This window comes from Mucilaginibacter sp. UYCu711 (assembly GCF_050433825.1).
Classification (GTDB): domain Bacteria; phylum Bacteroidota; class Bacteroidia; order Sphingobacteriales; family Sphingobacteriaceae; genus Mucilaginibacter.
This window is the reverse complement of record NZ_JBNPWM010000006.1, coordinates 1-57,671: the sequence shown is the minus strand read 5'-3', so window position 1 is coordinate 57,671 and position 57,671 is coordinate 1. Positions and strand designations below refer to the sequence as shown.

At 42.8% G+C, this 57,671-nt stretch carries 50 protein-coding genes and 1 pseudogene (1 of these 51 running past the window's edge); 17 read left to right on the top strand and 34 right to left on the bottom strand.

What is annotated here, in order from left to right; translation table 11 throughout:
• From ABIB50_RS13700 to ABIB50_RS13645, 12 genes are all read right to left on the bottom strand, one after another.
• Nucleotides 1-408: the 5' portion of a hypothetical protein gene (locus tag ABIB50_RS13700; RefSeq protein WP_429380327.1), read on the bottom strand. Its footprint begins 246 nt before the window's first position; the window shows 408 of its 654 coding nt (coding positions 1-408); it begins with the start codon at nt 406-408; its stop codon lies beyond the left edge, outside the window.
• Nucleotides 409-433: 25 nt separating this feature from the next.
• A complete protein-coding gene (locus ABIB50_RS13695; protein ID WP_429380325.1) occupies nt 434-1,114 on the bottom strand; it encodes a conjugal transfer protein TraI in 681 nt (226 codons plus the stop codon).
• A gap of 2 nt (nt 1,115-1,116) precedes the next feature.
• A complete protein-coding gene (locus tag ABIB50_RS13690; RefSeq protein ID WP_429380323.1) occupies nt 1,117-3,567 on the bottom strand; it encodes a TraG family conjugative transposon ATPase in 2,451 nt (816 codons plus the stop codon).
• A gap of 30 nt (nt 3,568-3,597) precedes the next feature.
• Complete coding sequence (locus tag ABIB50_RS13685; RefSeq protein WP_429380321.1) at nt 3,598-4,401, bottom strand: hypothetical protein; 804 nt, start codon at nt 4,399-4,401, stop codon at nt 3,598-3,600.
• Nucleotides 4,398-4,733, bottom strand: coding sequence for a DUF4133 domain-containing protein (locus ABIB50_RS13680; protein ID WP_429380319.1), 336 nt, complete (start codon nt 4,731-4,733; stop codon nt 4,398-4,400). The genes ABIB50_RS13685 and ABIB50_RS13680 overlap by 4 nt, the downstream gene beginning before the upstream one ends.
• Before the next feature lie 20 nt (nt 4,734-4,753).
• Entirely contained in the window at nt 4,754-5,182 is a 429-nt protein-coding gene (locus ABIB50_RS13675; protein WP_429380317.1) for a hypothetical protein, read from the bottom strand.
• 6 nt (nt 5,183-5,188) lie between these two features.
• On the bottom strand, nt 5,189-5,620 hold the full coding sequence (locus tag ABIB50_RS13670; protein ID WP_429380315.1) for a DUF1896 family protein: 432 nt from the start codon (nt 5,618-5,620) through the stop codon (nt 5,189-5,191).
• Nucleotides 5,621-5,629: 9 nt separating this feature from the next.
• The gene (locus tag ABIB50_RS13665) at nt 5,630-5,914 is read right to left on the bottom strand and encodes a DUF4134 domain-containing protein (RefSeq protein WP_429381002.1); all 285 of its coding nucleotides are present in this window, start codon (nt 5,912-5,914) and stop codon (nt 5,630-5,632) included.
• A gap of 260 nt (nt 5,915-6,174) precedes the next feature.
• The gene (locus ABIB50_RS13660) at nt 6,175-6,654 is read right to left on the bottom strand and encodes a hypothetical protein (protein WP_429380313.1); all 480 of its coding nucleotides are present in this window, start codon (nt 6,652-6,654) and stop codon (nt 6,175-6,177) included.
• A 211-nt stretch (nt 6,655-6,865) separates the two neighbouring features.
• On the bottom strand, nt 6,866-7,555 hold the full coding sequence (locus ABIB50_RS13655) for a hypothetical protein (RefSeq protein ID WP_429380311.1): 690 nt from the start codon (nt 7,553-7,555) through the stop codon (nt 6,866-6,868).
• Between the two features lie 195 nt (nt 7,556-7,750).
• The gene (locus ABIB50_RS13650; protein WP_429380309.1) at nt 7,751-9,133 is read right to left on the bottom strand and encodes a cysteine peptidase family C39 domain-containing protein; all 1,383 of its coding nucleotides are present in this window, start codon (nt 9,131-9,133) and stop codon (nt 7,751-7,753) included.
• 41 nt (nt 9,134-9,174) lie between these two features.
• Nucleotides 9,175-9,753, bottom strand: a complete 579-nt coding sequence (locus ABIB50_RS13645; protein ID WP_429380307.1) for a hypothetical protein — start codon at nt 9,751-9,753, stop codon at nt 9,175-9,177.
• Between the two features lie 219 nt (nt 9,754-9,972).
• Here ABIB50_RS13645 and ABIB50_RS13640 point away from each other — a divergent pair, with 219 nt between their 5' ends.
• From ABIB50_RS13640 to ABIB50_RS13620, 5 genes are all read left to right on the top strand, one after another.
• The gene (locus ABIB50_RS13640) at nt 9,973-10,755 is read left to right on the top strand and encodes a rhomboid family intramembrane serine protease (protein ID WP_429380305.1); all 783 of its coding nucleotides are present in this window, start codon (nt 9,973-9,975) and stop codon (nt 10,753-10,755) included.
• A gap of 116 nt (nt 10,756-10,871) precedes the next feature.
• The gene (locus ABIB50_RS13635) at nt 10,872-11,183 is read left to right on the top strand and encodes a helix-turn-helix domain-containing protein (protein ID WP_429380303.1); all 312 of its coding nucleotides are present in this window, start codon (nt 10,872-10,874) and stop codon (nt 11,181-11,183) included.
• Between the two features lie 116 nt (nt 11,184-11,299).
• The gene (locus ABIB50_RS13630) at nt 11,300-11,506 is read left to right on the top strand and encodes a helix-turn-helix domain-containing protein (RefSeq protein WP_429380301.1); all 207 of its coding nucleotides are present in this window, start codon (nt 11,300-11,302) and stop codon (nt 11,504-11,506) included.
• Nucleotides 11,507-11,554: 48 nt separating this feature from the next.
• Nucleotides 11,555-11,989, top strand: coding sequence for a MauE/DoxX family redox-associated membrane protein (locus tag ABIB50_RS13625; protein ID WP_429380299.1), 435 nt, complete (start codon nt 11,555-11,557; stop codon nt 11,987-11,989).
• A gap of 133 nt (nt 11,990-12,122) precedes the next feature.
• Nucleotides 12,123-12,446 (top strand): hypothetical protein, encoded by a 324-nt coding sequence (locus ABIB50_RS13620; protein ID WP_429380297.1) that lies wholly within the window; start codon nt 12,123-12,125, stop codon nt 12,444-12,446.
• A 36-nt stretch (nt 12,447-12,482) separates the two neighbouring features.
• Here ABIB50_RS13620 and ABIB50_RS13615 read toward each other — a convergent pair whose 3' ends face one another.
• From ABIB50_RS13615 to ABIB50_RS13600, 4 genes are all read right to left on the bottom strand, one after another.
• Nucleotides 12,483-13,853 (bottom strand): RagB/SusD family nutrient uptake outer membrane protein, encoded by a 1,371-nt coding sequence (locus ABIB50_RS13615; protein ID WP_429380295.1) that lies wholly within the window; start codon nt 13,851-13,853, stop codon nt 12,483-12,485.
• A 10-nt stretch (nt 13,854-13,863) separates the two neighbouring features.
• Complete coding sequence (locus ABIB50_RS13610; RefSeq protein ID WP_429380293.1) at nt 13,864-16,932, bottom strand: SusC/RagA family TonB-linked outer membrane protein; 3,069 nt, start codon at nt 16,930-16,932, stop codon at nt 13,864-13,866.
• A gap of 29 nt (nt 16,933-16,961) precedes the next feature.
• Nucleotides 16,962-18,257, bottom strand: coding sequence for a TlpA family protein disulfide reductase (locus tag ABIB50_RS13605; RefSeq protein ID WP_429380291.1), 1,296 nt, complete (start codon nt 18,255-18,257; stop codon nt 16,962-16,964).
• Between the two features lie 95 nt (nt 18,258-18,352).
• The gene (locus ABIB50_RS13600) at nt 18,353-18,634 is read right to left on the bottom strand and encodes a hypothetical protein (RefSeq protein ID WP_429380289.1); all 282 of its coding nucleotides are present in this window, start codon (nt 18,632-18,634) and stop codon (nt 18,353-18,355) included.
• A 313-nt stretch (nt 18,635-18,947) separates the two neighbouring features.
• Here ABIB50_RS13600 and ABIB50_RS13595 point away from each other — a divergent pair, with 313 nt between their 5' ends.
• Both ABIB50_RS13595 and ABIB50_RS13590 read left to right on the top strand, forming a co-directional pair.
• Nucleotides 18,948-19,175 carry a helix-turn-helix domain-containing protein gene (locus ABIB50_RS13595; protein ID WP_429380287.1) on the top strand — a complete coding sequence of 76 codons (228 nt, stop codon included), beginning with the start codon at nt 18,948-18,950 and terminating at the stop codon, nt 19,173-19,175.
• A gap of 223 nt (nt 19,176-19,398) precedes the next feature.
• Nucleotides 19,399-19,623, top strand: a complete 225-nt coding sequence (locus ABIB50_RS13590) for a helix-turn-helix domain-containing protein (protein ID WP_429380285.1) — start codon at nt 19,399-19,401, stop codon at nt 19,621-19,623.
• Nucleotides 19,624-20,026: 403 nt separating this feature from the next.
• Here ABIB50_RS13590 and ABIB50_RS13585 read toward each other — a convergent pair whose 3' ends face one another.
• Both ABIB50_RS13585 and serC read right to left on the bottom strand, forming a co-directional pair.
• On the bottom strand, nt 20,027-21,244 hold the full coding sequence (locus ABIB50_RS13585; protein ID WP_429380283.1) for a DUF1015 family protein: 1,218 nt from the start codon (nt 21,242-21,244) through the stop codon (nt 20,027-20,029).
• Nucleotides 21,245-21,262: 18 nt separating this feature from the next.
• Entirely contained in the window at nt 21,263-22,345 is a 1,083-nt protein-coding gene (serC, locus tag ABIB50_RS13580) for a 3-phosphoserine/phosphohydroxythreonine transaminase (protein WP_429380281.1), read from the bottom strand.
• 276 nt (nt 22,346-22,621) lie between these two features.
• Between serC and fbp the strand changes: the two genes are divergently transcribed.
• Together fbp and ABIB50_RS13570 are read left to right on the top strand one after the other, a co-directional pair.
• Nucleotides 22,622-23,665: a class 1 fructose-bisphosphatase gene (gene fbp, locus ABIB50_RS13575; RefSeq protein WP_429380279.1), complete on the top strand. Its 1,044-nt coding sequence runs from the start codon at nt 22,622-22,624 to the stop codon at nt 23,663-23,665.
• Nucleotides 23,666-23,675: 10 nt separating this feature from the next.
• Nucleotides 23,676-24,143, top strand: coding sequence for an Lrp/AsnC family transcriptional regulator (locus ABIB50_RS13570; protein ID WP_429380277.1), 468 nt, complete (start codon nt 23,676-23,678; stop codon nt 24,141-24,143).
• 785 nt (nt 24,144-24,928) lie between these two features.
• Here the strand turns inward: ABIB50_RS13570 and ABIB50_RS13565 are convergent.
• A complete protein-coding gene (locus tag ABIB50_RS13565) occupies nt 24,929-25,180 on the bottom strand; it encodes a hypothetical protein (RefSeq protein WP_429380275.1) in 252 nt (83 codons plus the stop codon).
• An 89-nt stretch (nt 25,181-25,269) separates the two neighbouring features.
• Here ABIB50_RS13565 and ABIB50_RS13560 point away from each other — a divergent pair, with 89 nt between their 5' ends.
• The 5 genes and pseudogenes from ABIB50_RS13560 to ABIB50_RS13540 all read left to right on the top strand — a co-directional run bounded on the left by ABIB50_RS13560 (nt 25,270) and on the right by ABIB50_RS13540 (nt 32,661).
• Nucleotides 25,270-25,992, top strand: coding sequence for an ImuA family protein (locus tag ABIB50_RS13560; protein ID WP_429380273.1), 723 nt, complete (start codon nt 25,270-25,272; stop codon nt 25,990-25,992).
• Nucleotides 25,993-26,007: 15 nt separating this feature from the next.
• Complete coding sequence (locus ABIB50_RS13555) at nt 26,008-27,489, top strand: Y-family DNA polymerase (RefSeq protein ID WP_429380271.1); 1,482 nt, start codon at nt 26,008-26,010, stop codon at nt 27,487-27,489.
• Nucleotides 27,490-27,723: pseudogene (locus ABIB50_RS13550) on the top strand (PHP domain-containing protein); the annotation flags it as partial.
• On the top strand, nt 27,681-30,689 hold the full coding sequence (locus tag ABIB50_RS13545; RefSeq protein ID WP_429381000.1) for an error-prone DNA polymerase: 3,009 nt from the start codon (nt 27,681-27,683) through the stop codon (nt 30,687-30,689). The pseudogene ABIB50_RS13550 and the gene ABIB50_RS13545, both read left to right, overlap by 43 nt.
• A gap of 1,141 nt (nt 30,690-31,830) precedes the next feature.
• Nucleotides 31,831-32,661, top strand: coding sequence for a PAS domain S-box protein (locus ABIB50_RS13540; protein WP_429380269.1), 831 nt, complete (start codon nt 31,831-31,833; stop codon nt 32,659-32,661).
• A 660-nt stretch (nt 32,662-33,321) separates the two neighbouring features.
• On the opposite strand, the gene ABIB50_RS13535 is transcribed toward ABIB50_RS13540, so the two are convergent.
• Nucleotides 33,322-33,744 carry a hypothetical protein gene (locus tag ABIB50_RS13535; RefSeq protein ID WP_429380267.1) on the bottom strand — a complete coding sequence of 141 codons (423 nt, stop codon included), beginning with the start codon at nt 33,742-33,744 and terminating at the stop codon, nt 33,322-33,324.
• 791 nt (nt 33,745-34,535) lie between these two features.
• On the opposite strand from ABIB50_RS13535, the gene ABIB50_RS13530 reads away from it, so the two are divergent.
• The gene (locus tag ABIB50_RS13530; RefSeq protein WP_429380265.1) at nt 34,536-34,805 is read left to right on the top strand and encodes a helix-turn-helix domain-containing protein; all 270 of its coding nucleotides are present in this window, start codon (nt 34,536-34,538) and stop codon (nt 34,803-34,805) included.
• Between the two features lie 97 nt (nt 34,806-34,902).
• Here ABIB50_RS13530 and ABIB50_RS13525 read toward each other — a convergent pair whose 3' ends face one another.
• The 4 genes from ABIB50_RS13525 to ABIB50_RS13510 all read right to left on the bottom strand — a co-directional run bounded on the left by ABIB50_RS13525 (nt 34,903) and on the right by ABIB50_RS13510 (nt 38,896).
• Nucleotides 34,903-35,064, bottom strand: a complete 162-nt coding sequence (locus ABIB50_RS13525) for a hypothetical protein (protein ID WP_429380263.1) — start codon at nt 35,062-35,064, stop codon at nt 34,903-34,905.
• Nucleotides 35,065-35,148: 84 nt separating this feature from the next.
• Nucleotides 35,149-35,346: a hypothetical protein gene (locus ABIB50_RS13520; RefSeq protein ID WP_429380261.1), complete on the bottom strand. Its 198-nt coding sequence runs from the start codon at nt 35,344-35,346 to the stop codon at nt 35,149-35,151.
• Nucleotides 35,347-35,756: 410 nt separating this feature from the next.
• Nucleotides 35,757-37,106 carry an ATP-binding response regulator gene (locus tag ABIB50_RS13515; RefSeq protein WP_429380260.1) on the bottom strand — a complete coding sequence of 450 codons (1,350 nt, stop codon included), beginning with the start codon at nt 37,104-37,106 and terminating at the stop codon, nt 35,757-35,759.
• Between the two features lie 1,484 nt (nt 37,107-38,590).
• A complete protein-coding gene (locus ABIB50_RS13510) occupies nt 38,591-38,896 on the bottom strand; it encodes a DUF6799 domain-containing protein (protein WP_429380259.1) in 306 nt (101 codons plus the stop codon).
• Nucleotides 38,897-39,337: 441 nt separating this feature from the next.
• Here ABIB50_RS13510 and ABIB50_RS13505 point away from each other — a divergent pair, with 441 nt between their 5' ends.
• The gene (locus tag ABIB50_RS13505) at nt 39,338-39,598 is read left to right on the top strand and encodes an RNA recognition motif domain-containing protein (RefSeq protein WP_429380998.1); all 261 of its coding nucleotides are present in this window, start codon (nt 39,338-39,340) and stop codon (nt 39,596-39,598) included.
• Nucleotides 39,599-40,235: 637 nt separating this feature from the next.
• On the opposite strand, the gene ABIB50_RS13500 is transcribed toward ABIB50_RS13505, so the two are convergent.
• From ABIB50_RS13500 to ABIB50_RS13490, 3 genes are all read right to left on the bottom strand, one after another.
• Nucleotides 40,236-41,627: a PAS domain-containing sensor histidine kinase gene (locus ABIB50_RS13500; RefSeq protein WP_429380258.1), complete on the bottom strand. Its 1,392-nt coding sequence runs from the start codon at nt 41,625-41,627 to the stop codon at nt 40,236-40,238.
• A gap of 47 nt (nt 41,628-41,674) precedes the next feature.
• On the bottom strand, nt 41,675-43,234 hold the full coding sequence (locus tag ABIB50_RS13495; RefSeq protein ID WP_429380257.1) for an ATP-binding protein: 1,560 nt from the start codon (nt 43,232-43,234) through the stop codon (nt 41,675-41,677).
• 722 nt (nt 43,235-43,956) lie between these two features.
• Entirely contained in the window at nt 43,957-44,745 is a 789-nt protein-coding gene (locus tag ABIB50_RS13490; protein ID WP_429380256.1) for a polysaccharide deacetylase family protein, read from the bottom strand.
• A gap of 189 nt (nt 44,746-44,934) precedes the next feature.
• Between ABIB50_RS13490 and ABIB50_RS13485 the strand changes: the two genes are divergently transcribed.
• On the top strand, nt 44,935-45,120 hold the full coding sequence (locus ABIB50_RS13485; RefSeq protein WP_429380255.1) for a DUF3606 domain-containing protein: 186 nt from the start codon (nt 44,935-44,937) through the stop codon (nt 45,118-45,120).
• 556 nt (nt 45,121-45,676) lie between these two features.
• On the opposite strand, the gene ABIB50_RS13480 is transcribed toward ABIB50_RS13485, so the two are convergent.
• From ABIB50_RS13480 to ABIB50_RS13450, 7 genes are all read right to left on the bottom strand, one after another.
• On the bottom strand, nt 45,677-45,886 hold the full coding sequence (locus ABIB50_RS13480) for a hypothetical protein (RefSeq protein ID WP_429380254.1): 210 nt from the start codon (nt 45,884-45,886) through the stop codon (nt 45,677-45,679).
• 33 nt (nt 45,887-45,919) lie between these two features.
• A complete protein-coding gene (locus tag ABIB50_RS13475; RefSeq protein ID WP_429380253.1) occupies nt 45,920-46,336 on the bottom strand; it encodes an SH3 domain-containing protein in 417 nt (138 codons plus the stop codon).
• A gap of 627 nt (nt 46,337-46,963) precedes the next feature.
• The gene (locus tag ABIB50_RS13470) at nt 46,964-48,640 is read right to left on the bottom strand and encodes a RagB/SusD family nutrient uptake outer membrane protein (protein ID WP_429380252.1); all 1,677 of its coding nucleotides are present in this window, start codon (nt 48,638-48,640) and stop codon (nt 46,964-46,966) included.
• A 10-nt stretch (nt 48,641-48,650) separates the two neighbouring features.
• On the bottom strand, nt 48,651-51,854 hold the full coding sequence (locus ABIB50_RS13465) for a SusC/RagA family TonB-linked outer membrane protein (protein WP_429380251.1): 3,204 nt from the start codon (nt 51,852-51,854) through the stop codon (nt 48,651-48,653).
• An 879-nt stretch (nt 51,855-52,733) separates the two neighbouring features.
• Entirely contained in the window at nt 52,734-55,937 is a 3,204-nt protein-coding gene (locus tag ABIB50_RS13460) for a glycoside hydrolase family 2 TIM barrel-domain containing protein (protein WP_429380250.1), read from the bottom strand.
• Between the two features lie 64 nt (nt 55,938-56,001).
• The gene (locus ABIB50_RS13455; RefSeq protein WP_429380249.1) at nt 56,002-57,093 is read right to left on the bottom strand and encodes a hypothetical protein; all 1,092 of its coding nucleotides are present in this window, start codon (nt 57,091-57,093) and stop codon (nt 56,002-56,004) included.
• A gap of 260 nt (nt 57,094-57,353) precedes the next feature.
• Nucleotides 57,354-57,671 (bottom strand): phosphatase PAP2 family protein (locus ABIB50_RS13450; protein ID WP_429380248.1); only part of this gene is annotated, 318 nt, incomplete at its 5' end.

Genomic DNA, 57,671 nt, shown 5'->3' with positions numbered 1-57,671 from the left:
CTTTTGCAGGTAAGCGATTTCCGGGGCGGATAGTAATTTTTGTTTCCGCTGCCAGTTGAGTTCCGTTTGAAACAGGCTGATAATTTGCTGATAGTAGTCACTGATCGCTTTACCCTTCGGATCATCGCTGATCGCCGGTGCGACCAGTTGCAACGACGTGAGGTAATTACTATGCAGCGAAAAGGTGCCGTTCTTCAGCTGGTTCGCTGTCGTCAGGCCCTTGTCCGCGATCGTATAGGCGGTTTTAATACCGTTCAGGTACAATTGATAACCGGCGATCTGTTCAGCCATCAATTTTTTCTTATCGGACTGCTGGCTAAAAAAGCCGCCGAGGAACTGCGCGCTGGCGCCGCCCGAAAAAAGCGAGCTAACCGAAATAAGTAAAAAGGTGATTTGAAAATATTTCATATGATGTTGTTTAATTGTCACAGCCTTAGCGGCCCAGTCCATAGAGGTCTTTAATACTTTGGCGGTCCTGTTCATCCCCTGAGCGCATCAGGCTCAGCCCGACATTCTGCCGGTTGAACTGCCGGAGATGATCGAGATTGGTTTGCATGGCTTTACTGGCCTGGCTGATCCGTTGCAGGCGGTCGGCATCATCCATTTGGGTGGTCAGCGAACTGACCGTTACCAGCAGCTCATCCAGGGTACGCAGGCTCTCTTGCAGGATGCCGCCGTAAATATTGCCCATGTATTCCAGCTCTTTTGGCGAGAAGTGGCGGTCTCGGTTAAAAAGCGCCGACGCCTGGCGGTATTCGCCGGTGAGTTGCAGCTGCCGGTTCATAATGCTTTTGATCTCCTCATAGTCGGCGATGGCGCGGCGGACTTTGGACAGTTCCTGGTAATAGCCGGCATACAGATCCTTTTCTTTATTCAGCCAGCCGGAAATATTGGTCAGGCTGCTCAGGTGCAAATTGTTCTCCAGTTGCTGCTCGGCGTTTTGCAGCGCGATAGTTTGGTTTTGCAGCCGCTGGACCTTCAGGTCGAGCGCGATGATCACTTTTTTGATAATACCGGTGATCAGGCTGACACCGGGAATTTGCGCGCTGCTCTTTAGCGGTGCGCCTGCGAGGCCAAAAAAGGCCAGCAATAAAACAATGAGGTTCTTTTTCATAATTAAGCTTTGGGGTTTGAATTCATTTCGGTCACTAAGGCGGCGATACCTTTTTCAACGCTGCCGTATTTCAGCGCGTAGTCCTGCACCTTTACCCGCTCACGGCCCTCAGTCGTAAAAGCAAAATATTCTTCCGGGCAGAGTTCATTTTTGTAAACTTTCAGGACCTGCCCGCCGAGATCGATGAAGATCTCGCGGTTGTCCTTATTGACCGATAAGAGTATAGTTTTCCCTTTATCCGATAAGCCCAGCGTGTCCTGCAGTTTGCCGAACTTGCCCTGGAACTTGCGCATGTCCATCAGGATCTTGATATCCGCGTTATTGATGATCGCGTCCTTGATCACCGGCGAATTGATCAGGTCGTCCAGTTCCTGCGTAATGACAATGGGGATGCCGTTAAACTTCCGGATCGTTTTAAAGGCGTAGCGCAGGAACTCGGCCATGCCGGATTTGGCGATGGCTTTCCAGGCTTCGTCAATGGTCAGCACTTTGCGCGTTCCCTGCAGCTTGCGCATCTTCGAAATAAATAGCTCCATGATGATCAGCGTCACCACCGGGAACAGGATCGGGTGATCCTTGATCTGGTCAAGCTCAAACACGATAAAAGGCTGGCGCAACAAATCCAGGTTCTCGCGGGCGTTTAATAAATAATCAAACTCCCCGCCGGCGTAATAAGGCCGCAGTACATACAGGAAATTATCCATGTCGAAATCGCGCTCCTTCACCCGGTGGCTTTTCAATACTGCTGTGTAGGTGGTTTCCAGGTATTCATAAAAAGTATTGAAACAAGGAAAGATGTTTTTATCCCCGGCCAGGTGTTCATAATAACCTTGAAGCGCGTTGGATAAAGCGACATACTCCGCCCGGTTGAACGTTTCGTTCTCTTCTTTCCAGAGCGAAACCAGTAAAGCTTTTAAACTTTCCTTCTTTTCGGTATCCAGCACCTCGCCGTCACTCAGGTAAAAAGGATTGAACTTGATGGGATTGGTTTCTTCATAGGTGAAATAATAACCACCCACCAGTTCACACAGCCCTTTATAACTGCCGCCGATATCCACCGTTACACAATGCGCCCCCTGGTCGAATAGCGACCGGAGGATATGATTAGACGTCATGGATTTACCGCCGCCACTGGTTCCGCAGATGAGCGTGCCCATATTGCTGGTAATGCCGTCACGGCGGGGTTTGTTATACAGATCCACATAGACCGGGCTGGCGCTTAAACGGTCGCAGAAACGAATGCCTTCTTCGGGACTGTCGCTACGGTAATTACCTTCCAGGTTAAGGAAGCAAGCGGCCTGTTCGGCGAAGGTGTCAAAAGTATCGTTCAGCGGAAAGTCACCGGCATTACCCGGAATGCCTGCCCACCAGATCTGCGCGGCACCGGCGGTTTCGCGTTTGGCTGCCGCATCCATTCCGGCCAGGGCTGATATCACTTTATTGCTCACCTCTTTGAGGCGGTCGGGGTTCTCCGACCAGACCATCACGTTAAAGTGAGCTTTGACGGGTAACCGTTGCTGGCTGATGGCTTCGTTTAAAAAAGCATTAGTGGCTTCCAGCGAAATGAAATTCTCCCGCGAATAGGCTGATAAGGATTGCAGCCGCAAGCGCTTTTTCTCCAGCTGGCGCAAAGTCGCCTGCGCGTCGCCGACCAGGATATACTGGTTATAGATATGGCTGCAATCGAGTAATAGGCCCAAACCGGCGGCGAAACTTACCGGGAACTTGGTCTGATCGGTGGAGAACGGATCATAAGTGATCCGGCAGCCGCAATGTCCCGGCAGTTGTTCGGCATCACCCAGGGTGTAGACCGCGACTTCCTGGTTACCGATACGGACGCCTTCGGCCAGGTCGATATCTTTGATCAATAGTTGTTCGGGGTTCTCGGATAAATAGCAATAGCGTTCGATCAGGCCTGACCGTTTCAACTGGCTTTGCAGGTCGGCGGCGGTCAGCCGTGTCAGTTTCACCAGCCGGGTATCTTCCAGCAGGCGCTGGAACTGGCGGCTGATGTCCAGGAATTCTTCGACGGCTTCGGCCCTTAACAAAGCCTTGGGAACCAGGTTGGGACGCAGCAGTGATGAAAAGACCGAGCTGCTTTTGACCCGTCCTTGCGGCTTTTTAGTCAGGTAAACCAGGCTATCCTGTTGCAGGAAATGCCGTCCCCGGAAATGACGGGCGCTGGCTTTAGCTAAGAATCCTTTGGCTTGTCCGGCGGCAGTTTCATGGACTTTTCGGATGAACCAATCCTGTTTATGCAGCACGCTGTCTTTGGGTAACAATTTAATGGCTTTGACCCAGGCCTGGTGCAGGTTCTCATAATCCTCGTCTGACAAGGTAAAGATCTCGGGCAGGCTCACGCGAAAGCCAACGGTATATTCGCTCTGCTTGGACAGGATGCAATCCTGTTCCACCCCGAGTAAGGGCATAATGTCTTTTAATTCTTTTTCCATCTCACTGATCGTTCTGTTGTTGAATTGCGCTTAAAATTTGGGGCGGTTCCGGGGTTTGATTTGCTGTACGTTTTGCTGGTGGTCTTCCGTTAAGGCCTGTTTGTTGCGCTGGATCAGCGCCGGAATGCCGGTCTCACTCAACGGGATGATCTCGGCCTTCAGATCTTTTTGTATCGGATAACGGCGCAGCAGCTCGCGCTCGTCGATGCCATAGATCCGGGCGGCGCTGACTGGGTCCAGCCCTATCTCTGCCGGGATGATGATTTTGACCACCTGGTCGGGCAACTCCAGTATTTTGGGATCAATTTCGACGATCTGCTTGGTTATGGGATGGTAAAAAGCTTCGAAATGATCGCCGTCTTTATCCAGTTCAAAACGCTTCAGGCTGAGGATCGGAAAGAAATTCACGGCATGGCGGAGTTCCTCCATACGGAGGTCGACAATAAAATGCTCGCCGTGAATATCAATTTTGGGTAATAAACCATGACGACGCATGGCCAGCAGCTGCTGGTCAACCATTACCTCGAAGTCGGGTTTACCTTTGAGTTCTTCGACGGTGCAGTCATATTTTAGGGCCATTTGTTCCGGCGCGAGGGTGGTCAGCTGCGGCACCCGGATAAGCCGGACCTGGCTATCGGGCATGTTCTCTTGTGCCACGCTATTGATTCGGGGGTCGTAACGCAGTTCATAATGAGTCTGGAGATCTGCCATATGGTTGATAAAGGAAATTTCATTCTCCGGGCGCTGAAATTCACGCAGCACCTGCTTATCGATGTCAACAATAAAATGGGTATCGCCAATTTTATAAACCGGCCTTACTTTGAGCTTGTTCATTTGCTGTTCTCCTGTTTGGTGACGTATTGAAAGATTTTACGGCTGTAAGATTTAAGTACTTTGGGCACCCGCCGGCGGGCGGCAGCTTTCATCAGGCCGTATTCACCGTACTTACGACTGAGCCGGAAAATCAGCACGCTGCCATAAGCCGCCGCTGAGCCGGTTACCGTGACACTGATGAGCGTACCGGCGCCACAGATATAAAGCGCGGCATAGACGATCAGCAGGCCCATGACCAGCCCGCCGAAATACCAGATGTATTGCGCGCGGAGCCCTTTGAATTCGATGCTTTTATTAATGCCTTTATTGATGGTATAGATACTGTTGTTCATGGCGATCGCTTGTTGAGTATTTAAATTCGTTGCCCTCTTGCCGGTCGGAGTTTCGCGGGTTCGGCTTCGTGGCCGAGCGCTTCGCCGTTTACCTGTTTGGCCCGCAAGGTTCGCGGGATAATTTCAGGAGTATAAAAAGCGGTCGAAATGCTGCCTCGCAGGGATTGCACGGCTTCGCGGTAGCCAGCTTCATCAAGATTATTCCGCAGGAGTTCATGGAGTTCCATCATGGAGGGATAGCGCTGCAGATCGCTTTTGGAGGCGTTGCGTTTCTCCCCGCCTTCCCGGGCGCCGGCCAGGAACAGAATGGCTTTCAACCCGCCGAAGCCGGCATATTTACGCAGGGCAATAACTTCGGTTTCCGTCGGCTGCCTACCATCACGGTAAGCCAGCGCGATCCGGATCGCTTCGATGTTGTCCCTTAGTTTTTGCAGCGGTTGAAAAGCCATCGTTGGTTAGCGTTCGAAGTATTCGGCGATCATACCCATGAGCGCGTGTTTAAGTTCGTGGCTGTCTTCGTTCGTCTCGCCGAACGCGAAGACCTCGAAAATGGGTTCACAGCCGCCGACCAGGTTGATCAGTTCATAGGTGAGGATGCCGCTTTGGCTGAAGGCTCTGAAGTCGGCTTCAAACTCTTCTTCCAGCAAATCGCGCAGATAAGAAAAACGGGATGGCCGGAGGTCACGGGTCAGTTCTTCGAGACATAGCGCTTCGATGACATAGGCGGGTCGGTTTTCTCCTTCCAGCTGGCTAATCAGTTCTTTAACCGAGTCCACTTTGGTTTCGAGGTAATGATCCAGGCGATGGTCTTCCTGCAGGGCGATCAATAGGTCGGTCTGGTGGTTGAGCATATAGCTGTGCAGGTGGCTGATAAGTTGTGTTTTCATAGCTGTAGTTTATATCCCAAAGAATGATTTGATAATGGTAGCCACGACCACCAGGAAGATGCAGGAGCCGAACCAGGCGGCAGCGACCTTGGAGGTATCCTGGTCACCACCATTCCATTTTTGGTAGACCTTGACGGCGCCGATGAGACCGACGATGGCGCCGATACCGTACATCAGGCTGGTGCCGGATTCAAAATAGCTCCTGACCTGGGTATTGGCCTGCTGGATGCCGGCGTTGCCGTCCTGTGCAATGGCGGTAAAGCTGATAATAGCTAAGCCTGCGCAGGTAAGCATTCTTTTAAGGGTTTGATTGGTTAGTTTTTTGCACTTCTCCATTTCACATCTCTTTTTAGTTGATTTTTTCACAAATATTTCCTCGTGCGGCCCTGAAATGGCTCCATGGCTGCCAGAGTGGGCTGCCTCGTTCCCCCATTTCCGGCGAATGATACTACAGAACCGGGGCGGGACAGCTGAACTCTTGATTTAGCCGCGGTTGCTTTCCCTTGGCCCCGATCCGCTAACCAGCGGGCCGGGGCGGGGAAGCGGCACGCGCGCTAAGCGCTCCACCACAGGTCTACCTCACTTTCGCTCAGCAGCGCTGTGCCTGTCCTTTCACATTGCTGGATAATAAAATCTATGATTAGCTCACGGTCGGACGAGGCGGCTATTTCAGGGTAATCGTTTAATATCTTTTTCAACTGCGGGATGAGAATTGCTGATGCAAAGGGTTTGCCGACGGCGGCTTGTATACATTTAGCTAGTAGTACTGCCAGCGCCCCCGTGTCACTGATCAGGTCAGGCTTAACTTGTATAGCATGATCGGATATGGCTGGTTGGACGTGTTCTTCTGCCTGATATTGTAAGGCGGCAGGCAAACCGTCATTGCTGGTGATTTGGCCGGTTAGGCGTTGATAGATCGTTACAAAATCATCTCGGAAAAACTTAACAGCGATGATGACGTAACAGGCAGTTAAAATTAAAAAGGCGATTTGGAGGTAGGCTTCCCAGCTGAGTTGATGAAGTAGTTTGTTCATAGTTGCGCTATTTTAAATGTGGTTAATGTTCTGTTGGGACAAAGGTGGCAGCTTTGGCCTTGCGGGTAAAGTCCAATTTTGCTTGGGTCCTTTTTGGGTCCCTGGTACCCTACTGATAATCAGCGCAATGAATTTTAGAAAAAGACTTAAACTAATTATAAGGCATAAAAAAGCCAGTCGTTTAATGGCGGCGGGTTAGTATTGTGAAGAGTTAACGGTAGCCTTTGATCTGGGCGATCATCTTTTCCAGTGTTTCGATGGCGATATCTTTGTCGCGGTCCTCGGGCCGACCGGCATGGCTGCGGATGGTGTCCCAAGCGACTTCATCCTTCCAGGGTGTGGCGATAAAAGGCGCGATGGCCTTGCACACCTTACGGAAAGATTTGCCGATGATAAGCTTGACATCAAACGCTGCGCGTATAAGGATGCCTACCTGGTCTGCACTAAGGGCGCACAGAACCTTGGTAAGCAGGCCGACGGCGTCTGGGGTCTCATCAAGCTTTGTAGTAGCTGTTTCGGGCAGGTAATTTGGATAGCGGTTATGGAGCCCCCGCTCCATTTCATTGAGCAGACTCAGTAACTCGGTGGCGACAGGTCTGAGTTTGCTATTTCTGGGGTAACGCTGCAAATGCTGCTGTAGTTGAAGTTGCAGTAGCCGGACGGCCTGGTCATAGTGGCCTGCAACCACCTTGATGTGGTCGCTGGAGTAAAGGCAGAACGCTTGTGTTTTAAGGGTATTAGTGATTCGGCTAAACTCCTCTGGCAAACGAAGGTGGATCTGTTGGAGTTCATCCGTACCTAAAGTCTTTGGATTGGTTTTATCCGGATTGAATAGCACTTCAACGAGTTCATCAAGCCAAAAAAAAGGGTAATTACTGTCATAGGCTGTTCCACTGCTCATATCCGTTACATTTTAGGTAAACATTGTATTTTCTCCGTTCAAAACATAAGTCATCTAATCGAGATAGACTTTTTGATAATTCTTTTCTAAGCAGTTCAATTTCAGATTTCATAGGAATTATGTTCACATTAGACAATAAAATTTCATCCCGGTTTTATTTCAACCGCGTAATGTCAATCTGAATAATATTAGAGCTCAACAGCGCTGATAGCGGTCGGCCAGTGTAGCGCCTTCAAAAATGGTTCCGAGTGCGTTTGCCACCTTACTCTGAAGGACGGTAAGAAAATAACTGAGTACTACGACCGCGATCAATTTATCATACGAGATCGCACTTACACGGTTAGCATATAAACCATAAGCAAATACGGTTAGCACGTTAGTCGTCGCGATACATTCGTTCCAGAATCCTTGTTTAACCAACTTGTTCGCAAACTCACTGGTAAAGGTCATTGCTTGTTGATTAGCAGACATGAATTGGTCGATCTGCTTGTTTTCAAGATTTTCGCCAACCGGAAAGTTCAGCCCAGCTAATAAAGCCGTTTCTAGGTACCCAGTATGCCATCTTAACTTGGACGTATCGAACAGTGTGGATAATGAACCAGCGACTGATAAATAACCAGTTAATAAAAGACACAAAGTATTTATTAAACCGGAAATAGGTTCATAATACCAGAGGCCAGCTAATATAGCTATGATCAATGTCCCTTCCCCTATTAACGCCGTTACAAATGCGGTAAGCGCATTTTGAATTTTACGAATATCTGTGATCGCCATTTTGATACCCGCTTCACTATTCCCGGGGGTGTTTCCAACTAGCTTAAATAGCTTTTTGAAGATGATCGCATTGAGTTCAAGGCTCACAGCAGCATTCAATTTGATCAACACCCGCTGTCGTATATAATTGATCACACTTTTAAATAAGGTGATCAGCAACAGCAAAACCATTAACGAAACGATTAGGCTCAATTTACTATCAGTGATCGAGGTAGTAATTCCCCTTTGAAGCATCCAGGAAAACGCAATGCCAAGAATTAATGAAAAGGCATTTAGTAGCGGGATATTAAAAAACATTACCTTTTTGAATGCCTTGAATCGAAGCAGCGAATATCCCAATTGTGGTTTTATAGATCGTTCATGCGGGATCAATTCGTCAAAATACAACGCGGTCCTGCTCACCCAGATGGTTTCCAAATCGAATTGAGTAATATAATTCAATCCGATAGCCGGGTCGCCTATCAGGTAATCCATATGGTCACGACGTTTTGTTTTTCCGAAACATACAATATAATGGTCCCGTCGCTTAGCGTCCTTGGTATGTAATATACATGGCCTGCTCAATTCCCCAAGCGATCTGACATCCATCCGAACGCACTTGCAAGATAATTCCTGTGCTCGAGCAAGGTCATGCAGAGCAAGCAAGGAAAGGCCATCTACCGGGACTGGTGTCCGTATGGAAAGCGAATAAGCGTCATGAAACCTTCCGGTGTAGTTAAGGATCATGCTCAAACAGGCGATCCCGCAATCGTGCGGCGCCAATTGCGATGTGTAGTAATTTCTGTAGGCAAATAATTTTTTCATGGTAGTTTATTAATTGAAGTGATAGAAAGATAGGGTTTGGATCAGCCCGTTGCCGGAGATATCATAAGGGAAATAAAAGTCACCAGCGATATCCAGATCAAAAGTGCGGGGACATAGGATTGCACAACGATCTTTAAGGAGGCATCGTAGTTTAGGTCAGTGACGTTACGGATCCCATAGGCAAGGAAAAACCAATAGAAGACCTCGAAAATATTAAACGTTTGAAAAACATAATACCAGTCTGCAGGCACATTTGGAAAGAGTTCCAATAAGGAGCCGACGGAATATTTGTTCCAGCCTAACAAATTGCCATTAGGGAACGTATAAGAAAAAAGTACGATCTTTAGCATGGAGTGGACGAAAAGAACAGTTTCCGCGATAACTGTTATTTTAAAAATATCATACATTGCAACTTCATGATCGTTTAGATAAAGCGCAGTATGTAATATCAAGCTGATGATCGCCAGCTTTATCAACAAATAAAAAATAGCGGACAAGTAGATCCACTTTTGTAAGTTATCAAAAACTGCCTGGCCCTGCCCCGGAATGCCAAACAAAGGATCTCCACTATTTTCATAAAACCCTGTAGTTAAAATATAGTGATCAGTGTAAAAGATCATTAAACAGGTAATTGATATCCCGATTCCCAGGCATAAAAGGCCATTTCGCATTAAAAACTTCATCGTCGTAGATTTTGAAGTAAAATTCCGAGGGAACAGGGCCATTTACAATTACAGGAAATTATAAATTATTAGTAAATGTGATTGCGAATTAAAAAATGATAATCTATGTATACCTTATCGAATACTATCAGGAACATTCCGTTAACACTGTCGGTCATGTCCGTCATTTTCATTGGGATGTCGATAACCACTTTTTCGAAAAAGCTTCATTTAAAGTTTATCCTGCATCCGGTCAGTATTTTCAGACATTCCGAGTATTATAGATTGTTCACCTCTGACCTGGTGCACAATGATATCGGCCATTTCCTCTTAAATGAGGTAATGGCGTTTTACGTATGTGGTGATCTGGAAAGAAACTTACGGTCGAGATCAGCGCATGGCAGCTTGTTATTGCTGATTATTTATTTGGTAAGCTTTGCAAGCGGGATCATTTATACGACGTTTCGTCACCGGCGAGACTTTGATTATTCAAGTGCTGGTGCATCCGGCAGCATCATTGGGTGTATGATGAGCTTCATGATATTAGCACCGAGTTACATTGCGCTTTATCTACCCCTAATCGGTGGGATCAAAAATATTTATGCAAGTTTGATCGTGCTGATTGGCTTGATCATATATAAAGTACGCAGCGGTAATGAGTTAATGGATCATGAGCGCCATTTTTTCAGTGCTTTGGGAGGAATACTGATCACGCTGGTCTTATTCCCAGGCGTGTTTATAAAAAAAAGACCCCGGGAAATATCCCGGGATCAAAAGGGAACCTACCACCAGGCGAGGCAGGAAGGCCCGGTGGCAGCAATTACGGCACCCACGGCAGAACCAACTCCGCCAAAAAGGCCGCCAATGGTCGCGGAGACCACAATGTTGTATCCGCAATCGGCTGCACCGGCTTTTAGTTCACCAGCTTCTTCAACAGACAAATATTTCATGGTATGGTAATTAAGTTTCTTCCCACTATTGAGAATTGCGGTAAAGGTCAAGCCGCGGGCTGGCGTCGACAAAAACCTGAACTTGTAATTTATTATATTTGCTTATAGGATAAATGATATACTGCCATGGATAACATCGGAGAAAAAATAAGGATACGTCGGGTAACGAAAAGTTACAGCCAGGAATACATGGCCTTTATGCTGAACATATCGCAGGCAGCCTATTCTAATCTTGAACGGGGCGAAACAGCCCTAACGTTGACCAGAGTTTACGAGATCGCAGAGATATTAGAAATGTCACCTTTTGAATTGATGCCCAAACCTAAATTTGGACTGGGAATAAACCATGTTGCGTTTATCAAAACAATCAAAAAACTGCAAGCAACGCTGACTGCCCATGTTAAGGCACGAAAAAAGTTGACCTTTCCGAGCCGGTAACTGCTAGACACAGTGCCATATTCAAGGTATTTTTCAAATAAATTATAAGCTACGCTTATAGTTTTTTCCCTGACAATAGCTCAATTTCATCGTCCGATCCTGACACCGGATGAATTATGGATTACAGAAGCTATGAAAAACGCCTCGATTACATTTTAGAATTAATCCAAAAGAATCGCTTTCGCACGATCGCTGCGGCCGCAGAGCGCTTCGGCTGTAGCACGCGTACCGTCAAACGAATGCTCGATCACCTCCGTGACCGCGGTCTTGATATCCGGTACGACCGTCTTCAAAAAAAATATTACATCAAAGTAAAAGAGTGACATATTCTGACTGTAAGGGTCCTATACCTTTGACTTAAGGACACAATTATGAAGACAGTTAATAAAACAATTTTAGATATCATCATTTTTTTACTCATCATTCTTTGGGTTTATTCTGCCTCAAGCAAGTTGTTAGACTTTGGACATTTCAAAGTACAAATGTCTGCACAGACGATTCCGCTTTGGATGGCTAAAGGTCTGGTTTATACGCTTCCGCCATTGGAAATCGTCACTGGTATCTTATTGTTAAACAAAGGCACGCTAACCATCGGCTTGTACTTATCGGCTATAATGATGGCAATATTTACCGGCTATGTAGGTTTGGTCATTTTACACTTCTTTAACAGGATCCCGTGCTCTTGCGGAGGTGTGATTGCATTCCTTGGTTGGAACGTTCATTTTCTATTTAATCTATTTTACTTGCTGTTAACGATTTGGGGAACATATATTGTTTACAGGGAAAGGAGGTCGCAAGGCGTTTAAAAATAGAAGGGTTGTGGTTTGCTGGTCAGGCCATAACAAGGGGGAGCTGAAAACCTCAACGAGTAAGCAATCGTTTATTTTATTAACTTAAAGTTTTTCAAAAGCTTTTTGATCTATAAAAGCTTTCAACAACATGAAAAAGAACATCATTGGAATTTTAGCTGTAATCATCGCATTAAGCGCAAGTGCTTTTACCGTACCTCATCAAGCGGAAAACAAAAAATTCACCGATCTGAAATGGTTTAATATAAGTGGATCTGTAGCGGCAAGTTCGCCAACGCCCTCAGCTAACGCTACCTACCGTTCAGGTGATGACGGTCCGTCCGCGCCGACGAACTCTTGTGCAGGCACCGGAAAACAATGTGTTTCTGGTTATGACGCTAGTCAGGTGGATCCCACTACTAACATGCTAATTGGAACTTCACAAACTCCGGTAACAGTGGTTGAGAAACATTAGAAAAAAGAAGGGAGCTGTAAAGGCTCCCTTCTTTTTTTAATACCCGGGATTTTGAGTTAATTTTGGATTGGTATTTAATTCAGCTAACGGCACGGGGTATAACAAAGCGTTACTATTCCAACCTGTTTTGTTACCTAAAAGCGCTGGTGCTCTACCTGTTCGCTTTAAATCGAACCACCTGTTACACCATTCACAAAAAAGTTCAGTTTGCCTTTCCTTTTCTAAGGCTAAGAGCATTGTTGATTTATCTGCAGCGGTAGTTCTGGCAAGCCCAGCTCTTTGTCTTACTACGTTTAGATCTGCTGTTGCCCCAGTCAAGTCTTCAGAATTCGCTTTTGCTTCTGCCCTGATCAGGTAGATTTCTGCCAACCGAAATATAATGGAGTATTCAGAATTCGTGCCTGATACTAACGCCAGTTTATATTTGTAAGGATATGGATATAATACTCCGCCTGTTGCGTTCCCTTTTATCCAGGCAGCCTTGCGCAAATCTCCGTTTTCAAAGGAGTTGTATAAGGTATTAGCTATCACATATTTTGGCTTAGTCGTATTGGAAGAAGGGATAAAGTAATATCCTTCCCAGGTTGCCCGCAGCGGTGCAACCGGCACCAGGTACCAGATACTTTCCGAACTGCCTGGCAGGAATACGTTGTTAATATTTGCAGTCAAGGTATATTTTCCGGAGTTGATAATTTTGTTGGTCTCTGTAACCGACTTCGTATACTGTTGGGTGTATAGATACACTTTGGCCAGCAATGCAGTGGCCGAATAAAAATTTGCACGTGCCTTAATGGAAGCGTTCGCCGGCAAATTAGCTTGCGCAAATTGGAGATCCGTTACGATCTGCGCATAAACCTGGTCTGCCGGTGCCCTGGGAGCTAAGCGATTTAACTCATAATCGGTTGTTGTAACGATTGGTACTTCACCATATAAATTCAGGAGATTGAAATAAAAAAAAGCCCGAAGAAACCTTAATTCAGCAATCAAAGACATTTTAGAGGAAATCGGGATATTTTCTGAAGCCGCAAGTCCTTCTATACTAGCATTGCATTGATATATATATTTATAAGCGAAAACCCATAATGCCAGGTTATTTGAATTCAGCGGCTGCAGTTTGTAATTGAAAAATTCGGCGCTAGCTTGATCCGATCCTGAGATATAAAGTTCATCCGATGATAGCCCTCCGTATAATGAAAAGCCGCCGTTGCTGAAACTCATGGCAGTTTGCTGCATGGCGGTTTCGTAAATACCCAGGACAGCGGCTCTTGCGTTTACGCTATCTGCAAATACGCCCTGGTATGTCAACTGATTTTTCGGAGGTTCAATGGTGACAAACTTTTTACAACCGGAGGAATTTAGCAGCAAAAAGATACTTATACACACGTATATTGAATTTGATATTTTCATAACGATAATTTTAGAGGTTAATATTTAAACCAAGACTGATAGATTTTAATGGGGGAACGCCGTAAAAACTTTGTGTTTCAGGATCATTACCTTTATAGTGGCTTATGGTCCATAAGTTTTGACCGGTAGCGGAAATTCGTAAACTATGAATATTTAACCGCGATAATAAACGGGTCGATACCTGGTAAGAAAATGATAAAATCCTTATTTTAATGTAAGACGCATCACTGTATGCGCCGGAAGATTGAATAAAATCGGAACCTGTCGTATATTCATCACCATATTGGGTAGATACGCGCTGGATCTCTGCTTGTTGACCTTTGTTCTGCCATCTGTTTACAAAGGAAGCCGGAAGATTTTGCTCGAATCCCGGAGGGTTTGAATACACTTGTGCGAGATAGTTTATACCGAGTTGTTTCTTGAATTCAGCAAAAATGTCAAGTTGAAAGTTTTTATAGATAAACGAATTTTGCAAACCTCCATAAAATTCAGGGTCAGTATTTCCTATGATAATATAGTCATACATGCTGCCAAGGTAAGGTGATTCAGGATCCGTGTTCAAGTGGCCCGCTGCGTCAATGAACTGAAAAAGTCCTGTTGTCGGATTAACTCCAGCGTAGTTATAGCCCGTAACCGTATTCAGTGATTTCCCTACAAAATAGGTAGTTGAGTAGCTGGAGCTTTGCAGATCAGGAAAAGAAAGCAACTTATTTTTTGGTAAGGTTAAGTTAAAGGAAGTTGTCCATTTGAAGTTTTTCGATCTTAACAGCGATGCCTGCACCGAAAATTCTAAACCTGTATTCTGTACTACGGCGTTCCAATTTTCATAAACCGATTGGAACCCTGTTTGGCTGGCTAGTGGGTATGTTATAAGCTGTTTCCCGCTTCTGTTTTGAAACCATGATGCGTTTAGAAGGATGGCGTCTTTTAGGAAACCTAGTTCCAAACCAAATTCGAGTTTTTTTGTCGAAGCCCAGCTGAGGTTCGAATTATACAAATTTTGTGGAGCGTAACCTAAACTCCCGTTGTAGGTATAACGAGTAGGCGCCCACCGGGAGAAATACTGGTAATCCGAGATTGCATCACTTCCGGTCGTGCCGTAACTTCCCCTTAATTTTCCGTAACTAATTAACGGGAAATTATCTTTGACATAAGTTTCTTCGCTAAAGAGCCAGCCTGCACCAACGGAACCAAATGTTCCAAATTGTTTATCAGGGCCAAAGCGACTGGATCCATCCCGCCGGACGTTTAGGTTCAAAAGATATTTGTTATCCCACCTGTAATTCACCCTACCGAATATGGCAGCATACTTGTATTCATTGTAAGCGTCGGAAGCGGAAATAGTTGAAGCACCTGAAATTGAATTTATTAAGGCATCGTTGATATAACCATACCCGTCAGTTTCAGTTTTCAAGTTGCTATTCCGTTGGAAAGTGCTACCAATCAAAATATCAAATGCACCCTTACTTATTTTTCCGGAGTATTCCAGCTGCGGTTCAATGATCCAGGTCAAGTAGTCATTGTTCCCAAACTTAGCCAAGGATGTTGGGTTGTATATTGGATTTTGGGCGGCTATCGGTGTTCCGGAATATTCTTTACTATCATAAACATTATAACCTAAGCTGGTTTTAATCACCAACCCCTTTATCAATTGATATGCCACTAATAGATTACTGTTTAGATTTGTGTTTTGCAGACTATAAGATCGCTTGAGTACCGCGTAAGGATTTGTTGCTGCAACCGACCCTCCGAGTAAAACTCCTTTATAATTCCAAACCAAATTTCCGTTAACATCCAGCGGCTCGGGATAGTCCGGATCGAGCGTACCGACCAATAACAGATTTGGAGTTCCGGATGAGTTGTTCTTGTCATACGAATAGCCTGTTGAAAAGTCCAGGGTAAGCTTTTTCTCCGGGGTCGCATGATGCACGCTGGCCGAAAAAGTTGCCCTTGTGTCTGAAAAGCCACCGGGAAAAATATAAGTATCGCGGTTAAAACCCGAACTGATACGAAATTGAGTACTTTGTGTCCCTCCTGATATACCGGTCACGACGTTGACGCTATGTGCTACGTTCCCAAAGAAAACTTTACGCCAATCTTTATTGCGCGTGGTATCGAAAGCTAGCAGATCCGGTGCATAAGCTGGGCTTCCGTCGGTAAGATTTGGCGTCAGACCATCATTGGCAAAAGCTTCCTTTCGCATTGCCAAATATTGATTTATACTCATCATTGGTTTCGTATTTCCTACAAAACTTACACCATCTTTGATCGTTGTATTAAACTCTGTCTTCCCTGCTTTCCCTCTTTTTGTTGTGATCAGGATTACGCCATTGCCGCCTCGCGACCCGTAGATAGCTGTAGCATCTGCATCACGTAAAACTTCAATACTTTCAATATCGGACGGGTTAAGGCTATTAAAAGGACTGGATCCACCGTAGACATTGTTGTAAGCTGAAAAGTTGCCAGGTGATGTTATCGAGGTAAATTGGTTGACATTACCATTTTGAGTTGCAAAAGGAACACCATCAATTATATAGAGCGGATTGTCCTGCGGATTAATACCGGTGGCCGTAGATTTGAGCGTATTTTGTCCACGAATTTGAACCTGGAAAGAAGACCCGGGTAATCCACTTGAAGCGGTGACGACTAACCCCGGCACCCTCCCTTGCAAGGCAGCAAGTGGATTGGTAATATTTTGTTTTTCAATGTCCTGAGCTGTCACTTTGGTCACCGAACCAACATTGTACCTTTGTGTATTGGTGCCGTAGGCAATGATCTGAACTTCGTCTAACTTGTTTTCTGTTTTTGTAAGAATAACAGATACCTGTTTGGATTCGGTAACTTTCAAATCCAAGGTTTCATATCCTGAAGCAGAAAATCGTAAAACGTTGGTCGGGTTGATTAACGACAGTTTAAAATAACCGTTGTCGTCGGTAGCTGCGTTATTTTTGGTGTTGGTCTCCATTACGAAAACTCGGGAGAGGCCTTCATTACGATCGTTTCGGACAATTCCGGTAATCGTTTGTCCATAGCTCGTCAAGGACAATAATAAACCCAGGGTGATGTATAAATATTTCATGCGTTTTATTTTAAGGTTAAATAATTAGGTCAATTAGGGCGCGCGGCAAAAGCTTTGTCGCTCAGGACGAAATAACTGAGCTTCCGTCTTTCCTTGATCAGGATCAATCCTTGATTTAAAAGGCTTTTTGTCAATTTCTCCCGATCTAACAGATTAGCTGGCAGTTGCAGACATATTTCTTTATTACCACCTGTTTCGTTGATGAACGGGACCTGATAAACACCTTCCAGGGCACTTGTTAAGTCGCTAAAAGGCAGATTAGTAAAGTAGATCGTAGCTCCGCTATTTTCGTATATATTTGTTTCAGCCGTTTGACCTTTATCACAACCGGGCAGCGTTCCACCGGCTTGGAGTTTAATTACGTAGCAGAGCGTATCCCTGTATTCACTGTCTACTTTTAGGTTGAAGTAACTGTCAAGGTCAGCTTGAAGCACTTTTAAACTTTCAGCAAACGGTCGTGGAGAGAAATTTGATTCATAAGTGAATTGCACTTTATCAAAACCCACATTTGCGGCGCTATCCAATAAATCATTATGACCTTTGACAATTTTAAATATTGTCCTGTCATGTTCAAAGTTGGAATACTCGCGATAGGCGAATTTGTAGAGCGAGGTTAACAGGCCGTTATAAATACGGATGGCAGAAACGCGGTGGTTGGGTGCTGGAATAAAGCCGGAAACACTTGTTAGATTTTCAATACGTGGTAATAACAAAGTGCGAAAAATAAATGGCTGCTGCGCTCCACCATTACCATTTATAAATAATGGTTGCCGCAGGTCAAACTTCTTGTCTTTTTTTACAAAGATGGACTGATCTCGACCGCTAATTAATGCGGAAATATTCTCCTCAGTAATATGCTCGGCATCGGTTATAGCAACTACCCTATTGTCTTTGATCAAAACGCAGTGGGGCAATGTTTGATGCGGAAATAGGCTGGTCAATAAAGTGTCTTCCACAATACACGGAAAATAATATTGTGCTACTCTTCTATCCAGAAAATTCTTAATTGATCTTTCGGTATCATGTGTGCTTTTACTATTGACCAGTAAAACCAAGAATTTATCTCTGAACTTTTTTTGCAACGCATAATTTTCCGGAAACTTCACGATACAAGATGAACACCAGGTTGCCCAAAAATCCAGCAGAACCAGTTTCCCTTTAAGATCAGATAGTTTTTTTCTTTCATTTGGATAACCTATAATATTTTTGATCGTTATATCCGATACTAGATCACCGACCTTCAGCGTATGTGTATTAGTTTGAGCTAGAGCGATTACCTTAAAAAAAAGGCAAAACAATCCCACTAAGCATATTTTGAGCTTCATTTCAATACTGTTAAATGGTTAAAAAATTAGATTTACACGCGTTATAACATCACTCCGGCGGGCAGATCAAAAGGAAAAAAGAGTGTACAGGATAGCTATTCATGAACATCTCCTTCCTCATTTTTATTACAAACCCTGTTCGCTTGATGGACTTTATAAGCCGCGGCCACCAGGTCAATTAACTGATCGAAGAACAGGGCTATTTCTTCATCGGACAGATCCGCCTTGATATTGCAATCCCGGGTAACCCAGCATTGAAAAAACTTCCAGAAAAGGACTCTTGTAGAATCAGGCGTGTTTTCCCTAAAGAAAGTAGTCATTATTTCTTTTAGAGTTATACCTGCTGTGAAATTGTGTTTTATGATCAACGCTTCCATTCCCAAATTAATAGTGGCAAATTTGTCAGCGCAAAAAAACCATAGGCGCGGACTCAACTTACCGACTTAAGGCACCTGAGAAGGCCTATCCACGGTAAGCGAGCCCACACCTATGGTTATAGGATATGGGCGGTCACTTACGTCTCGTGGATTTGAAATTTCTCAGGTTTCTAAGTCGAGACAAAGCGATGCTTCATTTTTATCAAGAAGTATCGCAAAACAAATATAATAAATCATTTCATTCACGGAAGAATACTTCCGTGTTTTATTAAAAATATTTTTTCACTTTGACTATGTCATATATTTAAGAAAATTGAAAAGTAATTACGATCATTTGAAAGAACGTTTTGGAAGTAACCTGAAAACAATCAGGACGGTTAAAAAGCTATCTTTATTAAAGTTAGCGGCTAGGTGTGATCTTGACGATAGCCAAATTTCTAAAATTGAACATGGAGTATGGGATGTTCAATTATCGACAATTTTCGAACTCGCTAAAGGCTTGGAAGTCGAACCAAAAGAATTATTGGACTTTAAAATCTAATTTGCTTTTTCCTACACATAATAATGGATTGCGACAAATATTGCTAGCCACAGTAAAAGTAAACCAATTGCGAAATATAAACTGGTTACTTTTTTGGGTTTGAGATTCAATTTCGTCGCCATATGTTGCTTCAAAGAAGAAACTAAGTTACATATTGGTGTGTTAAAACACAACACTTTTTATTCTAAAAACTATCAATTTCCCCGCAGTTCTACTTACTGCGATGGCAAAAGAAATCTACAAAGATCATTTAGTTAAATTCGGCCGTCACTTACAAACACTTCGCAAAAGCAAAAATCTATCTTTGAGGAAATTAGCTACTAATTGTAACATCGAACATGCCGATATTGTGAGATATGAAAATGGAGAAATAAATATGACGTTTAATACTTTAATCGAATTATCGAAAGGATTAAATATTACTTTAAAGGAGTTGATGGACTTCTAAATGGCTTAAAGATGTATTAGGAAGTACATTTTAACGAAATTGTTTTTCTCATCAATCCTTCATTTCACTCTCTTCTTTTTAAAAGATGAACGACTTTCTTATTTGAGGCGGCAATACATAGCGGTCGACTGATAATGCCAATTACTCCTAGCCCATTTGAATATATCGAAAAATCTTTTGGTCTTTTGTTCGAGCCCATGTGGGTGGACCCACTGGCTAATTCTCATGTTTTACTTAAATAATACTAAATACTACGTACTACATTCAGCGGAATCTACAACATAGTCGGGAAAATTTATATTACAGCAACAACAAACCAACCACAATCTCATTTCCAGAATACATTAAGCAGTGCCGTTTCTATATCGGTTCAAAAACCCTATTACCATTAACAAAAATTAAGTTAGCTATTTTGATAGAGTAGTAAACCATAAGGCACTTTAGGTTCGATCCAGGTTGATTTGGGTGGGAGGTTTTTCCTGGCGTCAGCAACAGACATTAGTAGTTGTACATTAAGCGGAAACAGCGTAAAGACAATGGCATCGGGGCGTACCAGTAACTGGTCGGCAATTTCTTCAAGCGCCCGCTCTCCGCCAATACATTTAAGGCGCGGGTCTGTCTGGGGGTCTTTAATACCAAATACCGGCTCCAGTAGCTGTTCCTGTAATATCGCGGCATCAATACAACCTTCAACGGTCGCGGGGATTGAACGCGGTAAAATGTAATGCCATTCTCCAAACGCATACATCCCCATCTTGTTGGGTTTGTTAGGTTTTACAGCTTTGGTGAAAACTACTTTTGAAACGGTAAAATGAGTGCTGAGTCGCTGAAAAAAAAACTCCTGGTCAAGCGGTTTGTCCGGTAAAAACAACCGATCAAATTCCTGCAACCGCAATTGGTCTGAAGCAATATAAAGCGAACTTATCTTATCAAAAAGCGGGAGGTTATTTTCCCGTTGGAAAGCTAATAATTTTGCCGCTGATGCCAACCTATGATGACCGTCTGCCATGTAAACATCTTTGATAGCTGCAAAAGCGCTGATCAATTTTCGCTGGGTAATCTTATTTTCAATTTTCCAGATACGATGAAATCCCATTTTCGATCCTAAGGAAACCTTTTCACCGTTTTTCTGGGTTTCGGCAATAATGCGGTTAATGGCGACACTGGGAGAATAAGTTAACAAAACGGGGTTACCTTCCAGCCCCGTTTGTTCGCGGTAATTATATATTCTTCTTACGCTGTCTGTCAGCGTGTGCTCATGGGTCTTAATCCTTCCCTGCATGTAGTCGCTTACCGCTGTCAATGTCCAGATTCCGGCTTGCCGGTAGTTAGGCATCTCGATCTCGTAAACATATATGCCCGCACGGAGTTCGCGGTATAGCCGGGCAGCATCCATCAATTCAGTGAGCGTTTTTTTTATATTGGCGTAGGCCCGCTCCTGGCCTTCCGGAGTTTCAGGCCTTATGCGGGCGGCATTTTCAAGTTGATCTTTTAATGGCGCCAGGTTTCCGGCAGCGCTTACCTTCCACGATACGGATTCTACCTGCGGTGCGGTAAACACCAATTGCCCCGCATATAGCGGATTTGGACGAATTGCTCGAAAGGGATAAATGGTTGCCATATTTGATCTATTTTGATTTCAATTGTTTTGTTCAGCAAAAGCCCGCATACATTCGACCAACACTTTAACACTTTCGTATGGCAACGCATTATATAAAGAAGCGCGGAAGCCACCAACAGTGCGATAGCCTTGGATCCCCACAATGCCCTGTTCAGTGACATATGCCAGAAAATCTGTTTCTAGTTTTGGTTGATACATGCGGAACGTAACGTTCATTAATGATCGGTGTGTTCGTTTAGCTAATCCATAAAACAAGGGGTTCCGATCGATCTCATCATATAACAATTGTGCTTTCGCCGAATTTTCCGTTTGTATGAACTTAACTCCGCCCCTGCTTTTTAACCACCGGAGATTGAGCATTGTGGCGTATATCGCGAATACCGGCGGCGTATTAAATAATGAATTGCTATTCCGGTAAATACGATAATCCAGCATAGAAGGAATGTTTCCACTAACATTTTCAAGGAAACTGTCTTTAACGATAACAAGGGTAACTCCTGCAGGGCCCATATTTTTTTGAGCGCCGGCATAAATTAAAGAGAAACGAGAAACATCTATTTTACGGCTAAAAATATCGGAAGACATATCGCATATAAGCGGAACACCAGTATCCGGAAACTCAAACATTTCGGTTCCTTCTATCGTGTTGTTTGAAGTACAATGGAAATAGGCTGCATCGTCGGGAACATGAAAGTCAATGGGAATATAATCATAGGCACTCTGGCTAGATGAAGCGACAATATTTATATTCCCAAACAGTTCGGCCTCTTTAATAGCTTTCTGTCCAAAATAGCCGGCATCTAAATAGGCCGCAGATGTATTATTACGATTCAAAAAGTTCATCGGTATCATGCAAAATTGCATGCTTGCGCCCCCCTGCAAGAAAAGAATACTATAATCGTCCGGCACCTCAAGAAGTTCTTTCACCAGGTTTCGGGCATTCGTAATGATTTGTTCAAAATCAGGTGAGCGATGTGAAATTTCTAACACGGACAATCCGGAATTTTCCAATTGGGCGACACCATTTGCCGCTTCAATTAATACGTTTTTTGGCAAGATGCATGGACCTGCACCAAAATTATGTTTACGAGGTTGGCTCATAAAGTAAAGGTTGATATTCTTAAACTTTAAACCTATACTAAACCATTTATTTAGAAAAAACAACTATTATCTTCTACTTTTTTAGAGCATAAAGCTGTTCTAATATTTATTAAGGCACATTTTTGGAAAAAAGGAACAATACTACAACATATCTATACACTAAGTAGACTTTATTTCTTCAAAAATAAAGCCATTTATAGTCAAATTTAGCTTTATATATTCTTAAATTGCCGAATTAACAACCAAATTTATTACCGTATTAAATACACTAAGTATATGTCAAACCTTAAAACCCTGGGTCAGTTTATCATTGAAAAACAAAGTGATTTTCCTTATTCCAAAGGCGAGTTGTCTCGCCTGCTAAGGGATATTGGCATCGCTGCCAAAATTGTTAACCGCGAAGTGAACAAAGCCGGACTGATGGACATCCTGGGGGAGTCAGGTAGTACGAACATACAGGGAGAAACCCAGCAGAAGTTAGATGTTTATGCTAACGAACAGTTTATCTCAGCTTTACGTAGTGGTGGCGAATGTTGTCTTGTCGCATCAGAAGAAAATGAAGATATCATCCGTTTAGAAGAAGAGGTATCAAAGGACGCTAACTATATTGTAGCTATAGACCCATTGGACGGTTCTTCTAATATCGATGTAAATGTGGCCATCGGAACGATCTTTTCTATCTACCGCCGAAAAAGCACGACAGGCCTTGCAACATTGAAAGATGTTTTACAAAAAGGAGTTGAGCAGGTTGCTGCGGGTTACGTTATTTATGGTTCATCAACCATGCTGGTATATACCACTGGTAAAGGAGTTAACGGTTTTACTTTAGATCCCTCTATTGGCGAATTTTGCCTATCGCACCCTAATATGAAAATTCCACAAGATGGCGTGATCTATTCGATCAATGAAGGCAATTATGTACATTTTCCAAAAGGTGTAAAACAATATATTAAATATTGTCAGGTTGAGGATAAAGCTACCAACCGGCCCTATGCATCCCGTTATATTGGTTCGATGGTTGCTGATCTGCACCGGAATTTGATCAAGGGTGGTGTTTTTATTTACCCGGTAACCTTTTCGGCTCCTAACGGAAAATTGCGTTTAGTTTATGAGTGTAACCCAATGGCCTTTATTATTGAGCAGGCCGGCGGCAGGGCTACTGATGGCAGCCGGCGAATACTTGACCTTGAGGTGACAGAATTACACCAGCGCTCACCCATATTTATCGGCTCGGCAAATATGGTAAAGCGCGCGGAAGAATTTCTAGCTACCGCCGGTAACCTGACATTTCACGACGCAGAACCTGTTTTAACCGCTTAATAACTAATAAATGAAAGACAATCTTGATCAAACGGATCGCGGTATCCTGCGCTTATTGCAAAACGATGGTCGCCTTACACACAAAGCAATAGCCTACGAATTAAGAAAAACTGTAACTCCCATACATGTAAGGATTCAACGCCTGCAAAATGAGGGTTATATTAAAAGATATACAGCTATAATCGATCCTAATAAGATCGGGCGTGGCCTAATCGCATATACCCAAGTTCAACTCAAGCAGCATTCACAGGAAAGCTTGCTCTTTTTTCAACAACAAGCGGTTCAATTATCTGAAGTAATGGAATGTTACCATATGACAGGAGCGTTCGATTTTTTATTACGCATTGCCATAGCGGATATGAATGAATACAATAATTTACTAATGAACAAATTATCCAAACTACCAGACGTTGCCGTTATGCAAAGTTTCTTTGTTATGTCTGAGGCTAAAAATGAAACGGCTTACCAATTTATCTGATCAGTAACCATCAGTTGTCAAATACCATTTATTATTAGTGAGAATTCCTCACTGCTAAGAAAGCATTTGACAATACTAAAATTACTTTATATGGGCTCTTAACATCCAAGCCATTTTTTCATATGTCTGTATTAAACCAGTAATGAAATCGCTGGTACCCGCGTCCTTCAAATGGACTTTGAAGACCACACCATAGCATTTCAGGCACATCTATTTGGGCTTTGTGATTTCGTATCTTATATGTTGAATTATGATATAACATAATATACATACATCTACTTTTATGTAAGTTGCTAAAAATCAACGACATAAAAACAGGCCAAATTTGGCGTATCTTGTAACTGTCAATGAAGATTCGAAAGACTTAATACCTATACTTAGAACCAAATTATGATACCATTCAAAGTACCTGCCTATGAGCAGGCGCCTTAATTGCTGCAACCTGTTTACAAACGCTACAGAAAAGCAATGGGATTTGTTCCTAACCTTTACGCAAAGATCGGCTGCTCACCAAACGCTTTAAGCGCCTACGCTCAATTTAATGCTGACCAGATAAAGGAAGCCTTTCACGGCACGGACAGGGAAGCAATCTAACTGATCGTTTCGCAGATCAATGGCTGTCATTATTGCCTGCCCAATACCCTATCCGCCATTAAATTCGGCTGGGAGGAAGAGGAAACTTTATTGGTCAGAAAAGGCAAGTTGCCGGAACCTAAATAGCAGATCCTATATAAAGTTGTTAAGTCGATCCTGGATAGAGCTGGATGGTCATTCCATTTCATGACTCAGTTTAAATAAATAATAAATTTGGCGACCTGCTCCTGTTCGTTAATGGTGAGCACTTCACCATCGTAGATCCAGTAACCCTCGCTATCAAATAAGATCCGTCCAAGATAATCCGGATTTTGTTCATAATTGGTATACAGCCGGTTACTGGTGCCCGGTTCTTTATGCACCATATCCAAAACCAACGTGACAATCTCATCCGTACCATTTTTACGCTTGATCCAGGCTTTTGCCTCATTAACTAATTCCATGGTGCTACAAATGTGGAAATTATTTTGTAATTATTTCTACAAAATACTAAAAATATTAGCATAACTTTACCGTCCCCTATTTACACAACATGGCCGCTACGAAACAAGAACTGATCACTGGGTTGCAGAAGCAGATTTTGCAATGGGAAGGTTACAGGCCGCCGGTTACGGGTGCGCGCTCGCTGGTCGGCTTGGGGCCGCTGGAGCGCGCTTTTCCGAATGAGGTTTTCCCGGTATCGGCAGTACATGAGCTGGTCTGCGGTTCGTCGGAACAGGCGGCGGCTTGCCGCGGGCTGGTCACGGGGATCATGTCGGCTTTATTGAAGCAATGTGGTGTCTGTGTCTGGATCGGTCGGGCGCGGCGCTTGTATGCACCGGCGTTAACCGCTTTTGGGGTCGCGCCGGATAAAGTGATCTTTATCAGTCTGACCAAAGATAAGGACGCTTTATGGGTCATGGAAGAAGCGCTGAAATGTTCGGGGCTGACCGCGGTGGTCTGCGAGGTGGGGAAACTGGATTTTAAGCAATCGCGGCGCCTGCAGCTAGCGGTCGAGCAAAGCCGGGTGACGGGTTTCGTGTTGCGTAATGCGACAACGAAGCTGGGGTCGACAACTTGCGCGGCGCGCTGGCAGGTTAAGTCATTGCCGAGTACAGACCTGGCGGGTTTGCCGGGACTGGGCTTTTTGCGCTGGCGGGTCGACTTATTGAAAGTACGCAACGGAAAGCCGGGGAGCTGGACGGTAGAATGGAGCGAAAGTGGTTTTGTGCCGGTCGAGCCGATAGAGATTTTGGAAGAAAGACAAGCGGGGTGAGTGATGAAAAGATATATGGCGATCGTATTCCGGCATTTGCTTACGGACGGTCTGGCGCTTCGCCGGGCCGAACTGCGGGAAGTGCCGTTTGTTTTTGCCGCGCCGGTAAAGAACCGGGTAATTATTACCGCGGCAAATATTTTGGCTGAACAGCAGGGCGCTTTTGCGGGGATGGCGGTTGCGGACGCGCGGGCGGCGGTGCCTGAACTGGTGGTCATCAATGATACCCCGGGTAAATCGGCTAAGCTGTTACGGTTATTGGGTTTATGGTGCATCCGCTATACCCCTATCGCGGCGGTCGATCTGCCGGATGGTTTACTGCTGGATATATCAGGTTGTACACATCTTTGGAAAGATGAGCGGGGTTACCTGAAAGAAATTGTTTTGAAATTGCGCAATAACGGCTTTGACGCCCGTGCGGCGATCGCCGATACGCCGGGCGCGGCCTGGGCGGTCGCGCGGTTTGGCCGCACCTCCCCTATTATTGCGACCGGGATGCAAACGCAGGCTTTGACGGGCTTACCGCCGGCTTGCTTGCGTTTGGATCTATTGATAATTGATAAGCTGCAAAAATTAGGCTTTCGTACGATCGGGCCATTGCTGGCCATGCCGGCTTCGGTGCTGCGGCGGCGGTTCGGCAAAGAACTCTTGATCCGTTTGAACCAGGCGCTGGGCCGGCTGAACGAAACTTTGGTACCCTTAACCCCACCGGTGCCGTATGTGGAGCGGCTACCTTCACTGGAGCCGATACGAGACGTGTCGGGTATTGAGATCGCTATCGAACATTTGTTGACGGCTTTATGCCTGCGTTTGCGATCCGAAGGTAAAGGCTTGCGTAAAGCGATCCTCAAATGTCACCGGATCGATGGCCGCCGGGTACAAGTGGGGATTACCACCACCAAAGGTTCGCATAGCGTTTCGCATTTACTGGGTTTGTTCCGGTTACAGATCAGCAAGATCGAACCGGCTTTAGGTATTGAGCTGTTCGTGTTGGAAGCCCCGCGGGTGGAGGATATGGCTACGGTCCAGGAACAGATCTGGGCGGTGGATCGTGGTTTAGCGGCTACTTCGCTGGCGGAACTGCTCGATCGCATCGCGGGTAAAGTAGGCCCTGAGGCTATCCGCCGTTATTTACCGGCCGAACATTACTGGCCCGAACGCGCAGTCAAGGTAGCCGCCTCGCTGACGGAGGAACCGGCGATCGCCTGGCCGGTGCAAATGCGGCCGATCAGTTTGTTGCGTATCCCGGAACCTATTGAGGTGATGGCTTTGGTGCCGGATAACCCGCCGAAGACCTTTGTCCATAAGGGTAAACGGCACCGTATCATCAAAGCCGACGGGCCGGAACGCATCGGCCGCGAATGGTGGCAGGACAGCGGCGAGCACCGGGATTATTATGCGGTTGAGGACAGCGACGGTCAGCGTTACTGGCTGTTCCGTTCAGGTCATTATGATGGCGGTGACGCCAGGTGGTATTTACACGGTTATTTTGCTTAGATGACGTACGCGGAATTACAGATCACTTCGAATTTCAGCTTTCTGCGCGGGGGCTCGCACCCGCAGGAACTGGTAGAGCAGGCGGCGGCCCTGGGCTATTCGGCGATCGCGGTCACAGACCGGAATTCTTTGGCTGGGATCGTGCGGGCCCATATGGCGGCGAAAGCGGCGGGCATCCAGTTTATTCCCGCCTGCCGGCTAGACCTGGCGGATGGAACGAGTTTACTGGCCTACCCGACCGATATCACGGCTTATGGCCGTTTATCGGCGCTGCTGACCTTAGGCAACCTGCGAACGGAAAAGGTGAATGTGAATTATATAAAGCAGATGTTTATCAGCATGCCGAAGGGTTATTATTGGTGGCGCTGCCGCCGGACAAGCTCAACAGCAGGTTTGAATTTGAAACCCAGTTTTTAGCGGATCTGGCCGAGTACCGCCGCCATTTCGGCCGCGCCTTGTATCTCTCCGCTTCGTTTAATTACAAAGGCCAGGATGCCAAGCGGCTCTTCCGTTTGGCGGAGACGGGCGTGCCTTTGGTGGCGACCGGCGATATTCATTATCATTGTGCTTCGCGGCGCGAGTTACAGGATATACTGACCTGTGTCCGGGAAAAATGCACCATCCATACCGCAGGTCACCGGCTGCACCCCAATGCAGAACGTTTCCTGAAAGAATTGCCGGAGATCGCCCGCTTGTTCTGGCAGTACCCGCAGGCGCTTGCCAATGCGAATGCCATTGCTTCGACCTGTACTTTTTCGCTGGATGAGCTCAAGTATCTGGAACCGGCAGAACAATTGGTTGACGGCCTGACGACCCAGCAGCGGCTGAGCAGGCTGACCTGGGCCGGCGCTAAGGTCTGCTTTGGTGAGGAGATACCGGAAAAGCAGCGTCAACAGATCGAATTTGAATTGGCTTTTATTGCCAAAAGGAAGCTGGCCTGGTATTTCCTGCGCGTCTACCATTATACCCAAAAAGCAGAGGAACTGGGCATCCTGCACCAGGGGCGCGGTTCGGCGGCGAATTCCACGGTTTGTTTTTGTTTAGGAATAACGGCGGTCAACCCGGTCAAGTCCCGTTTACTGTTCTCGCGCTTTATGTCGGATGCGCGCGACGAATGGCCGGATATTGATGTGGACTTTGAGCATGAGCGCCGTGAAGAGATCATCCAGTTTATTTATAAGGATTATGGCCGGGACCGCGCGGCGATCGTGGCTACGGTGACGCAGGAACGGCATAAAGGCGCCATCCGTGATGTGGGTAAAGTGATGGGGCTTTCGGAAGATACCATCAAACGCATCGGGGCGACGATCTGGGATTTTTACGAGGAAGGCTTTGATGAAAAGCGTTTGCGTGACCACGGCCTGAACCCCAGGGATCCGCTGATCCTGAAAGTCTTACAGCTGACCTTTGAGTTAATGGGTTTCCCGCGGCAGTTGGGCCAGCATACCGGGGGCTTTGTGATCACGGAAGGGCGTTTAGCAGACCTCTGCCCGGTATTGAACGCCCGGATGGAGAAACGCACCCAGGTGGAATGGAATAAGGATGATCTTGAAGACCTTAAAATATTAAAAGTAGATGTGTTAGGGTTAGGCATGCTGACCATGATCCGCAAGGCTTTTGACCTGGTCTTCCAGCATTACGGCCGGAAACTCACTTTGGCTAATGTGCCGCAGGATGATGTGGAAGTTTATGATATGATCTGCCGGGCGGATACCATCGGGGTGTTCCAGATCGAAAGCCGCGCGCAGATGTCGATGCTGCCGCGGTTAAAGCCCCGTTGTTTTTATGACCTGGTGATCGAAGTCGCGATCGTCCGCCCGGGCCCGATCCAGGGCGATATGGTTCACCCCTATTTGCGTCGCCGCAACGGTGAGGAATTGCCGGAGTATCCTAAACGGGAGCTGGAAGAGATCCTGAGCCGGACCTTGGGTGTACCGCTGTTCCAGGAACAGGCGATGGAGATCGCGATCGTGGCGGCGGGTTTTACGCCGGGTGAAGCTGATCAGTTACGACGAAGCATGGCTTCTTTTAAAGCGAACGGCAAACTCCACTTATATGAAAAGAAAATGGTAGAGGGCATGGTGGCGCGGGGTTACGAGGAAGATTTCTCGCGACGGGTATTCAAGCAATTGCAAGGTTTCGAGGGGTATGGTTTCCCGGAGAGCCACGCCGCCTCTTTTGCGCTGCTGGTCTATATCTCTTCCTGGCTGAAATGTCATTACCCGGATGTGTTTTGCGCGGCGCTGTTGAACAGCCAGCCGATGGGGTTTTACCAGCCGGCACAAATTGTGCGTGATGCGCAGGTACATGGGGTGCAGGTACTGCCGGTGGACGTGAATGCCTCGGAATGGGATAATACGCTGGAAACAAAGAACGGGAAATATTTAGCGGTGCGGTTGGGCTTCCGGCAGGTCAAAGGCTTGAAAGAAGCCGATATGCTGCAGCTGGTAGTGCTACGTGGCGACGGCTACGGGCATATTGACCAGTTACGGGCGTCGGGTGTGCCCGAAGCCGCGCTGGAAAGGCTGGCGGACGCGGATTCCTTCCGTTCGCTGGGTGCTCACCGCAGGCTGGCACTCTGGGAGGTCGCGGCATTGGCTGACCGTCCCATTGGCTTGTTTGGCGGGCAGGTATCGGAAACGGTTTTAGAAACAGTTGTGGAACTACCGGCGATGACCCGGGGTGAGCATGTCGTGCAGGATTATATCTCGACGGGGCTTTCGCTGAAGGATCACCCGGTGGGGTTGGTGCGCGGGGCGCTGCTGAAAATGGGTAATGTGCGGGTGAGTGATTTGGCGCAAAAAAAAGATGGTGGCCAGGTTTGTATTGCGGGGTTAATCACGGTCCGGCAGCGGCCGGGAACCGCTAAAGGTGTCTTATTTATGACGCTGGAAGATGAAACGGGTTCAGCTAATCTGGTGGTCTGGCAGTCGCTGTTTGACCGGTACCGGAAAGAGATTGTACAATCGCGCCTGCTCATGGTGTCGGGGAAATTGCAGATCGCTAACGGGGTAACGCATTTAGTGGTGCAGCGTTGTTTTAACCGTACGGGCCTGCTGCGGAGTTTGACGGAAACTGACCTGCCGCAAACCTTGGCGCGGGGTGATGAGACCATCAAACCGGTCAATCATGATGGACGTTCGGGTCCGCCTGCTGTTTCTGCGGAAGGCGCTTTTCATAAAGGGCGGAATTTTCATTAAGTTTGTGGCAGCCGAAATTAGCGAAAGGCTACTATTAGCAATAATTTGCAGGTATGCAGTAGAAGGTGGAGTTATAACTACACTGGTTATTATGTAAGGCGATAGTCTTGATCTCGGAATAAGGGCCTCGTGGGCCTTATCAGGCAATATCCATTGTACAGATAGGTTATTGCCTATCCAACCTTGTTATGTAAGGCCTCAATATAATATCTATACCCGGCCTGTAGGGCGACCGTTACTGACCGCTGGAAGCTAATTTATCCCATTGCCGGGAATCGGTCCAGCTCTTTGTACTTGCAAATTTTATTCTGTTTGCCTGGTTGTCATTGGTGGAAGCCATAGTTCTCCGGAATCGTCGGCGGCAATCCAGGAGGTATAATGTCCATTGGCCGGAGAATAGATATACTAAAGCAAATCTAAATAATGTTAGACTTCGACTGAATAAGTAAGAGTTTCAACACCTTTAATGGATTTTCTATCAATTGTTTTATCGCATAATATTATTAAAAGGGGCACCATTAATCTTACTAACCGCCTTTATCGGATTAAAAGTATTTTAATTACTGGTATTATTATTATTTGCGATATAGTTCCATCTTCCCCGTTTTTCCTAACCATGGCTAATATAATTTCATCCGTTGCAGTGCCTTCGCGTGGTGAGTATTCAATTCAACGCCGGCCTAAAGTGCGAGATCTACGCTCCAATCAATAAATAAGTTTCTGAGTAGCAGATGGGGTACGGTGAACCGGTTTAGTGCCTTTGCGATATGTTGGCTTATTATTTGGGCCGTTTTCCCCAGTAGCTATATCAACAGGCCTATCCGGACTGTATTGATAGTCGGTTACAATCCTATGCTCTTCCGATTCAAAGTTCAAAGATGCTTAAAAAATAACCGGGGCCATTTCAGTAAGCTTTGGAACGAATTTTGCAAGGTCAGCTATGAGCGTGGCGGGTTCGGTTAATTCCATGTGTTTAGCACAGCGACCCATGTAGAGATAATATTAACTTATTAAATATCAGTAAAAATACATATAAACAAGAAATATGTCCTCAATACATAGCTGTAATTTTAATCCTTAATCTCGCTTAATTATAAAATTCTAACCAAAACTTTAAAAATGCTTTTTTCGTATAATGAGTATGTTCAAATCATTAAAGATACCTCTTGCTTTCCTTGCTACTGGTATTGTGTGGGCAATTTTGATGCCTCCAATCATTACAATTTTCGCACGAACATATCATCTAATAAATCAAGACCTATTTCGAAGCTTAAATGATTTTACTTTCGTCATCATAATTACTTATGTACTGTATCACGAAATCAATAGACAGCAGCGTCAGCTAGCTCGGTCTGAGGCTGAATACCGACAGTTATTCGAATCAAATCCAAATCCTATGTGGATATATCGAGAGAAAGATTTAAAATTTATCAAGGTTAACGATGCTGTGGTTGAAACATATGGCTACAGCAAAATGAGATTTTTGAACATGAAAGTAACCGATGTTTTTCATAACGAGGATCGCATAGATTTTCCTAACCTAAAAATCAATTCTACTCAAATGCATAGCTCGGGACTCGTCAAGCATAAAAAAAGTAACGGCGAAATATTTACAGTTTCTATTGTGGTACACCCGGTATTGTTCAATAAAGAAGAGTGCAAAATGGTATTAATTAACGATATGACAGAGATTACTAAAAAAGAGATAAAACTTCAGGAATCTTATCAAAAAATAAAATCTGCAAATCAGGCCCTGGCTCAAATAAATTGGTCTAACTCGCACGAAATCAGGAAACCTATTTGTTCAATGTTGGGATTATTAAATTTTCTTGAACTTGGTAAGGCCGAAAAAGAACATGCCGAAACGTTTAAAATGCTTAAAGAATGCGTTTTAGAACTTGATCAAATAACTCGTGAAAACAACAGCAAGGTATCAGCAATGAATCCCTGGGAAGGAATGGATAATAAGTAAGGATTCTAAACCATCAGGAATGGGTATGGTGTTTAAGTATTAATGGGGTTCGGTAAGTTATTTGAGGCGGCGCTAATAAAGGCATTCAGTGAGTGAATAAGTAAGGTGAAATAATAGGAACATGAATTACAATTTACCAGGAATTATAATTAATACCAAATATTTGTTTCGAAAATCTTCATTGCTTACATCGGTCCCTATTAAAAAACCCGCCACTTGGACGGGTTCGGGTCGGCTAAAAGGTTATAATAATTGTCTTTTACGTACGTTAAAGTGAAAATGTTAGTGTGTAGTGTAAAAAAGCATTTCACTACGATTGTGCAGGTAAAAACAGGAGACTTTTCTGGTTGCTCGAACCATTGGGATGTATGAAGATTTAGCTATAGAATTTAACGGATGGTTGTCACCCGCATTCGCAATTTGTTGTAATGATCGCACGTAGTTGCTGCATGAAAGGCGACTTAAAGGCCGGGGCATTGACTAGTGTGACTAATCGTTCGGCAACTTATTCCCTGCGCTTGGCGCTATGATGAATGGACATTAAAAGCTAGCGAACCGGGATGCAACATATCTGATCATATCGAGAACCTATTGCTAGCGATTGGGGCAGCGTAGCGATTAACTAATTTTTCCTGTTAGTAAATAGAAAACACAGGTTGATTATTTCACCACAAATGTATTTGTCCAATTGGCTACGAGGGTTCCTGAGAATGAAAATACTGATTGGTTTTTAGAATCGTACACGTCTGCCTTAATCGCTTTATTGCCTCCTGGACATACTGCAAAATAAACCGGCGTGCCTGCTGCGGGATTGTATTTTAAATAGCCAATACCATCTGAGTTGAAAAGAAATGGAATAGCGTCGCCAGCAAAGCTCGCAATGGCCGTACAATCCTTACAAATTACTCTAACAACGGCGCTGCCTTTTGTGCCATTAAACCAATAATCGGGTATTGATGTATTAATGCCGCTAAAAATTTTATTGGTATTAGTGTCACTTGGCTCGGTCAAAACCGGGGAAACGTTTTCCTTTACACAACTGCTTAAAAAAAGCGTAAACAGAATAAAGAAAAATATTTTCATTTTTGACAGATGGACATCATAATTTATAACCATGTATCAAAAATCAACCCACTGCAAAGGTATGTTTGGCTTAGTGATAAACGGGAGGAATTTTCGGAATTACGGTGCGCAAAAAGTGGCAGTATTTGCCCGTTTTGAGACTGGCACGATTTTAAAACAGTTGTGCATTCGAAAATCAGAGATCTTCAAATATCATTTAGAATAAGTATAAAGCTTTATTGTAAAGGCGGATACTCGGACCTGTGGATAATGAAAGGTTAGACTTTTTCCATTTTTTGGAAAGATTCAATACACCCAAACGTTTCTTCAATATCGCAAGCAAAATCAAAGCGAAGTAGTTCACGCCAGGTGGGCATTCATAGGCTGACCCCAATTAATGTTCATAACGTCCATTATTTTCAAGTCGTTTGCCAGTAAATATAGAGTGCCAAGCGGGACACCAAATAACACCCATAGGATCAGTTTCTCCAAACTGCAAAGTTGTGCCTGCCAAGGGTGCATGCCCCTGAGCGGTGCAAATGTACCCAAAGTAAATTTGCAGATTAATGAAAAGCCACGAGTACCTGTAACTGCCTTGTATTTGCCAATCGTTGCTATCCGATCAACCCACAAATATTTATTTGTCGTGCCCATGTAAAGAGATGGAGGGATTGCTGTGGCTTTAATTTACTGACGGATTGAAGTTGGGTTAATATTTAGCCAGATTTAAGAGACGTTCGAAAATAATTACCTAATTGCCTATCTCATAGCAACTTTATAAATGAATCTACCGTTAAACAGTCTGATTAGAAGTGAATAACAAGTTAGAAATTTCAAAATGTAAAAAACTAATTGGCAACTACATGAATAAAGAGCTAATAGGTGCAGGTTTAAAAGCACGTCGAAAAGAGCGAAAAATAACGCAAAGGGATCTTGCTACGATGCTTAATGTAAAAGATGATACCATCCGCAACGTTGAAAAGGGAGTATCTTACATTTCTCTGAAGAGACTGATGCAAGTCTGCGAAGCCTTGGATATGGAAGTTACAGTAACTCCTATTAAGAGGGTAAAGTCAGCTTGAGAAACTTCTTACCCTGGCCCGGGTTCCTTACCCCACCTGACGCGAACAGGCATTAAACAGCTGAAGGTGATATATGCTCCCTTATTCGATAAAGCCATTATCCAATTGTCATTAAATGATAGGTAATTGGATCGTCAGGATCATCGGTTTGATCTTTCAAATAATCGCGGATAATTATTAAGTCCAAGTCTACAGCAGGCAAGAATTTATAGCAATCCTTTAAATCACTAAGATTGCTTTCTAATTTGTCTATATCCATTATTAAAGGTAACAAATGCTTATTTATAAAAGGGCAAAAGAAAAAAACAGGGGCGAACAGCCGGGGTTGTAACCGCGAAGAAAGTCAGGAAAAAAAAACATGAGCGACCAGCCGGCCCTCGGGAACATTATCGATCTGGTCAGGCTCAGCGCCTTCACGGGGGTAATGAAGGACGGTATAGGATTCGTTTTCGGTATTGACGGTTTTAATCACGGCGGTGCCGGTTGCTGGTTTCCCCTCCATTGTCAATAAGATTACAGGTTGTCCTTGTTGGTATTTCATTGTTGCTAAAATATAGCTTCGGCAATTTTCTACCAAAAGAAGTTTTAAACACTCTATCATTTCCAACTGAGCGGGCTCTTATCGGCTACGATGATCTCAGGCTTGCTTCTACAGTAGATAAAAGCTCCTTACTAAGTACAGCTGCACGGTAAGTTCCGCTTCAAATTGGTGAGACAGGAACGTTCCGTCCCAGACCGCCCGGGCCTGTTCATCCTCGTTAAAATCGTACAGGGTCAGCATTGGGCAAAAATAGGAATTATACAGAACTTATTTTTTGATTATACTTGCCGGGTTATTATTCCAAATTTCACATGTCTATTGCTACATCCGGCCTGGTTCAACTGGCGGCTAAATATATCATACTTACTGAAAGCCGCCGGATCTTCCGCGGTAAATGCCCGATTTTAAGACTATATCGGCGGAGCTGATTTTTTCTCCCCAGGCAGTTTTATCGCATATTTTTTAACTTGAGAAAACAGGTGTTTGGGGTTAAATGGTTTTATTACGCAATCTTCAAAACCATTTTCAATCAACTTGGCCAACATCTGCCCGTCTATTACCGAAGCTGTGAATGCCACTACGGGAATATTAGGATATGATTTTTTTATTTGAAAAATAGCTTCGTGACCACTCATTACAGGCATTTCAAGATCTAACAGTATGATGTTAAAGTTGCTATTTTTCTCCAAAACTTCTAAGGCTTCCTTGCCATTATAAGCAGGTGTGCAAGTTGCTTTATTACTGGTAAGCATTTTCAGAGCGATGGTCATGTTTATAAGGTTATCGTCAACAACCAATATATTAAAACCTGCCAGGTCGTCGCTTTTGTTATAGGCGTGTTCAATTTTGCGGGTTGTTTTTTTGACCTTTATAAATGTAAGTGAAAATGCAAACGTGCTTCCGCACCCTTTCTCACTGGTTAAGGTTAAAGTGCCGTCCATCAGGTTTATTAAACTTAAGCAAATCATTAATCCCAAACCAGTACCTCTATGCCTACGGGTACTTTCGTTATATACCTGCTCAAATCCCTGAAATATACGTTCCTGGTCAATCTTATCAATACCGATACCCGTATCCTCCACAATAAAATTAACTTTAATTAATGATGCGGATATATCTTCGCATGATGCGTTTAAGCATACGTACCCTTCTTCGGTAAACTTTAGAGCGTTGGATAGCAGGTTATTTATCACCTGTATTATTCTAAGATCATCTGCCAAAACAACAGCATCAAGCTGCTGGTCAAGTTTAACCTTTAATTGCACACTCTTTTTTTCAAAGTTATTATAAAATGGCAATGCTGAATTAGTCAACAACGTTTTCAAGTTAACTTCAACCAAGTGTATGTTTAATTTGCCTGCTTCTATTTTATTAAAATCAAGGATGTCGGTAACCAACTGCTCCATGTGATTTGAGCAATATTTAAGTATTTGGAGATACTCGTTAGAGTTAAACTGTGGTTGTTCGTTGGTAAAAATATTTAACGCGCCAATAATGCCATTTAATGGAGTCCTGAGTTCATGCCCCATTGTTGAAAGGAATCTGGTACGTTCCTTAATGGTGCGGTTTTTTTCTTCAATTAAAGCCCCTATATATTTTCTTTCATAATAAATGTAGGCCACCGCAAAACTTAGGGTTAACAAGATAGCACAGGTTGCATTGGTAAAAAGCATGCGGTGAGCAATATTTTCGGGTATTTTTTCAAAAGGTTGTATATAATGGCCTACGTAAAAGTTAATGCCAAAGGAAACAATACCCATAAGAAAATAAGATCCTAATTCAATAAACGAGGATTCTTTATGGTTTACTACAATTGGAATTACAATTATTATCGGGAAAAAATAAAAATACTGCCCTGTTACCGAACCTTCTACAAATGAACTTATAATCAACAGAAGGCATATTGATGTTAATACCAGCGGCTGAATATTTTCTATAATATGAGAGAGCTGCAGAAAAAGAATAATTAACACGCACAAACTGTAGCACCCAATCATTATTGCTGAAGTGGTTAGTCCAAGTGCAAGGTAATATGTAGAAATACCCACACTTAACGCAAGCACAATAAAACTTAACTGAGTAGCTCTTCGCGCTAGTTTTTTAAACTTAAATGCTTCGTTATCAGTTAGTTTGGATTGGCTCACTTTATGCTTCAATTTGAAATTACCGGTTTCCTATGGAAGGTTATGCTAACGCAAAATCTTCTTAAAAATTAGGTCAATATACTCTACAACCCCTTGGGCTGGAATAGAATTTTACCAAAAATAATTAAATAGTTCGGTTAACTATTACGTAAACAATATGATAGACCAAAAAAAATTGATAATTGATTTATTAACAGATAACACCCATGTTTGGAAATCTCGGAGGGCTTGACCAAGCAATTCCGTGGGATGTAGAGCATCAATTTGTGTTGGCGATAACAAAAACCCTAATTATATCAAGTGATTAGCTTGGTTAAAAGTGTAACGGAATAACCTATTTGCTATTTCGGAACAGGGTGTCCAATGGCTTGTATCCCGTTCTTATTCAATGAAACAAGGTAGCGTATTGGCAAAAAACATAGATGCCTTTAAATTATCCCGTATGCAATTTTTACGAAACAATCCGACTTACAACCCGAATCTTCCGGGCTTAATTGCCTGATTATTATATATCTACCTATGAAAAAAGCTTCCATATTTGGAAGCTTTTTTATTTATATAAAAATTAGGGGATATAATCGTTTAAGATAAGCAGAAAAAAATAGCTATTAGTTTATCATGCTATTTTCTGTGCAAATACTATCAATGCATTTCCCGATAGTTAATAACGCGTGAGTGTCCAATTGATCTTCATTACGTTGCACCCATTCTTTTCCGATTTTATAAAGCATCGCTTCTTTTCCATCTATAAAATTAATATGCCATACGTTCCAGGTTTTATAGTACTATTAATGTGTACAAATTCAATAGTGCTGTCGGCCAAAATAATTTCAAACCCAATCTTTGATAAATTAAAAAATTACGCAATAAAGATTAATTTGTATGATATTGTAGATAACTGTAGGTTTTTTTATGCGTTTGTTTGCTACATCAGTTTAATTGATTTTAACTCCAGTTGTAGGATTTTATTGGTATCGGGTTCTTGTACTTTGATGTGCATCATGGCGGTTATTTTAACGATATTTTCTCACAACAAAAACCATACTAAAAAACAGAGCCCGGCCATTTTCATGGTCGGGCTTTAACAACATGAGCGACAACTACATTTTATTGGTCGTGTCTTTCATCATGCCTTTTTTCATGGGCATTTTCTTCATCTTTCCGTTCATCATTACACATTGACCTTCTTTCAACATCATTGTTTTTCCGCTTTTCATTTTAACGGTACCGTCAGTCATGACCATAGTCCCGTCGGACATGGTTTTTGTTTCGGTCATTGGCATACTTTCGCCATTCATCATGGTCATCATTTTACCGTTCATCATCATGACGGAATTGTCCATTTTGTGCATGGTGGTATCACCCATTTTATGCATTGATGTATCATTCATCTTGGTTTGTGCCATAGCGCTACAAGTAAACATAACGGCAATAACGGCAATCATAATTTTTTTCATGGTCGATTTTTTTAGTGATTTTATAACTTATTCATATAAAATTCGAGCCACAATTAATTGAAGTTTAATTAAACCTTAATAAAAACTGTTTGTTGTCTGCTGTATACGTTCTTATTTAGCTGTTAAATGTATTATACATACCTACAGGTAATTAAATGATAGGAAACACGATGAAGAACAAAAAGAAAATAAACACTTCCTGAAACCAGCAAGGATGAACTGCACTCTGAAGACCCTATAAGCGAAAAAGACGAAGTAAATGCGGAAGAAAGGATGCGGAAATCCAACGGTAAGAATGAACAAAATGTGGCCGCAGAATTAAAAAACCGGGAAAGCAGTTAGATTATAGGATCGTAAAATAATAATGATCAAAGTTTTTTATGCAATTAAATTAAATATGAACAAAATTATACGCTTATAAATGAAATATACATTGCTAATTTGCCTTGCCAGACAAAAGATCAGGACATCAGGCAATTGTTTGAGCGTTTTGGCGAGGTAGATTCCGTTAAAATTATAACGGAAAAAGATACCGGTAAAAGTAAAGGATGTGGTTTTATAGTGATGCCCAATATAGACCATGCTCACGATGCTATCGGAATGTTGAAAGGTTCAATGGTTGGCAACTGGCAAATAATTGTGACCGGTTAATAAAATGCTTGCTTAATATAAGCGATTATGATTGGGTAATAAGTTCGTGATGCTCATGCATGAAAGCATCGGCACAAACTTTATAAGCTTGGGCACATTCCTTGCAATAGCAATAAGTTTATTCAAGACTGCCATTAGATAGTGGTTATCAAACGGCTTTCTAATAAACGCATCGAATTTAAAATTACCTATTGCTATAGTTTGTTTACTATATGCCGACATCATACAACAGGGATTCTTTCGGTATTCTTATTCGTTTTGATAGTTGTGCAAATTTATCCTCAAACCTGGCAGCATGTAATCGGTAATCAAATCCGGTGGGTGTAACCTTTCCAAATTGATGATATCATTAGTTGGATTAACGCCAACAACATCGAAGTTATTCATGTCTAATATCATAACGGTAATTTCAAGGATATCGTTTTTTCTTCATGTAAGGAGATTCTCTAAATTAAGAGGCTTATGTGGGCTTCAACCCGTATTTGGAAATAATATCTGGATGGAACCCATCTTGCCGGCTATTATTGTTTTCTGTTTATTCAAATGGGTAATAATAAAACCAGTTATAATTTCAGACAGGCGTATTATCAACCTGTGTTATTATGGTTACGAAATAATGTTTAGCCTATAATGAAATCTAAAAAAGAACGTCCTGCTTAAAAACAACAATTGTACACGCGCCCGCGCCTACACCTGTGCTGGCAATTTCAAAAGTTCCGGCATGGCTTTCAATAATAGATTTGCAATTATACAAACCCAGGCCGGTGCCATTTAATTTAGTTGTAAAACCTCTTTCAAAAAAACGGTTTTTAGTTTCCTGATTAAATCCTTTTCCATTGTCAAGCATTTTCAACTCTATAAAGCCACCAATCATTGCCAACGAAACTGAGACTTTTTTCTCGATTGCCTCAAATGGTATCGCTTCGAGGCTGTTTTTCAAAACATTTAATAACACCTGCACCAATTTAGTTTGATCACCTTTTATGATATAATTTCCTGGTTTGATATCAATTTGAAATATTATTCCATGCTTTTCAAAAGAAGCCTGCAACATGGCCTTACAATCTGCTATTATATTAACCAGATTGACCGGCTTCCTGGAACGGGATTCATCCCGGGTTGCAACAAATTGCCTTTGGATACTTAGAATTTCCTGAATATGAGTGATGATGTTAACGAGTTCGTTTACTGATGTTGTAATTTCTTTATTATTTTCCAGCTGATTGTTTTCGATGCCATCGGTTACGGTTATTAATGCCTTGAATTTTTCTTTACCTATTGTATTTTCTAAAACATCTTGCTGAGACCTGATGAAGCGATTAAGATTTTGAGCGGCATCTAAATGCCTTTTATCATTTACCCTATTGATGCGATTTAAATAAGCACCGAATCCAACTAGTGCATTACCAATATCGTGCAGTACTTCAGACGCTATTTCAAATTTACCCTGAGCAATTGCTTTTTCAAGCTCATAGTCTTTTTGACGGGTGAGTTCTTGATTTAATTGTTGCAAATCTGCTGCTTGTTGATTTAACTCTGCTGACTTTTCTGAAAGCTGAGCCGTCAGTTTTTCCAGATCATCGTTTCGCTGAACTAAGGATCTCATGATCTCTTCTCTTTCAAACAATGCGGCCTTCATTTGTGTGATATCCCGGTTAATTCCTAACAAACCGACAACCCTGCCAACCTTATTTTTAATAGGTACCTTGGTACTTAAATTCCACCGGGTTTCACCAGTTTCGTTGTCGACAAAATATTCTTCGTGATTAATCAAAGATTTATCCGTCTTCATTAATAGCTGCTCATCCTCAAAAAACTGTGCCGCTTCTTGAGGATGGCAATCAAAATCGGTCTTTCCGATCAATTCGGCTGGGGTCTTAAACCCGGCATTGGCTGCTACAGGGGTATTACAAATTACAAAGCGGCTCTGTGCATCTTTTAAGTATATTTGATCTGGCAAGTTTTCAATTACCAAATTGAAAAGGTCCCCTTTTGCAAAAAGAATGTCCTCGCTTATGTTGTTGTTCATATCTCTATTAGGTTTATCGTTTTAAAAGTTTGTCAAAGACAGATGTCTTACATCAACGGCAAACTCATAGTAAATAACGCCCCATCATGATTTTCAACGGCAATCGTTCCTCCGTGAGAATTAATGCATTGTCTTGCAATGGCTAAGCCCAGCCCGGTACCGTTATTTTTTTTCCGCGTTACAAATGGATCGAACAGAGTTTTTATAATTTCAAAAGGTATACCGGGCCCATTGTCGCTGACCTGGATCAAAACACAGTTATTATTAGAGGTAGCAGATATATTTACAACCCCATTTTCTACCTTATTATCATGGAGCGCGTCAATTGCATTGTTTATCAGGTTACTTAAGGCCCTCCTTAATTTACTTTCGTCCCCCTGTACTATGATATGCTCGGGTATCTCCCTTATTATGTTAACAGATGCTATTCCTTCCCGGCAATCTGCCAGTTGGATTGCATCAGCAACTAATTTCTTTAATTCAACAGGTGATTTTATGATCGGGGAGTTATTTAAGAAATCTATAAAATCATCAAAAATTTCCGATGCTTGTTCGGCCGATTGATCAATCAGATCGATTAAGTCATTATCAAAGCCATCATCTCGGATCATACCTGTTATAACTTTAATATTCTTGATTGGAGGCCTGAGGTCATGCATGACCATTCCTATCACTTGCCCTACAGCAGATAGTTTTTCTTTTTGTATAAGCGTCTCATTTAATTCTGCATTCCTTATAGCCTGTGCGGCATTTTGTACAAATAGCCTTAACAAGTACATTTTTTCGGTTTTTAGCTTTTCCTGCTTCTTAAGCACGGCGAACACGGTGTAATTATCCATTCTGGCAAGGAATAACTCATCTACCTGGATAACACTGTCTTTTTCGAGATCGATCTTTTTAACGCGTGCGATTAGTTCATCGGTATTGACCGAATTGTCCAGCGTACCAATGGAAAGGATCTTTTCATAAGAAAAATCATCGTGCAATTTGCCAATCAACGCCATATCCGTTTCGACCGAAATTGCAAGCTGATCTAAAATATTCTTCAATAGAGAATCCAACTGATTCTTATTCAGTCCGATGGAAGAAATCGATTCGATTAAACTTTCGAGGTTTCTTAGCTTATTATAATCGGTCACCGCTTTAGTCGCCAGTTGTATAATTTCTTCCGGAGCATAAGGCTTACAATGATAACCCACATTTTGGCCAGCCTGTTCGATGATCTCCTCAATCGATCGATCGCTGTAAGCCGTGATAAAAATTATTTCTGCTTTTATGTCATATTTTCTAATCTCTATCGCTGTTTCCAGTCCGCTCCAGCCCGGCATTCGCATATCCAAAAATATAACCGCATACGGCTGTCCATTGTCAATGGCCTGCTGAACTAGCTTCACACCATCCATTCCATTGGATGCTTTATCAACAGTGAATACAGGAATATTTGGTGTACGCGATGTGATTAAGGGTTTAGGCGTATCAAAAAGAATGTTAATCGCGTCATTCATATCCTCCACGGCTTCGATATGGGGCATTAGTATGTCTTCGATATTGTTTCGTACCATTTCTTCATCGTCTATGATTAAGACGGATGTGTTAATTGGGGGCATAATTGTTTTTATAAAAGGATAGACTGTTATACGCTATTGTATCATTTATGTTACCAAATATATTCTAAATTGTTAAAAGATTGATGATACTAAAGAAAGTATTCTTAAAGCTGTGCTTTTGGCTTGGTTATATTCATGTCCACAGCATCCGCGAGCCTTTTCTCCGCCGAGTTAGCCTACGGTTACGGCTTTTCCTTCTATATACACAAAAGTAGCTTTCTTTAACCAGTCGGGAGCACTTTCAGCCGTGGCTTTACCATATTCCTGTTACATCTTACGTCCGGTAATTTCTGCCAGCCGGCGTTAAAAAAATAACAAAACTTGTCTACACCCGCGATTCAGATGAGAACCGGCGCCGTATCGACCATGATCCTGAACTGCTCTTCAATAACAATAATTGGTTTTAGCCAGGTCGTACCTTCACCCAATACGCCTAAAAAGAGATCGCCGATTTCCTTCAGCCGGTCGATGGCATTATGGATGGTGAAATGCTGAAGAGATCAATTGTCAATGTTCATCAAAATATTTCAGGTGTATGATCGCTAATTGAGTTCTGTCAAAGCGTTGCAGGGACTTATCGAGTTACGTAAAACTAATTGTTTTAATATAGTGTCAGACATCGTCCACTCACCTTCAAATATTTAATGCTGGTGATAAAAGGCTTTATCATTACATCACTCTTACCTATTCGGCAATGACACAATATTAACAGGACCAAATTCTTAATAATCAAATAGCCGCCCAAAATCATGCTTTATATTAAAATCAAGCTTGACCGCGTCCCAATAACCGCTATCGATTACCCGTCGGATCGTCATCATCGGATTAACGGGATCACGCGGTTGATCTAGTTGAAAAGCAGCCAGGAATCCCTGCTTACGCAGTTCAAGTAATGCTTTTGTGTTCCATAAACCATACGGAAATGCAAAATACTTCACTGCTTTTCCCGTGATCTTTTCCAATTGCCTCGCTGGCTCGTTTACCTGAATCACCCAGTTCTTACCCTGCAGTTTTTTACAATTAACATGATCCCGCGTATGGCAGGCGATGACGTTGCCTTCAGCCGAGAGTTGTTTCACCTGTGCACCGCTCATATAATGGCGGTTCTTGCCGATATCTGTCGTAACGATAAAATATACTCCTTTAAAACCGTATTTCAACAATTCAGGACGCGCCACCTCAAATTGATCACCGTCCGTGTCATCAAAGGTCAGCAGAATGGCCTTAGCCGGCAAGACCGTACCCTTGGTCAGATAACTATGCAATTCATCCGGCAGGATTGTATGATATCCGCTGTCCGCCAGCAGTTTCATATGCGCCCTGAACAGTGCAGGTGGCATGATATATTCTTTATCCACCTGACGATCATCCGGTCGCCATTCCCGGATCTGATGGTAACACAAGATCGGCACCTGCCGACGCGCCAAAACTTTCGCTGACTCACGCGTTTGGCCGGCAGCCGTTAAACCATAATAACAAAATAAAAAGGAGGCGATGAGAAATTTAGACACAGAAAATAATAAAGTCCAAAAATAATAAAAGACCTAACCAATCCTATGATAATTTTTTGATAAAATGCGGCTTATCCTTTGATTCAGACATTGATAAAAACAACCCAACTAGCGCCCTCCCTGGAATTTAACTGAAATTTTCTCAAACCAGCCTTATCCCTTATTGTTGTCTTTAGACACGGAACTCACATGGATAATCAAATCAAAACCAGCGAACCTGCCAGGAGGCTGATCAACGTAAACAAACCTAGCGAATTAAGCAATTGGTCGGATAAATTTTATGTTACCCATGGCCGGTTAAAAGCGGCGGTTAACACGGTTGGCAATTCGGCCGGAAAAGTAGAATCCTATTTAAAGAAAAATAATAAAAAATAAAATGATGTCAAACAAGTAGAGAGAATGAAAGCGCCTATAATAGTCATACCCTTTTTAAGCTATGCGGGCATGGCTTTGTTTCCGGTCATACTGGTGCAAAATAAAGCATCAAAATCTGATCGGGCGCTTATTCGACATGAAACAATTCATTTAATGCAACAACGCGAACTGCTGGTGATACCCTTCTACGTTCTGTATAGTCTACATTATCTCCTTAACCTATTCCTATACGGGAACCATGATCAAGCTTACCGAGCAATCGTATTTGAAAAAGAAGCTTATCAATATGATGGGGATGAAAGTTACCTGAACAACCGCAGTACCTGGGCGTGGGTCAAGTGCTTTCGAAACAAATAAAAGGCAGGCCAATGGCCTGCCTGATCGATAGGAAGCGATTAGAATAAATTTCCTAATGAGCTCCCTATGCTCTGGGGTGTAATACTGCTATCATTCGGGTCATTGGCTTTGTGCGCAAATTTTTGCAACAGACCTGGCAAAGCCGCAGCTATTGCGCCGGTGATGGCTGGTGATAAACCAAACTTACTGCCTAAACTGCCTACGAGCCCGCCTTCAATAGCATAGGGCTACCGGACGTTAGACTGCCGGATAAGGAGGAAAGTAAGCCGCCGACGCCTCCCTGTTCGCTCACTTGATTTTGCAGGCCGTTATTAACGTGGGCTGCGATTTCTTTATAAACATCATCCTGCTGATCTTGCGGAATGGCTGATGATATTTGCGGATTACCGCCGATATGGTCTCTGACCAAGTTTAAAATCTCGTCAAACATTATATAAATTCTTTAGGATTGGGTTAAATACTGGCTGTAAGCATAGCCTTCTATACCGCCGTCTGTCCTTACTAAACTCCATTGCTCATTAGGGCGGCTTACGATGAGAACTACTTCATTATGGGCTGTTTTGCCAACAACTGGCTGGTCAGTTCCCGGGCCTTTACGGATATTAAGATTGGAGGATTCGGTTGATACCGTAGCTTTTGTACCTGAGGCAGCAGATGCGTCAATGTTAAGAACCAGGTCGCCGGCCCGGTAGTCAGGGTCGATCTTGTTATAAACATCCCAAAGGCTATCTTTTAACGCACCACTATTAGTACTGCCGTCAATGTATAAAATGTTGTCCTGTTCGCGTACTTGAACATTGCTGATCCCACCGGTTTTTGCCGCTTGGATCAGTTCGGCGTATTTATCTGTTAATGCCATGTGATTATTTGCTGATGGTTAATTGATTGTTTACTTTTTTGGGATGCAAGGCGTTAACTGGCAAAGCAGTACTTATTCATAAATTTAAATTGGTTTTAACTACGCTAAACTAATAAACTAGCATGGATTATAGGCAGTTAAACTACGCTATGGATTGCGTAATGGATATGTTGCAATTATTTCTTAAACAGCAACATCGGATTTTTATATGCAGGTTTTTGTACTAGCACCTTTAACTTTTTGAAGCTTTTTATTGGCAGTCTTGACAGGAACTTATGATGAACCTAGCCTATACATCGTCATCAGGCTCAATTTTTAAATAGCAACGCGGCTGTAGAGAATTTTCCCGCATATAGCCAAATAAACGCCTGCTTTATTGCCGATAGCATAAGGCTAACCACTTTATAAGTTAAGAAAGGTTTGCCACTTTTACCGCTGTAAGAACTGGTATTACTAATGTTCCAATTACCACAATTTCAAGCGATACGCTAGCGATAATCGAAGGCGCACCGGGTTGCAAAGTAAAATAAAGTTGTAACTAATTAATTTACCCATTCGCTACCTAAAGGCGGGATCGCAAAAAACACCCCGCAGGTTATACGGAGTGTTTTAATGTAGTCTGTCCTATTAATATCCAGGGTTTTGAACCAGTTTTGGATTTTTAGCAATTGTGTTTTGCGGTATTGGCATCCAGTTTTGATAATCCTTAAATATATTGGTGTATATATTTACCGGGGTATATTTAGGCACCCCAGCGGTATAAACGATGTTAATACCAAATTCTGGATTAGTTAACACCCCAGTAGGGCCTGTTGTAATTAACCAACGCCTTATATCATACCAACGTTTTTCTTCAAAAGACAACTCAATTCTGCGCTCCCTCCTGATACTTGCACGCATTTGCGCTTGAGTTAAGCCAGCAGCAACATTAGGCAGACCGGCCCTTGTTCTGATCAATTGCATAGCTCCATATACTGATGCATCCGGCCCTACTGCTTCGTTCTGGGCTTCTGCATAACTTAATAACACTTCACCATAACGGAAGATCACCCAGTTAGATGAGCTTGGCGAAGTTGCAAGGCTGGTTTGGCCTATTATATTTTCGTCTAATAGCTTACGGCCATAATACCCGCTGGTAGTGATATCACCGCCCCCGGCTCTTTGGTTATTACCTCCAACACGGGTGGTAATAATGTCTCCCTGCCAAGCCGCACCATCATAAATTATTGATTGGTAAAAACGTGGCTCGCGGCCAACATAAGGATTTTGGGCATTGTAGCCGGATGCCGGGTCTGTAATAGACAATCCATTTGCCATTAAATAATCGTCGACCAGGCTTTGTGTTGGTTGGTAATTACCCCAGCATTGCACCGTACCTTTTACTACAACTGGCCCCTCCTGGCCTTCCGCTTTACTGCCTTTACTTGGCGGCGCATACATCTTGGCAAAAATAGTTTCTGAGTTAAAATTATTAGCCGCTAAAAACTGAGTAGCATAGTCTGAAAATAATGAATAAATTTTTGAATCCATCACTTGTTTGTTGGTAGCAGCAGCTTTGGCCCATTTCGCCGGGTCATTAGCGGTATTGCAAAGTGGGCTCGCAGCGAATAACTCTACCCATCCCTTGAGTGTTAAAGCAGCACCTTTTGTAGGGCGGCCTGTTTTATCAATGGCGGCAGGCAGATCAGCAGCAGCGGCATCGCAATCCTTTTCGATAAAAACCAGTGTTTCATCAAGTGTTGCCCTAGCCTTAAAAATATCCGTGCCGTCTGTGTTGTTTAATGGGGTAGTGATTAGTGGTACACCGCCATACGCTGTAAATAATACCGAGTAAAAATACGCCCTGAAAAAAGTAACCTCGGCAGTACGTGCTTTTAACCAAGTTGCAGAAAAATTAGCTTTGTATTTTGTTGTTTGCTGAAAAAACAAGTTACATTTCCTTATATAGCCGTATGTATTCTCCCAGTTCCAGATGCCACCATTAGGTCCTGTAGGTACATTGCTTGGCGATATAGAGCCGTTCCTTACGGTATTTGCACCAGTATGGGTTTGTTTTGTCCAACTGTTATCTGCATAAGAGTCCGTATGATTATAATCATTTTTTTCATCGGTTAACTGATTATAAATATCATTTACAAATAAGTCGGCATTAGTTTCAGAACTGAATGTTATTTCGTCCGTTACCTGACCTTTTGGCGGTACCGTTAAAAAATCATCCTTTTTACAAGAACCAACTGTTATTAACAATAAGCCCAACACAATAACAACCTTGTTATTATTGTGTATAAATTTTATCAATTTCATTTTTTAATAATTAAAATTTAGCGTTAATACCTATTGACAACACGCGTTGCTGATAATAATTCTGATTGCTACCCCCATTTTCCGGATCTAAAATTTCCCTTAAATGTGGGGTCCAGGTAAATATATTTTGTCCTGCAACAAATACCCTTAAAGAGCTAATTGTGTTATGCAACATTTTATTAGAAAAGGTATACCCTAACTCCGCGCTTTTCATCCGGATGTAAGAATCATCCCTTGTCCACCATGAAGAACTCTGCGTATTATTAGAGGTTGGCGAATTTGACAGGCGCGGATAAAGTGTGTTGGTTCTATCTGGTTTCCAGTATTCCGTAAAGCTAAGTTCAGATGCCGAACCTGACATTTGGAAAGGGAAAACGAAGAAGTTACTTAGTTGGATGGTTGAATTTGCACTACCCTGGAACAATACATCCAGGTCAAAGTTTTTAAACGATACGCGCGGCTCTAAACCGTAAATAATACCCGGGGTTTGCGTTCTGCCAATAACTGTTTGGTCATTCGCGTCAATTTTTCCATCTGGTACGCCATTCGGTCCCGATAGATCGGCATATTTAAGGTCGCCGGGCCTAACAATTCCAAAACTTGGCACAGGCATGCCTGTTTTAAGTACCGGCGATGCAATATTTGGATTAACAAAATCATCGGGTGTAAAATAACCTAATGCCTGGTAGCCAAATTGTATGCCGTATTGGCGGCCTATTAATCGCCTGTTGGGATTATTAAAGGTTGCTGCATTTTCGTTATACACTAGTAATTTATTAATAGCATAAGTAAATGTTCCGTTTATATCAAGCCTAAGGCCATTACTGAACGTGTGCGAGCTTCGAATGGTCAGATCTACACCGTGGTTACTCATTACACCTGTATTTTGTAAAGCTACCTTGGTCCCGTATTCGCCCGGCAGCACATCAGTTGAGCCCTGAAGCATATTTGATCGTTTTTCATAAAAATAATCGGCTTCAATGCCTAATACGCCATTCCATAAGGTAGCGTCAAAGCCAATATCAAACTTATTAGCCCGCTCCCAAGTAATGTCGGGGTTTGCCTGAGTGCCTTCGCTGATGCCTTGAGTCGCAACGCCATTTACAACAGCCGAGTTGGTATTTAAGTTGTAACCACTAAAATATTGATAGGTTTGTATAGTACCATTAACCCTTGGATAGGCCCCTGATTGGCCGTACGAACCACGAATCTTTAAGAAATCAAGCCATTTGATGCTTTTAAGGAAACTTTCTTCAGAAAGCACCCACCCTGCGGAAAATGCCGGGAAAAACCCAAAACGGTGGCCCGGTGCAAACAGATAGCTTCCGTCATACCTGCCAGAGGCTTCAAATAAATATTTTTCGCCATAATTATAGGTAGCACGATAAACATACCCCAATTGTTTTTGCGCGCTTGATGAGCCGCCATTAGTAAGGTCTGTAGTACCCGGGCCCCCATAATCTAATTCATCAATACCTAAATTATAGTTTATTCTGGAGGCGGTAAAGGTTTGGTATTTAACATTTCTTGATTCTACAACGCCGGTAAAGCCAATATTATTTTTACCAAAAGACCCTTTATAATCTAAAATGCCCTGATAGGTAAATGATTTGTTTTGATAATAGGTTTCAGTAAACTTAGGTTTAGAACTGCCTTGTACACCCGCTACGTAAGTATAGGGTGTAGTATTTTTATTAACCGTATAAAAAGTAATTGGCGTGGTATAATTCCGGGTCAAACCGTTTGGATTACCAAATAATGCATCGGGTGCCACATCATAACTAACAACTGCTTTTAGGCTTAAACCTTTTAACGGTAATTGCTGGTTTATGCTAAACTGCGATTGCGTGCCAGGCCTTTCATTAAACCCATAACCGCTGTCATAAATTTCGCCGTAAACAGATTGTGCTATATAGCCAGCAGTCAGTCCATTACTGTACCGTACGGGGAAGTCCGGCGTTTCTCTTTGTGCCTGGCCAATAATAGTTCCGGCGCTCTGCGACGGGAAATGCTGGTCTTCTACCCAACTGTTAATGGTGAAGTTAACCGTGGTGGTTTTGGTAGCATTTGCGGTAAGGTTTAAAGTTCCATTATACTTATCCAAATAAGTTGGATCCCACATACCGGCCTGGTGAGTATAACCCAAAGATGCGAAATACTTAAAGTTTTCTGATCCGCCAGAAAGTGAGAGGTTATGACTAGTTATTACACGATTGTGCTTAATGATCTCTTGCAGCGGGTGCGAATCGCCATGAACGTCAGGGTCTGAATGATCCTGAAATTTTTGCAAGTCAGTGGCACTATAAGGTATAGCTACCTGAAAATCATTAACATTCGCTTCATTCTTCATTAACGCGTATTGATAACCGGTAACAAAGGTTGGCACTTTAGTAGGGTTTTGAATACCAGTATAACCACTGTACGACAATGATGGTTTGCCTATTGTACCTTGTTTAGTGGTAACTAAAACCACGCCATTGGCGCCCGCAACACCATAAGGGGCCACTGCTGCTGCATCCTTTAAAACGGTTAAGCTGGCAATAGTGTTAGGGTCAAGGCGGCTAAAATCGCGCGGCACCCCATCAACAATTAATAATACTGCTGAGCCCCCAATGGAGCCTGAACCCCGGATAGAAAAACTCGACCCGTCAAAACCAGGCTCACCGCTGCCTTGGGTAGCTATAATACCAGAAACGCGTCCGGCAAGGCTATTGGTTAGGTTAACAACTGGTTTTTGGGTGATTTCGGACATTTTCAAAGTGGCTACCGAGGCGGTCATTGAGGTTTTCTTTTGCGTTCCATAACCAACCACAACTACCTCGCCCAAATTTTTGCTTGATGGCTGCATTTTTACATCTAAACTGGTTTTACTGCTAACAGAAATTTCAATGGGGTCATAACCCACATATGTAAAAACAAGGGAAGCGTTCTCGTCCGCTTTGATAGAATAGTTTCCATTTATATCAGTAACGGCTCCTGCCTGGCTACCTTTTACCTTTATAGTGACGCCTATTAATGTTTGCCCATTTGAAGCATCAGTAACATTTCCTTTAATAGTTATTTCGGCAACGTTTTTTGTATGAGTACTACCCCTTTTATGTGAAACAGGTAATAACGTATTCGCTAAGGTTAAACTTGAAACAAATAAAAGGATTATACTACCCAGTAACCGGGACCTTTTAATCGGAATTTTGTTTAGTAAAGTCATTTTCATAATTAAATCTTGGTTAAACATGGTGAGAAGATGTTTATTTGGTTTTTGTAATTGTTTTTCATTAGGTATTATTTAAGTGATTTTATAATTATTAAAATATTTACAATTGCAAAAATTAGGCAATACAATATCACTCAACACCTTTTGATGTTGTTCAATGTCTGTCCTTATATGGACAAATCAGTGCTTGGTTCAGATTTTCAGGAAGTTTTTAAGAGTTTCTATAACAAGAATTTATTTCTTATTTTTCCTGAATTATGTAATTGTAGCTGTTGAATTGGTGTAAAATTTATATTTGGTTAAGCTATATTACGAAGTATTCAGGCCATTCATTTTATAAATAATGATAAAAATTCGCGCAATCGTTGCCGAAAAATGGTGCAATCGTTTGCAGAAAATTACAACAAAGGACAATCCTTAACAAACGGTATAATCAAAAATAACCGAAAAAATAAAAACCTGATACTATAAAAGATGTCGCTTTGCCTAGTCGCCCTAATGGGGTCGCTGGCGCAGCGTTAGGGCTATGAAAGTAACCCAATACAAAAAACTAGCGGTTGAGATTCTGCCTCACCTTGCTTGCAGTTGAATTAATAATACAGCGGTAGCTGTTATTTTTTCAGCAATAGGAAGGGGTGCCATAGCAGAATGAACCCGCCACACTCTAAATTATTTGTCCGTTTGCCTCAGCTTTCCTCTAGCGTAGTTGATTTAGGAATACTCATAGAAGAATATTTGGACTATTTTGAGGGTATTTATTTTCTCCAAGCTCTAAATAGTTAAAATGACCGAAAATGAAAAACTTAAAAAGGCCTCGTTTGAGACAGCCTTTGACCAATTATACCTCGATCGAGATATTGAGGAGAGATATTTATTATTTTATTTCTTTTTCAATAACTCTATCTGATAACTAAAAGTTGTGGGAGTGGCAAACACCTGATAAGGCTCTAATGGCCTTGGCCCGCAACCGTTTGAACCTACACCTAACGTTTTGTGGCTTATACATAATACCGTACCGCTGCTTTTTGGCAGGTCTATTTTGTATTCTACATTTTCCATTTCTTCGTCGCTGTAAGGTAATGCACCAATTTGTAATACAGAGTCAACCTGTTTAACGTTTAAGCCTAAACCGTTTACACCGGTTAAATTAGCCCAACGCACATCTTCGTGATTGCCTTGTTCCATTGGTTTTTCATAACCGGTCATTTGTTTATACACGCTGCTTGAGTAATGGCCCACGTCAAAGCCGCTTTTACGGTCGCTGTAGTTTTCCATTGGGCCGCGGCCTAAATAATCTACCTGGTTAAGGTCTTTGTTCAGGAACAAACGCACTCCAATTCGGGCCAGTATCAATTTAGGATCGCTAAAATCAACGCTGTTTTCAGATTTTATCTCGCCTTTACCGTTAATGGTATAAACTACTTTATGGTGTACCACAAATGTTGCTTGGCCGGTACCGGTTAGGTTAGCGCTTATTTGCACAACGTTAGGCGCAAGTTGCGTGCTCTTAATATCACCAGCCACCCAACTAATTTCTTTTAGGCCGTTTTTAACCCAATCTGTATAGGCCCAAATATCATCTTTTTGGTGAGGCGCGCGCCATAAGTGAAGCATCGGGCCGCCTTCATTACGCAACATATTGTCGCCGCTTTTTTCCAGTTTAGTAAAAGTACCTTTGGTTTTATCGAAGGTTACGCTAAAATCTGCGCCTTTAACCTTGATAACGTCTTTGCTATCATTCAACGTTAAATCACCACCTTGTGATTTGCTTACTACAGCAGGAACAAGTGTATGTAATTCAAATTGCTGCTCGGCAATTTCAAAACCGTGTTTGGCCCATAATTTATCAGATGATAACTGGAACGAAACACGTACAAAATACTCGGCACCTGGGTTAGGATTGATAACATATGGTAATTTGATATCTTTTTCATGCCCCGGGCTAACAGAACCAATGGCCAAGTTGCCTGATGATATGGTAGTACCGTTTTCACTTACTTCCCACTTGCCGTTAAAACTGCTTAGGTTGGTAAACTGGTAACGATTTTTGATAGTGAATGTCTTTTTGTTAAGGTCTTTTGCTTTAATGGTGATCCATTGGTAAGCATGTTTTAACTCCGGGAAGTGAGGTTTAGGTGTACGGTTAGAAAACACCACACCTTTATGAATAAAGTAATGATCATTAGGATAATCACCAAATCCTCCGCCATAGGCTATGACAGGGTGATTTGGTTGGCGGTTATTGTAAAGGCCCTGATCTTGCCATTCCCAAATAGCACCACCCAATAATTCCGGGTGTTTATCAAACATATCATTATACAGATCTACAGACCCCATGGAGTTAAACATGGCGTGCGCGTATTCGCATAAATAATATGGCTTGGTTAACTTATCATCTTTAGCATGCTCTTCAATGCCGGCCACGCCGGTATACATTTGGCTGTCAATATCTGCCGGGTTCCTGTCGTTACCAATGCCAAAGCCTTCATAATGTGTTGGCCTGTCGTCAATAGATCTTACAGCGGTCAATGCGGCTCTAAAGTTTGTACCGCCACGGCCGTTCTCATTACCCAATGACCAGATAACTACCGACGGATGGTTTTTAAAGTTCTCTACGTTTGCTACGTTACGCTCAATGATAGCCGCTTTAATAGTAGGCTCTTCATTAAACTGGTTTTGCTGCGCGTGGCACTCTACGTTAGCTTCAGCAACTAAATATATACCGTACTCATCACATAACTCATACCAGCGCGGATCATCAGAATAATGGCAGGTACGCACGTGGTTACTGTTGGTTTGTTTGATCAGGACGATATCCTTTATCATTTGCTCCTCGGTAATAGCGTGGCCATCATCCGGCCAGTTCTCATGGCGGTTAACACCTTTTAATTTAATGGGTACGCCATTCACCAAAAACAAACGGCCTTTGATCTCGATCTCGCGGAAGCCTGTGCGGGCCGACATGGTCTCTAAGGTAGTAGCACCATTATTTAGGGTGATAACAGAAGTATATAACTTAGGTGTTTCTGCGGTCCATTTCTCTGGGTTGGTTACGTGGAAACTTGCTTCCACTTTAACTTCCTCGCCCGGTTGCAATGCCGGTACCGCTTTTTTAACTGCGGCACCCGGTACTTTTACTAAACCGTTGTAAAGCGTCAGTTCTACCTGGCGCGCCGGAACAGCAACGTTGCTATAGTTTTTAACTTTAGCTGATACGGTTAGATCCGCATCGCGGTATTTGGCATCTAAATTAGTTTTGATAAAGAAATCGCGGATATGCTCTTGCGGTGTACTCCATAGGGTAACATTTCTAAAGATCCCGCTCAACCGCCACATATCTTGGTTTTCCAGATAGCTGCCTGATGTAAAACGGTAAACTTCAACAGCTACCATGTTTTTACCCGGGTGTACATATTTGGTCAGGTCGAACTCGGCAGCATTACGGCTGTTTACACTGTAGCCAACTTTTTTGCCGTTAACCCATAAAAAGAAACCGGCATCAACCCCATCAAAAGTTAGGAATATGCGGCGGCCGTTCCAATTTGTAGGTACGTCAAAATCGCGGCGGTAGCTGCCAACCGGGTTACGCTCTGTAAGTGTTGTATATTTTTTGTTTTTAGGTTCAGACATTACCCTCGGGAAATCACTCTGGAATATCAGCGTAAAGTTGCTATAGTCGGGCGTTCCGTAGCCCTGCACCTGGAAAGATGAAGGTACTTTAATGTCTTTCCATTTGGATACATCATAGTTTGTTTTGTAAAAAGTAGACGGGCGTTTTTGGGGCCAATCAACCCAATTAAATTTCCACAAGCCATTTAAGCTGATAGCTAATGACGATGCGCGGCGGTTAGCTTTTAATGCTTCAGATAAATTGCCATAAGGCATCAGCGTAGCGTGGTTAAGCTCTTTGTTTATACCGATGTTTTCCGGGTTCTCAATTTCTTTAGGTACCGTAGCGGTATCGGTTTTATTAAGAAAGGCAAAAGCTGTAGACTGCTGTGCTAAACATGTTTGGTACATAAATAGTAATGCAACTATAGATAAAAGTTTAATAAGCGCTTTGTGTAATAAATATTTTTTCATTTTTTAATTTGTCTAATGTTGAATTTTTCTTAAAAGCTATTATTAATTTCTTTTTATTTTGTCATTAAAATTTAAAGCTAACGCCTATGTTTACTGCATAATCAGCAAAAGCTGCGTCACCTTGGGCATAAACGCCTGTTAAATTTGTCTTAATTTTATCTGGTACGCTTTGCATTCTGTCGCGGATCAGTGCAATAGGGACAAAAGCATTTATGCTAACTTTTTTAAAGGAATATACTATGCCCGGTTCTGCCGAAATAATATCACCGGGGCGCCTGAAACCATTGCTGCCGCCAATAAGGTCTTTAGTGGGCAAACATTCGTCGCGCAAACCTGCGGAGAATATAAATTTATTTACTGAGTAACTTACACCGGCCCTTATCATCATCTGATCTGGAACACTCATTACATCGCTGCCATTAGCTATATTAGCGGCACTCGGCGTACCCCCACGTGCCGATGAAACACCGTTTTGTTCGCGCGGACTGATCAGGTAATAAAAATTTCCGTACAAATTAAATGTTTTTGACAGGTGGTAATAGGCGTTGATCTCTGTGGTAATCCCTGTTCCTCCATCACCCAGTTGAATAGACTGATCTACCGGGCCTAATAGTTTTGTGCCACCGGGGCCTGTGTTATAAAAATAATCGGTGTATTTATAGTCGCCGGTAGGCAGCTTTACACCTAAACCAAATTGGACGTTTCCATTCATGTGTTTATGCGGATCCAATAGCCAGGCATAGCCTGTCAAGCGTATATCCCCAATGCCAAATGATGATGTGGTGTGCCTTTCGTTGCCGCCATGCTCATATAAAGATGACCGGGTATTTGATATTAACGGGATATCAAAAGAGAATGACCAACGGCTGTTAAATACACGGGTTAAAGCCAGGTCCTGGGTAAAGGCATGATTAATAACATTGGTACCTAATATTGTGCGCTGTGTTTGTTCCTGGCGGCCAATAAAGTGTTTGTATGATTTATAATACCGCACGTTCGAGTTAAAAACCCATGCGCCGTTTTCGTCTGTTTCATCCGGGTGGTCAAGCATTTCGCAAACGCCGCCGGTACTTTTAATTGCTACGCATCCCTGTGCAAATGATTTGCCGGTTGCAATAACTAATACACTAAATAATAAAAGGTAAATTTTCTTCATAATTGTTAATTATATAAAATTGAACAGGTTGGTTTAATTATAAATAGTTTCATCCAACCACATTATATTTTACAATGTATAATAGACAATATATTACATAAAATAGCTTGCATGGTTTATATTGAGTAGCGGTTAATGAGCGTACGAGTCATTAATTTAATGAGGCAAAGAAAACCAATAATAAAACACTGTGTTTGTACTATTGGGCATATTTCTTGCCCAATAGTACAAACACAGTTATATAACAAAGAGATAGACGCTTAATGTTTAATTGGGTACTTGCTGCCGTCAACTGCATACATTTTATTCAACACCCAGTTACCCACTTTATTACCTTGAATAATGCCATTATCAATCGCATCCATAAAATGGATACCACCCCAAAAACGGGAGATGGCAGCTTCTTTGGCAGCCTGATTAAATGAGGTAAATTTTCTTGGTTGTACACCAAAGCTAACTTCAACGCTATCGGTATAATGAAAGTTATCGCCAAAGTAATGGGTAAGGATCACTGCTGATGTTGTTGAAACTACCGAGTGACCGCTGATATATTCAGGAAAAGGTGGCGTTTGCAACAG

Bases quoted from the DNA above. Each gene is read 5' to 3' on its own strand.
- ABIB50_RS13610 (WP_429380293.1), bottom strand. From the start codon at position 16,932: ATGAAATATTTATACATCACCCTGGGTTTATTATTGTCCTTGACGAGC.
- ABIB50_RS13680 (WP_429380319.1), bottom strand. From the start codon at position 4,733: ATGAACAACAGTATCTATACCATCAATAAAGGCATTAATAAAAGCATC.
- ABIB50_RS13510 (WP_429380259.1), bottom strand. From the start codon at position 38,896: ATGGCACAAACCAAGATGAATGATACATCAATGCATAAAATGGGTGAT.
- ABIB50_RS13685 (WP_429380321.1), bottom strand. From the start codon at position 4,401: ATGAACAAGCTCAAAGTAAGGCCGGTTTATAAAATTGGCGATACCCAT.
- ABIB50_RS13525 (WP_429380263.1), bottom strand. From the start codon at position 35,064: ATGGATATAGACAAATTAGAAAGCAATCTTAGTGATTTAAAGGATTGC.
- ABIB50_RS13590 (WP_429380285.1), top strand. From the start codon at position 19,399: ATGGCAAAAGAAATCTACAAAGATCATTTAGTTAAATTCGGCCGTCAC.
- ABIB50_RS13675 (WP_429380317.1), bottom strand. From the start codon at position 5,182: ATGGCTTTTCAACCGCTGCAAAAACTAAGGGACAACATCGAAGCGATC.
- ABIB50_RS13660 (WP_429380313.1), bottom strand. From the start codon at position 6,654: ATGAACAAACTACTTCATCAACTCAGCTGGGAAGCCTACCTCCAAATC.
- ABIB50_RS13625 (WP_429380299.1), top strand. From the start codon at position 11,555: ATGAAGACAGTTAATAAAACAATTTTAGATATCATCATTTTTTTACTC.
- ABIB50_RS13560 (WP_429380273.1), top strand. From the start codon at position 25,270: ATGGCCGCTACGAAACAAGAACTGATCACTGGGTTGCAGAAGCAGATT.
- ABIB50_RS13460 (WP_429380250.1), bottom strand. From the start codon at position 55,937: ATGAAAAAATATTTATTACACAAAGCGCTTATTAAACTTTTATCTATA.
- ABIB50_RS13640 (WP_429380305.1), top strand. From the start codon at position 9,973: ATGTCCGTCATTTTCATTGGGATGTCGATAACCACTTTTTCGAAAAAG.
- ABIB50_RS13655 (WP_429380311.1), bottom strand. From the start codon at position 7,555: ATGAGCAGTGGAACAGCCTATGACAGTAATTACCCTTTTTTTTGGCTT.
- fbp (WP_429380279.1), top strand. From the start codon at position 22,622: ATGTCAAACCTTAAAACCCTGGGTCAGTTTATCATTGAAAAACAAAGT.
- ABIB50_RS13455 (WP_429380249.1), bottom strand. From the start codon at position 57,093: ATGAAGAAAATTTACCTTTTATTATTTAGTGTATTAGTTATTGCAACC.
- ABIB50_RS13585 (WP_429380283.1), bottom strand. From the start codon at position 21,244: ATGGCAACCATTTATCCCTTTCGAGCAATTCGTCCAAATCCGCTATAT.
- ABIB50_RS13615 (WP_429380295.1), bottom strand. From the start codon at position 13,853: ATGAAAATATCAAATTCAATATACGTGTGTATAAGTATCTTTTTGCTG.
- ABIB50_RS13695 (WP_429380325.1), bottom strand. From the start codon at position 1,114: ATGAAAAAGAACCTCATTGTTTTATTGCTGGCCTTTTTTGGCCTCGCA.
- ABIB50_RS13465 (WP_429380251.1), bottom strand. From the start codon at position 51,854: ATGAAAATGACTTTACTAAACAAAATTCCGATTAAAAGGTCCCGGTTA.
- ABIB50_RS13630 (WP_429380301.1), top strand. From the start codon at position 11,300: ATGGATTACAGAAGCTATGAAAAACGCCTCGATTACATTTTAGAATTA.
- ABIB50_RS13520 (WP_429380261.1), bottom strand. From the start codon at position 35,346: ATGAAATACCAACAAGGACAACCTGTAATCTTATTGACAATGGAGGGG.
- ABIB50_RS13600 (WP_429380289.1), bottom strand. From the start codon at position 18,634: ATGGAAGCGTTGATCATAAAACACAATTTCACAGCAGGTATAACTCTA.
- ABIB50_RS13565 (WP_429380275.1), bottom strand. From the start codon at position 25,180: ATGGAATTAGTTAATGAGGCAAAAGCCTGGATCAAGCGTAAAAATGGT.
- ABIB50_RS13665 (WP_429381002.1), bottom strand. From the start codon at position 5,914: ATGCTTACCTGCGCAGGCTTAGCTATTATCAGCTTTACCGCCATTGCA.
- ABIB50_RS13670 (WP_429380315.1), bottom strand. From the start codon at position 5,620: ATGAAAACACAACTTATCAGCCACCTGCACAGCTATATGCTCAACCAC.
- ABIB50_RS13650 (WP_429380309.1), bottom strand. From the start codon at position 9,133: ATGAAAAAATTATTTGCCTACAGAAATTACTACACATCGCAATTGGCG.
- ABIB50_RS13605 (WP_429380291.1), bottom strand. From the start codon at position 18,257: ATGAAGCTCAAAATATGCTTAGTGGGATTGTTTTGCCTTTTTTTTAAG.
- ABIB50_RS13645 (WP_429380307.1), bottom strand. From the start codon at position 9,753: ATGATCTTTTACACTGATCACTATATTTTAACTACAGGGTTTTATGAA.
- ABIB50_RS13470 (WP_429380252.1), bottom strand. From the start codon at position 48,640: ATGAAATTGATAAAATTTATACACAATAATAACAAGGTTGTTATTGTG.
- ABIB50_RS13620 (WP_429380297.1), top strand. From the start codon at position 12,123: ATGAAAAAGAACATCATTGGAATTTTAGCTGTAATCATCGCATTAAGC.
- ABIB50_RS13570 (WP_429380277.1), top strand. From the start codon at position 23,676: ATGAAAGACAATCTTGATCAAACGGATCGCGGTATCCTGCGCTTATTG.
- ABIB50_RS13690 (WP_429380323.1), bottom strand. From the start codon at position 3,567: ATGGAAAAAGAATTAAAAGACATTATGCCCTTACTCGGGGTGGAACAG.
- ABIB50_RS13635 (WP_429380303.1), top strand. From the start codon at position 10,872: ATGGATAACATCGGAGAAAAAATAAGGATACGTCGGGTAACGAAAAGT.
- ABIB50_RS13475 (WP_429380253.1), bottom strand. From the start codon at position 46,336: ATGGCATTAACAGATAAATACGCCGAACTGATCCAAGCGGCAAAAACC.
- ABIB50_RS13555 (WP_429380271.1), top strand. From the start codon at position 26,008: ATGGCGATCGTATTCCGGCATTTGCTTACGGACGGTCTGGCGCTTCGC.
- serC (WP_429380281.1), bottom strand. From the start codon at position 22,345: ATGAGCCAACCTCGTAAACATAATTTTGGTGCAGGTCCATGCATCTTG.
- ABIB50_RS13535 (WP_429380267.1), bottom strand. From the start codon at position 33,744: ATGAAAATATTTTTCTTTATTCTGTTTACGCTTTTTTTAAGCAGTTGT.
- ABIB50_RS13540 (WP_429380269.1), top strand. From the start codon at position 31,831: ATGTTCAAATCATTAAAGATACCTCTTGCTTTCCTTGCTACTGGTATT.
- ABIB50_RS13500 (WP_429380258.1), bottom strand. From the start codon at position 41,627: ATGAACAACAACATAAGCGAGGACATTCTTTTTGCAAAAGGGGACCTT.
- ABIB50_RS13495 (WP_429380257.1), bottom strand. From the start codon at position 43,234: ATGCCCCCAATTAACACATCCGTCTTAATCATAGACGATGAAGAAATG.
- ABIB50_RS13485 (WP_429380255.1), top strand. From the start codon at position 44,935: ATGGATAATCAAATCAAAACCAGCGAACCTGCCAGGAGGCTGATCAAC.
- ABIB50_RS13515 (WP_429380260.1), bottom strand. From the start codon at position 37,106: ATGGGTATTGTTTCCTTTGGCATTAACTTTTACGTAGGCCATTATATA.